The 55356-nt window shown below is 70.7% G+C and carries 52 protein-coding genes, 1 rRNA gene and 3 pseudogenes (1 of these 56 only partly in view); 37 read left to right on the forward strand and 19 right to left on the reverse strand.

All coding sequences use genetic code 11. From position 1 onward, the window contains the following. The 10 genes from rrf to ACIPSA_RS39210 all read left to right on the forward strand — a co-directional run. Positions 1 to 97, forward strand: a 5S ribosomal RNA gene (gene rrf, locus ACIPSA_RS39165); the annotation flags it as partial. Between the two features lie 72 nt (positions 98 to 169). Continuing rightward, a complete protein-coding gene (locus ACIPSA_RS39170) occupies positions 170 to 814 on the forward strand; it encodes an HAD family hydrolase (RefSeq protein WP_402643844.1) in 645 nt (214 codons plus the stop codon). 69 nt (positions 815 to 883) lie between these two features. Then, positions 884 to 1624, forward strand: coding sequence for a VC0807 family protein (locus ACIPSA_RS39175; protein WP_402643847.1), 741 nt, complete (start codon positions 884 to 886; stop codon positions 1622 to 1624). Positions 1625 to 1717: 93 nt separating this feature from the next. Continuing rightward, positions 1718 to 2935, forward strand: a complete 1218-nt coding sequence (locus ACIPSA_RS39180; protein WP_402643850.1) for an MFS transporter — start codon at positions 1718 to 1720, stop codon at positions 2933 to 2935. Further along, positions 2886 to 4058 (forward strand): acetoin utilization protein AcuC, encoded by a 1173-nt coding sequence (locus tag ACIPSA_RS39185; RefSeq protein ID WP_402643852.1) that lies wholly within the window; start codon positions 2886 to 2888, stop codon positions 4056 to 4058. The genes ACIPSA_RS39180 and ACIPSA_RS39185 overlap by 50 nt, the downstream gene beginning before the upstream one ends. A 304-nt stretch (positions 4059 to 4362) precedes the next feature. Continuing rightward, positions 4363 to 5178 carry a phosphatase gene (locus ACIPSA_RS39190; protein ID WP_402643855.1) on the forward strand — a complete coding sequence of 272 codons (816 nt, stop codon included), beginning with the start codon at positions 4363 to 4365 and terminating at the stop codon, positions 5176 to 5178. 129 nt (positions 5179 to 5307) lie between these two features. Then, positions 5308 to 5520, forward strand: a complete 213-nt coding sequence (locus ACIPSA_RS39195) for a helix-turn-helix domain-containing protein (RefSeq protein WP_004984898.1) — start codon at positions 5308 to 5310, stop codon at positions 5518 to 5520. Between the two features lie 111 nt (positions 5521 to 5631). Beyond that, positions 5632 to 5730: a 30S ribosomal protein bS22 gene (locus ACIPSA_RS39200; RefSeq protein WP_003948845.1), complete on the forward strand. Its 99-nt coding sequence runs from the start codon at positions 5632 to 5634 to the stop codon at positions 5728 to 5730. 268 nt (positions 5731 to 5998) lie between these two features. Further along, a complete protein-coding gene (locus tag ACIPSA_RS39205) occupies positions 5999 to 7072 on the forward strand; it encodes an NAD-dependent epimerase/dehydratase family protein (protein WP_402643857.1) in 1074 nt (357 codons plus the stop codon). A gap of 14 nt (positions 7073 to 7086) precedes the next feature. Further along, positions 7087 to 8148 (forward strand): lysophospholipid acyltransferase family protein, encoded by a 1062-nt coding sequence (locus ACIPSA_RS39210; RefSeq protein ID WP_402643858.1) that lies wholly within the window; start codon positions 7087 to 7089, stop codon positions 8146 to 8148. 95 nt (positions 8149 to 8243) lie between these two features. Here the strand turns inward: ACIPSA_RS39210 and ACIPSA_RS39215 are convergent, their stop codons facing one another. The 3 genes from ACIPSA_RS39215 to ACIPSA_RS39225 all read right to left on the reverse strand — a co-directional run bounded on the left by ACIPSA_RS39215 (position 8244) and on the right by ACIPSA_RS39225 (position 11976). Then, positions 8244 to 9482, reverse strand: coding sequence for a DUF5667 domain-containing protein (locus ACIPSA_RS39215; RefSeq protein WP_402643860.1), 1239 nt, complete (start codon positions 9480 to 9482; stop codon positions 8244 to 8246). Positions 9483 to 9816: 334 nt separating this feature from the next. Beyond that, a complete protein-coding gene (locus ACIPSA_RS39220) occupies positions 9817 to 10599 on the reverse strand; it encodes an ECF subfamily RNA polymerase sigma factor, BldN family (protein ID WP_402643861.1) in 783 nt (260 codons plus the stop codon). Between the two features lie 447 nt (positions 10600 to 11046). Then, positions 11047 to 11976, reverse strand: coding sequence for an HAD family hydrolase (locus tag ACIPSA_RS39225; protein ID WP_402643863.1), 930 nt, complete (start codon positions 11974 to 11976; stop codon positions 11047 to 11049). A 94-nt stretch (positions 11977 to 12070) separates the two neighbouring features. On the opposite strand from ACIPSA_RS39225, the gene ACIPSA_RS39230 reads away from it, so the two are divergent. The 9 genes from ACIPSA_RS39230 to hemB all read left to right on the forward strand — a co-directional run bounded on the left by ACIPSA_RS39230 (position 12071) and on the right by hemB (position 21658). Beyond that, positions 12071 to 12355, forward strand: a complete 285-nt coding sequence (locus tag ACIPSA_RS39230; protein WP_402643865.1) for a glutaredoxin family protein — start codon at positions 12071 to 12073, stop codon at positions 12353 to 12355. Between the two features lie 310 nt (positions 12356 to 12665). Next, complete coding sequence (locus tag ACIPSA_RS39235) at positions 12666 to 13427, forward strand: redox-sensing transcriptional repressor Rex (protein ID WP_402643868.1); 762 nt, start codon at positions 12666 to 12668, stop codon at positions 13425 to 13427. Next, positions 13424 to 15217 (forward strand): glutamyl-tRNA reductase, encoded by a 1794-nt coding sequence (locus ACIPSA_RS39240; protein WP_402643871.1) that lies wholly within the window; start codon positions 13424 to 13426, stop codon positions 15215 to 15217. The genes ACIPSA_RS39235 and ACIPSA_RS39240 overlap by 4 nt, the downstream gene beginning before the upstream one ends. Next, complete coding sequence (gene hemC / locus ACIPSA_RS39245) at positions 15214 to 16185, forward strand: hydroxymethylbilane synthase (protein ID WP_402643874.1); 972 nt, start codon at positions 15214 to 15216, stop codon at positions 16183 to 16185. The genes ACIPSA_RS39240 and hemC overlap by 4 nt, the downstream gene beginning before the upstream one ends. Further along, the gene (locus ACIPSA_RS39250; RefSeq protein ID WP_402643876.1) at positions 16182 to 17888 is read left to right on the forward strand and encodes a uroporphyrinogen-III synthase; all 1707 of its coding nucleotides are present in this window, start codon (positions 16182 to 16184) and stop codon (positions 17886 to 17888) included. The genes hemC and ACIPSA_RS39250 overlap by 4 nt, the downstream gene beginning before the upstream one ends. 271 nt (positions 17889 to 18159) lie before the next feature. Continuing rightward, a complete protein-coding gene (locus ACIPSA_RS39255; RefSeq protein WP_402643879.1) occupies positions 18160 to 18429 on the forward strand; it encodes a helix-turn-helix transcriptional regulator in 270 nt (89 codons plus the stop codon). Between the two features lie 114 nt (positions 18430 to 18543). Next, positions 18544 to 19392: a C39 family peptidase gene (locus ACIPSA_RS39260; RefSeq protein WP_402643882.1), complete on the forward strand. Its 849-nt coding sequence runs from the start codon at positions 18544 to 18546 to the stop codon at positions 19390 to 19392. Then, entirely contained in the window at positions 19392 to 20588 is a 1197-nt protein-coding gene (locus ACIPSA_RS39265; protein ID WP_402643885.1) for a hypothetical protein, read from the forward strand. The genes ACIPSA_RS39260 and ACIPSA_RS39265 overlap by 1 nt, the downstream gene beginning before the upstream one ends. A gap of 77 nt (positions 20589 to 20665) precedes the next feature. After that, the gene (hemB, locus tag ACIPSA_RS39270; protein ID WP_402643887.1) at positions 20666 to 21658 is read left to right on the forward strand and encodes a porphobilinogen synthase; all 993 of its coding nucleotides are present in this window, start codon (positions 20666 to 20668) and stop codon (positions 21656 to 21658) included. 37 nt (positions 21659 to 21695) lie between these two features. On the opposite strand, the gene ACIPSA_RS39275 is transcribed toward hemB, so the two are convergent. Next, entirely contained in the window at positions 21696 to 22463 is a 768-nt protein-coding gene (locus ACIPSA_RS39275) for a DUF4232 domain-containing protein (RefSeq protein WP_402643888.1), read from the reverse strand. A gap of 183 nt (positions 22464 to 22646) precedes the next feature. Between ACIPSA_RS39275 and ACIPSA_RS39280 the strand changes: the two genes are divergently transcribed. Next, entirely contained in the window at positions 22647 to 23996 is a 1350-nt protein-coding gene (locus tag ACIPSA_RS39280; RefSeq protein ID WP_402643891.1) for a helix-turn-helix domain-containing protein, read from the forward strand. Here ACIPSA_RS39280 and ACIPSA_RS39285 read toward each other — a convergent pair. Continuing rightward, positions 23939 to 24196 carry a hypothetical protein gene (locus ACIPSA_RS39285; protein WP_402643893.1) on the reverse strand — a complete coding sequence of 86 codons (258 nt, stop codon included), beginning with the start codon at positions 24194 to 24196 and terminating at the stop codon, positions 23939 to 23941. The two genes, ACIPSA_RS39280 and ACIPSA_RS39285, sit on opposite strands and share 58 nt — an antisense overlap. A gap of 268 nt (positions 24197 to 24464) precedes the next feature. On the opposite strand from ACIPSA_RS39285, the gene ACIPSA_RS39290 reads away from it, so the two are divergent. After that, positions 24465 to 25676 (forward strand): PLP-dependent aminotransferase family protein, encoded by a 1212-nt coding sequence (locus ACIPSA_RS39290; protein ID WP_402643894.1) that lies wholly within the window; start codon positions 24465 to 24467, stop codon positions 25674 to 25676. A gap of 13 nt (positions 25677 to 25689) precedes the next feature. Here the strand turns inward: ACIPSA_RS39290 and ACIPSA_RS39295 are convergent, their stop codons facing one another. Together ACIPSA_RS39295 and ACIPSA_RS39300 are read right to left on the reverse strand one after the other, a co-directional pair. Further along, complete coding sequence (locus ACIPSA_RS39295; protein WP_402643897.1) at positions 25690 to 26415, reverse strand: DUF4253 domain-containing protein; 726 nt, start codon at positions 26413 to 26415, stop codon at positions 25690 to 25692. Positions 26416 to 26482: 67 nt separating this feature from the next. Next, positions 26483 to 26794: pseudogene (locus ACIPSA_RS39300) on the reverse strand (helix-turn-helix domain-containing protein); the annotation flags it as partial. 113 nt (positions 26795 to 26907) lie between these two features. On the opposite strand from ACIPSA_RS39300, the pseudogene ACIPSA_RS39305 reads away from it, so the two are divergent. Further along, positions 26908 to 27311: pseudogene (locus tag ACIPSA_RS39305) on the forward strand (ATP-binding protein). Here ACIPSA_RS39305 and ACIPSA_RS39310 read toward each other — a convergent pair. Together ACIPSA_RS39310 and ACIPSA_RS39315 are read right to left on the reverse strand one after the other, a co-directional pair. Further along, on the reverse strand, positions 27308 to 28144 hold the full coding sequence (locus ACIPSA_RS39310; RefSeq protein ID WP_402643899.1) for a DUF2690 domain-containing protein: 837 nt from the start codon (positions 28142 to 28144) through the stop codon (positions 27308 to 27310). The pseudogene ACIPSA_RS39305 and the gene ACIPSA_RS39310 overlap by 4 nt on opposite strands. Next, complete coding sequence (locus ACIPSA_RS39315; protein WP_402643901.1) at positions 28141 to 28932, reverse strand: peptidoglycan-binding protein; 792 nt, start codon at positions 28930 to 28932, stop codon at positions 28141 to 28143. The genes ACIPSA_RS39310 and ACIPSA_RS39315 overlap by 4 nt, the downstream gene beginning before the upstream one ends. Positions 28933 to 29208: 276 nt before the next feature. Here ACIPSA_RS39315 and ACIPSA_RS39320 point away from each other — a divergent pair, with 276 nt between their 5' ends. Next, positions 29209 to 29664, forward strand: a complete 456-nt coding sequence (locus ACIPSA_RS39320) for a peptidoglycan-binding protein (protein WP_402643903.1) — start codon at positions 29209 to 29211, stop codon at positions 29662 to 29664. A 61-nt stretch (positions 29665 to 29725) separates the two neighbouring features. Here the strand turns inward: ACIPSA_RS39320 and argS are convergent, their stop codons facing one another. Further along, positions 29726 to 31498 (reverse strand): arginine--tRNA ligase, encoded by a 1773-nt coding sequence (gene argS, locus ACIPSA_RS39325; protein ID WP_402643905.1) that lies wholly within the window; start codon positions 31496 to 31498, stop codon positions 29726 to 29728. A gap of 135 nt (positions 31499 to 31633) precedes the next feature. Between argS and lysS the strand changes: the two genes are divergently transcribed. Next, positions 31634 to 33373 (forward strand): lysine--tRNA ligase, encoded by a 1740-nt coding sequence (gene lysS / locus ACIPSA_RS39330; protein ID WP_402643907.1) that lies wholly within the window; start codon positions 31634 to 31636, stop codon positions 33371 to 33373. Positions 33374 to 33451: 78 nt separating this feature from the next. Here lysS and ACIPSA_RS39335 read toward each other — a convergent pair whose 3' ends face one another. The 3 genes from ACIPSA_RS39335 to ACIPSA_RS39345 all read right to left on the reverse strand — a co-directional run bounded on the left by ACIPSA_RS39335 (position 33452) and on the right by ACIPSA_RS39345 (position 36817). Continuing rightward, positions 33452 to 34723, reverse strand: a complete 1272-nt coding sequence (locus ACIPSA_RS39335) for a DUF2637 domain-containing protein (RefSeq protein ID WP_402643910.1) — start codon at positions 34721 to 34723, stop codon at positions 33452 to 33454. Positions 34724 to 34906: 183 nt separating this feature from the next. Next, positions 34907 to 35842, reverse strand: coding sequence for a DUF3558 domain-containing protein (locus ACIPSA_RS39340; RefSeq protein ID WP_402643912.1), 936 nt, complete (start codon positions 35840 to 35842; stop codon positions 34907 to 34909). A gap of 132 nt (positions 35843 to 35974) precedes the next feature. Then, positions 35975 to 36817 (reverse strand): DUF3558 domain-containing protein, encoded by an 843-nt coding sequence (locus ACIPSA_RS39345; protein ID WP_402643915.1) that lies wholly within the window; start codon positions 36815 to 36817, stop codon positions 35975 to 35977. A gap of 203 nt (positions 36818 to 37020) precedes the next feature. On the opposite strand from ACIPSA_RS39345, the gene ACIPSA_RS39350 reads away from it, so the two are divergent. Next, positions 37021 to 38214, forward strand: a complete 1194-nt coding sequence (locus ACIPSA_RS39350; RefSeq protein ID WP_402643917.1) for an RtcB family protein — start codon at positions 37021 to 37023, stop codon at positions 38212 to 38214. Between the two features lie 7 nt (positions 38215 to 38221). On the opposite strand, the gene ACIPSA_RS39355 is transcribed toward ACIPSA_RS39350, so the two are convergent. Genes ACIPSA_RS39355 through ACIPSA_RS39370 form a run of 4 tightly spaced genes read right to left on the reverse strand, consistent with a single transcriptional unit; the run spans position 38222 to position 40861 of the window. Next, complete coding sequence (locus ACIPSA_RS39355; protein ID WP_402643919.1) at positions 38222 to 39487, reverse strand: GNAT family N-acetyltransferase; 1266 nt, start codon at positions 39485 to 39487, stop codon at positions 38222 to 38224. A 24-nt stretch (positions 39488 to 39511) separates the two neighbouring features. Continuing rightward, entirely contained in the window at positions 39512 to 39694 is a 183-nt protein-coding gene (locus ACIPSA_RS39360) for a hypothetical protein (RefSeq protein WP_402643920.1), read from the reverse strand. Then, a complete protein-coding gene (locus tag ACIPSA_RS39365; protein WP_402643923.1) occupies positions 39694 to 40470 on the reverse strand; it encodes an SDR family NAD(P)-dependent oxidoreductase in 777 nt (258 codons plus the stop codon). Before ACIPSA_RS39365 ends, ACIPSA_RS39360 begins: the two co-directional genes overlap by 1 nt. Before the next feature lie 52 nt (positions 40471 to 40522). Further along, the gene (locus ACIPSA_RS39370) at positions 40523 to 40861 is read right to left on the reverse strand and encodes a YnfA family protein (protein ID WP_402643925.1); all 339 of its coding nucleotides are present in this window, start codon (positions 40859 to 40861) and stop codon (positions 40523 to 40525) included. Between the two features lie 122 nt (positions 40862 to 40983). Between ACIPSA_RS39370 and ACIPSA_RS39375 the strand changes: the two genes are divergently transcribed. Together ACIPSA_RS39375 and ACIPSA_RS39380 are read left to right on the forward strand one after the other, a co-directional pair. Then, the gene (locus ACIPSA_RS39375) at positions 40984 to 41424 is read left to right on the forward strand and encodes a hypothetical protein (protein ID WP_402643928.1); all 441 of its coding nucleotides are present in this window, start codon (positions 40984 to 40986) and stop codon (positions 41422 to 41424) included. Between the two features lie 61 nt (positions 41425 to 41485). Beyond that, complete coding sequence (locus ACIPSA_RS39380; protein WP_402643930.1) at positions 41486 to 41992, forward strand: MarR family winged helix-turn-helix transcriptional regulator; 507 nt, start codon at positions 41486 to 41488, stop codon at positions 41990 to 41992. 105 nt (positions 41993 to 42097) lie between these two features. Here the strand turns inward: ACIPSA_RS39380 and ACIPSA_RS39385 are convergent, their stop codons facing one another. Further along, complete coding sequence (locus ACIPSA_RS39385; protein ID WP_402643932.1) at positions 42098 to 42481, reverse strand: winged helix-turn-helix transcriptional regulator; 384 nt, start codon at positions 42479 to 42481, stop codon at positions 42098 to 42100. On the opposite strand from ACIPSA_RS39385, the pseudogene ACIPSA_RS39390 reads away from it, so the two are divergent. Further along, positions 42444 to 42539, forward strand: a pseudogene (locus ACIPSA_RS39390) (zinc-binding dehydrogenase); the annotation flags it as partial. The gene ACIPSA_RS39385 and the pseudogene ACIPSA_RS39390 overlap by 38 nt on opposite strands. On the opposite strand, the gene ACIPSA_RS39395 reads toward ACIPSA_RS39390, so the two are convergent. Further along, positions 42536 to 43366, reverse strand: coding sequence for a DUF6597 domain-containing transcriptional factor (locus ACIPSA_RS39395; protein WP_402643934.1), 831 nt, complete (start codon positions 43364 to 43366; stop codon positions 42536 to 42538). The pseudogene ACIPSA_RS39390 and the gene ACIPSA_RS39395 sit on opposite strands and share 4 nt — an antisense overlap. Positions 43367 to 43471: 105 nt before the next feature. Here ACIPSA_RS39395 and ACIPSA_RS39400 point away from each other — a divergent pair, with 105 nt between their 5' ends. From ACIPSA_RS39400 to ACIPSA_RS39440, 9 genes are all read left to right on the forward strand, one after another. Next, complete coding sequence (locus tag ACIPSA_RS39400; protein WP_402643936.1) at positions 43472 to 44599, forward strand: LLM class flavin-dependent oxidoreductase; 1128 nt, start codon at positions 43472 to 43474, stop codon at positions 44597 to 44599. Continuing rightward, a complete protein-coding gene (locus ACIPSA_RS39405; RefSeq protein WP_402643939.1) occupies positions 44596 to 45192 on the forward strand; it encodes an FMN reductase in 597 nt (198 codons plus the stop codon). Before ACIPSA_RS39400 ends, ACIPSA_RS39405 begins: the two co-directional genes overlap by 4 nt. A gap of 128 nt (positions 45193 to 45320) precedes the next feature. Beyond that, positions 45321 to 46061, forward strand: a complete 741-nt coding sequence (locus tag ACIPSA_RS39410; protein ID WP_402643942.1) for a response regulator transcription factor — start codon at positions 45321 to 45323, stop codon at positions 46059 to 46061. Further along, positions 46062 to 47555, forward strand: coding sequence for an ATP-binding protein (locus ACIPSA_RS39415; protein ID WP_402643945.1), 1494 nt, complete (start codon positions 46062 to 46064; stop codon positions 47553 to 47555). It begins immediately after the preceding gene. Between the two features lie 232 nt (positions 47556 to 47787). Next, positions 47788 to 48762, forward strand: a complete 975-nt coding sequence (gene pstC / locus ACIPSA_RS39420; RefSeq protein ID WP_402643948.1) for a phosphate ABC transporter permease subunit PstC — start codon at positions 47788 to 47790, stop codon at positions 48760 to 48762. A gap of 1 nt (position 48763) precedes the next feature. Next, positions 48764 to 50698, forward strand: a complete 1935-nt coding sequence (pstA, locus tag ACIPSA_RS39425; RefSeq protein WP_402643950.1) for a phosphate ABC transporter permease PstA — start codon at positions 48764 to 48766, stop codon at positions 50696 to 50698. Next, positions 50698 to 52425, forward strand: a complete 1728-nt coding sequence (locus ACIPSA_RS39430) for a phosphate ABC transporter substrate-binding protein PstS (protein WP_402643953.1) — start codon at positions 50698 to 50700, stop codon at positions 52423 to 52425. Before pstA ends, ACIPSA_RS39430 begins: the two co-directional genes overlap by 1 nt. Beyond that, the gene (locus ACIPSA_RS39435; RefSeq protein WP_402643954.1) at positions 52422 to 55055 is read left to right on the forward strand and encodes a hypothetical protein; all 2634 of its coding nucleotides are present in this window, start codon (positions 52422 to 52424) and stop codon (positions 55053 to 55055) included. Before ACIPSA_RS39430 ends, ACIPSA_RS39435 begins: the two co-directional genes overlap by 4 nt. Before the next feature lie 133 nt (positions 55056 to 55188). Further along, positions 55189 to 55356: the 5' portion of an Ig-like domain repeat protein gene (locus tag ACIPSA_RS39440; protein ID WP_402643957.1), read on the forward strand. The gene runs 1824 nt beyond the window's last position; the window shows 168 of its 1992 coding nt (coding positions 1-168); the start codon lies at positions 55189 to 55191; the stop codon falls past the right edge of the window.

Consider the following 55356-nt stretch of genomic DNA (forward strand, 5'->3'; position numbering starts at 1 on the left):
GGAAACGCCCGGTTACATTCCGAACCCGGAAGCTAAGCCTCACAGCGCCGATGGTACTGCAGGGGGGACCCTGTGGGAGAGTAGGACGCCGCCGAACAATTATTGAGAAAACCCCCGCACCTTTCGGTGCGGGGGTTTTCTGCGTTCACGACCGTCTAGGCTCGAATGCATGCGCTATGACCTCGTCATCTTCGACAACGACGGCGTCCTCGTCGACAGCGAGCCGATCTCCAACCGGCTCCTGGCCGCCTATCTGACCGAGCTCGGGCATCCGACCTCGTACGAGGACTCCATCCGTGACTACATGGGATCCGCGATGCACCGGATCCACGAGCTCGTCCAGGAGCGCACCGGTCAGCGGTTGCCGGAGGACTTCGACGATGTCTTCCATGCGCGCGTGTTCGCCGCGTTCGAGCGGGAGTTGAAGCCGGTGGCCGGTGCCGCCGACGTGCTGGGGAAGCTGGCGGCGGACGGGGTGCCGTACTGCGTGGCGTCCTCCGGGAGTCATGAGCGGATCCGGGTGGGGCACCGGACGACCGGGCTCGACCGCTGGTTCGATGAGTCGAGGATCTTCAGTTCGCAGGATGTGGGGCGAGGAAAGCCGGCACCTGATCTCTTTCTGTACGCGGCCGAGCGGATGGGGTTCGCACCGGAGCGGTGTGTGGTCGTGGAGGACAGCCCGCTGGGCGTGCAGGCGGCCGTGGCGGCCGGGATGGACGTGTACGGGTTCACCGCGATGACACCGGCGGCGAAGCTCGCGCGTGCCGGTCAACTCTTCTCTGACATGAGCGACTTGGCTTCCCTGCTGACCTGACAGATGTCATGCCGAGGCCTGGACGATCGTTTCTACTGCGGTACGGGCCCCCTCCGCGAAGCTGAGGGCATGACGACGAAGACGAGCAAGAAGAACCCCTTCGCCCCGCTGATCGTGGACGTGGCGGTGCCTCTCGGTTCGTACTACCTGTTCAAGGACGGCTTCGGGACGAGCACCTTCGCGGCGCTCGCCTGGAGCAGTGTGGTGCCGGCGGTGCGGACCGTGTGGGGCGTGGTCAAGGAGCGGAAGACCAACGGCCTGGCCGGCCTCATCCTGTTCGTCAACGTCGTCTCGCTGCTGCTCAGCTTCGTCTCCGGGGATCCGAGGCTGATGCTCGCCAAGGACAGCGGGATCAGCAGCACGATCGCCATCGGGATCCTGGTGTCCGTCGCGCTCGGGAAGCCGATGATGACCGCCGGCATGAAGCCCTTCCTGGTGAAGGGCGACGCGGCCAAGGAGGCCGCCTGGGAGCGGCTGGTGTCCGGGAGGGCGGCCGCGTCCGCGGCCTTCCTGCGCAAGGAGCGGGTGTTCTCCATCGTCTGGGGTCTGGTGCTGCTCGCCGAGTGCGTCGCGCGGGTCGTGGGTGCGTACACCGTCCCCGTGGACACCATGGTGTGGCTCGGCACGGTCATCATGGTCGGCGCGATGGCGATCGCCTTCGTCGTCAGTGGCGGGCTGGCCGTCGAGCCGATGGAGAGGATGCTGACCGCCGAGGTCGAGGCCGCCAGGTCCGAGACGCCCGAGGCTGCCAAGGCCGAGACACCCGCGGCCGCCAAGACCGAGATGCCCGAGGCTGCTGTCGCCGCCTGAGCCTTCGCCTGAGCCTCCGCTCGGTGAAGCTGAAGGAAATTCATCTTTGGCTGGATCTACCCACGGGTACCCCGGGGCCCTACGCTCGCCGCCATGACAGATGTGCTGCGGCGCGGTAGGGCCTCGCTGGCGTTCAGCTTCTTCGCTCAAGGTGCCACCTTCGCGCTGCTCGTGACGCGTATCCCGGCCATCCAGAACCGGTACGGCGTCTCCGACGCGCTGCTGCCCGTCTTCCTGGCCGCCGTGCCGATCCTCGCCGGTGTCGGCAGCGTGACGACCGAGCAGCTGGTGAAGCGAATACCGCCCAGCCGGCTGCTGCGCTGGTCCCAGCCGGTGGTGCTGCTGGCGTTGCTCGGGGCCGGGGCGGGCGGGCAGATGGCCGAACTGGGGCTGGCCCTGGCCGCCTTCGGGCTGGCCGTCGGTGCGCTGGACGCGTCGATGAACATGCTCGGGGTGAGCCTGCAGCGGACGTACGGGCGCAGCATCATGCTCAGCTTCCACGCGGTGTACAGCCTGGGCGGGATCGTGGGCGCCTCGCTGGCCTGGGTGGGGGCGCACTGGCATCTGGCGCTGTGGGTGTCGTACCTGCCGGTGGTGGCGGTGCTGTTGCCCGCGGCCCTTGTGGCGAGCCGGTGGTATGTCGACGGGGAGCCGGCACCGGTGGGCGAAGACCAGGGGAAGGCGGCGGGCGGGGGTGTTGTCTTCAAGCTGCTCCTGCCGCTGTGCCTGGTGATGACGTTCGCCTATATCGGGGACTCGACCGTCTCCAACTGGAGCGCGAAGTACCTGAAGGACGTGCTGGGGAGCTCGGAGCAGCTGGCGACGGTTCCGTACAACGTGTACATGGTGACCACGCTGGTGGGGCGGTCCATCGGAGACTTGGGGGTACGGCGGTTCGGGGCGGTGGCGGTCGTACGGCTGGGGGCGCTGGTGGCGGCGGTCGGGTTCGCCGTGGTGTCCGCGGCGCCGGACGCCTGGGTCGGGATGCTCGGCTTCACCCTGCTGGGGCTGGGGTTGTGCGTGCTCGTGCCGCAGACCTTCGCGGCGGCGGGGCGGCTGTTCCCGGGGGCGTCGGACGCGGCCATCGCACGGCTCAACATCTTCAACTACGTCGGGTTCCTGGTCGGTTCGCCGTTGGTGGGGGCGTTGGGAGACTCGTGGAGCTATCGCGGGGCCATGCTTGTGCCGATGGTGTTGGTGCTGGTGACGTTGGTGTACGCCCGGTCGTTCGCCGCTCAACCGGACCGATACCGTGGCGGGCATGAGCGGCCGCGCACAGCTGATGTGGGACGAGGCAGTAACGGGCTATGACTTCGGCCCGGACCATCCGATGGATCCGGTCCGGCTGGAGCTGACCCGGAAACTGGTGGGGGCCTTCGGGCTCGACCGGGACGTGGAGGTCGTCGCGGCGAAGCCGGCGGGGGAGTCGACGCTTCGGCTCGTCCACCGGCAGGACTACATCGAGGCGGTGAAGGCCGCGTCGGCGGATCCGGGGTCCGCGCGCGGGGCGTACGGGCTGGGGACGATGGACGATCCCGCGTTCGCCGGGATGCACGAGGTGTCCGCGCTGATCGCCGGGCAGTCGGTGGGGGCCGCGGAGGCCGTGTGGCGCGGGGACGCGTTGCACGCGGTGAACTTCGCGGGTGGGCTGCACCATGCGATGCCCGGCGGCGCGTCGGGGTTCTGCATCTACAACGACGCTTCGCTGGCGATCGCGCGGCTGCTGGAGCTGGGGGCCGAGCGGGTCGCCTATGTGGATGTCGACGTGCACCACGGGGACGGTGTGCAGGCTGCGTTCTGGGAGGATCCGCGGGTTCTGACGATCTCGCTGCACGAGCATCCTCGTACGTTGTTTCCGCAGACCGGGTGGCCGGAGGAGACCGGGGCGGAGGCGGCGGAGGGCTCTGCCGTGAACGTGGCGCTGCCCGCGGGGACCGGGGACGCGGGGTGGGTGCGGGCGTTTCACGCGGTGGTGCCCGAGCTGCTGGCCGGCTTCCGGCCGCAGGTGCTGGTGACTCAGCACGGGGCCGATACGCACTTCGAGGATCCGTTGGCTCATCTCGCCGTTTCGCTGGATGCGCAGCGGGCTGTGCAGATGGCGTGTCATGACCTGGCGCACGAGTACGCGGACGGGAAGTGGGTCGCGCTGGGTGGGGGCGGATACGCGGTGGTGGAGGTGGTGCCGCGGTCGTGGACGCACCTGGTGGGTATCGCGGCGGGGCGGGAGATCGCGCCCGAGACGGTGATTCCGGAGGGGTGGCGGCAGGAGGTCTTCGCTCGTACGCGGCAGTTGGCGCCCGGGCGGATGACTGATGGGCGGTGGCCTGTGTCCTGGGCGGAGTGGGAGTCGGGGTACGACCCCGCTGATCGCTTGGATCAGGCTGTGCTGGCCACGCGGCGGGCGGTGTTTCCTTTGCGGGGGTTGTTGGCGTAGGGGGTGGGGGTTGTGGGTGGTTGTGGGTGGTTGAGGCGTGCGGGTGGGGGCGGGTGGGGTTTCTCGCCCCCGCCGCCCCTACCCTTCCCATCCCCAGGGGCTCCGCCCCTTCGACCCCGCACCCGGGGGCTGCGCCCCCAGACCCCCGCTTCGGCCTGGACGGCCTCGTCCTCAAGCGCCGGACGGGCTGGGTGATCTGGGCCTTGGCCGTAGGTGATGGTCTGCAGCGAACCGTTACGCCAACCGTGCGGTCTTCCCTTCGTTCCCGCCCAGCCCCGGTCCCCCGTCCGTCACCATCGCATCCGTGTTGAGCACCCGATCCTTTCGCGCGCATCTTCTTGACGCTCGTCTTGCCGGGGCCGTGGCGACGACCCGGGAGGCGAGTCTGCGGAGTTATCGGCTCTTCGCCGCTCGTGATCCGCGGGTGCTGATCGGTATCGATCCCGAACAGTCTTGGGATGTGCGAGATTTGATCGGGCTGATGGCGGACAGGTGTGGAGTTTCGGCCGATCCCGCATACACATCAGGGCATGATGTGATCGACCCAGAGCTGACCCTGACGGCGCTGGAGGCCTTCGCGGAGCGGCTCGCCGAGGTTGCCCAGCGCAGGGCGCCCGTGTTGTTCGGCACCGGGCACCCGCATCGGCTGCTCGGGTTCTACGCCGAGTTGGCAGACGCGTTGTCGGCGGCGGGGTGTGAGGTCCTCACCCCTGCGCAGGGTCGCTGTGTCGACATAACGACCCGGTTCGGTCTACGTACGCACAACCTTGATTACGTACGAGGCGTCGCGCTGGTACGGGTGCTCGACGCGGAACGCCCCGGTTGTGAGCCCGGCGCACACACGCATTCACCGCTCCCGGTTCGTACCGCGCTGGCCGCGGCGGCGGAGGCCGGCGGGCCGTTGCCCGAGCTGGTGGTCGGCGACCACGGATGGGTCTGCGGAGCAGGTCAGCTGGGGTTTGAGGCCATTGGGCTCGCGGATACGGATGACCCCGCGCTCTTTGTGGGGGAGGCCGAGGGGGTCGTGTCCGTCGTCGTTCCGGTTGATGACGCTGTGCGGTCTGATTACTACCGCCCGCTTACCCGCTACGTACTCAATCGAGCGTGTCTGTCACAGTAGGCCGCCGATGGGTGCACCTCTTCCCCACTCGCATCACCCGCCCCTACATTGGGGAGTGAGCACGCAACGACGAAGAGTCACCGGAAGGGGAAGCCGGTGGCCGTCGAGTGCGGAAGGTTCAGGTGTGTCATGGCTGCAGCTGGCGAGAGGCCTCTGAACGAGGTTCAGTTCCTTACCGTGGCGGAGGTCGCCTCGGTGATGCGAGTGTCGAAGATGACCGTGTACCGGCTGGTGCACAGCGGTCATCTGCCCGCGATTCGGGTGGGGCGGTCCTTCCGCGTCCCCGAGCAAGCGGTACACGAGTACCTCCGCGAGAGCTATGTGGGGGTGGAGACAGCCTGACGAACCCCTCGATTACGACCTCAGCGCTCGGGCGGGTAGGCTGGCCCCTCGTAGGTCGTATGGGCCCATGGCGCCCAAACACCGAGTGATGAGAAGTGAGCGAGGGTAGTCGTGGGCTCTGTTATCAAGAAGCGGCGCAAGCGGATGGCCAAGAAGAAGCACCGCAAGCTGCTCAAGCGCACGCGCGTTCAGCGTCGCAACAAGAAGTAAGCGACGCCGCGAAAGCGTGTTCGCGTGGCCCCCCACCGCTGCCGGTGGGGGGCCATCGTCGTATGCGGCGCCGTATCGGAGGCCGCATCGGAGGCCGTATCGCCGTGTCGGAGTCCGTATCGGTGTCATATGCGGACGGGCGAAACTCGTCACTTCGTGCATCAGGGGGTCATCACAGCGCAACACCAACCCGCTAAGTTGGCCGCACACGGGGAACGCGGCAGGCTACGAGCGGCAAAACGCCGAGGGCGGAAGGAAGGCGCTGATCTTGGGGAAGGTCGTGCTCGTGACCGGAGTGGCCCGTCAACTGGGGGGCCGGTTCGTACGACGGATCCAGCGTGACCCACAGGTGGACCGGGTCGTCGCCGTGGACGCGGTGCCGCCCGAGCACCATCTGGGCGGGGCGGACTTCATCCAGGCCGACATCCGGCAGCCCACCATCGCGCGCGTGCTCGCCGAGACGGCCGCCGACACGGTCGTCCACATGGACGTGACCGGCACCGCGCTGGGCAGCGGCAGCCGTACGACGGTCAAGGAGACCAACGTCATCGGCACCATGCAGCTGCTCGGGGCGTGCCAGAAGTCCCCGACCGTGAAGCGGCTGGTGGTGAAGTCCAGTACGAACGTCTACGGGTCCGCGCCGCGGGATCCGGCCGTCTTCACCGAGACCACCCCGGCCAAGTCGCTGCCCAGCGGTGGCTTCGCGAAGGACACGGTGGAGGTCGAGGGTTACGTGCGCGGGTTCGCCCGGCGGCGGCCCGATGTCGCCGTGTGCGTGCTGCGGTTCGCGAACATCCTGGGGCCGACCGCGGACACGCCGCTCGTCTCCTACTTCTCGCTGCCGGTCCTGCCGACCGTGCTCGGCTACGACCCCCGGCTGCAGTTCGTGCACGAGGACGACGTGATCGAGGTGCTGCGGATCGCCTCGCACGAGCCGGAGCGGGGCACGCTGAACAGCGGCACCTTCAACATTGCCGGAGACGGCGCCCTGCTGCTCTCGCAGTGCTCCAGGCGCCTGGGCCGCCCTACGGTGCCGCTGCTGCTGCCTGCGGTCACCTGGGCCGGTTCCCTGGTCCGTACGCTGGGCATGACGGACTTCTCGCCCGAGCAGATCCGGTTGCTGACACATGGCCGGGTCGTGGCGACGGACCAGATGCGCGAGACGCTGGGATTCAAGCCGAAGTACACGACTGCTGAAACGTTCGCGGACTTCGCTCGCAGCCAGGGTCCCGGACTGCTGCCGCCGGAGGACATCGCGGGTGCGGTCGACCGGATCGCCGCGCTGTCCCTGCCGGGCAGCGGCCACTCCCCGACGCAAGCCCCGACGCAGAGCGCCAACTGAGGAGCGCATCAACGATGGCGGATGCCAAGGTCATTCCGTTCGACGACGACCGGACGCGCGGGAGCGCCGTACAGCGGCCGTCGCGGCGTCGGAGCGCGGGGAGTCGGCGCAAGGGCGGCGAGCCCGCGCTGGTCCGTGAGGTCCAGCCCCTGCCCAGCACGGCGCCCGCGCAGGATGATGTTCCCGTGACCCGTGAGGAACAGCTGCCGCAGCAGCAGCCGCAGCGGCCGCACGACGGCGGCCTGGAGAAGCGCGTCGCGAGCGGCCTCGCGTTCCTGCGCCGCCGCCTCACCGGGGACTACGACGTCGACGACTTCGGCTACGACGAGGAGCTCACCGACCAGGTCCTGATGTCCCTGCTGCGCCCGGTGTACGAGAAGTACTTCCGGGTCGAGGTGAAGGGCATCGAGAACATCCCGGCCGAGGGGGGCGCCCTGATCGTCGCCAACCACTCCGGGACGCTGCCGCTGGACGGCCTGATGATGCAGGTCGCCGTGCACGACCATCACCCGGCGGGCCGTCACCTGCGGCTGCTCGCGGCCGACCTGGTCTTCGTGCTGCCGGTGGTCAACGAGCTGGCGCGCAAGCTGGGGCACACCCTGGCGTGCTCGGAGGACGCCGAACGGCTCCTCGGGCAGGGTGAGCTGGTCGGGGTGATGCCGGAGGGCTTCAAGGGCATCGGGAAGCCCTTCGGCGAGCGCTACAAGCTCCAGCGGTTCGGCCGGGGCGGCTTCGTCTCCACGGCGCTGCGCAAGGGCACGCCGATCATCCCCTGCTCGATCGTCGGGGCGGAGGAGATCTACCCCATGATCGGCAACGCGAAGACGCTCGCGCGCGTGCTGGGCTTCCCGTACTTCCCGCTGACGCCGACCTTCCCGTGGCTGGGGCCGCTCGGGGCGATCCCTCTCCCCACGAAGTGGACGATCCAGTTCGGCGAGCCGATCCCGACGGACGGCTATCCGCCGGAGGCGGCGGAGGACCCGATGCTCATGTTCAACCTGACGGACCAGGTCAGGGAACAGATCCAGCACACGCTGTACAAACTGTTGGTGCAGCGGCGGTCGGTGTTCTTCTGAGGGCGTTCTGAGAGTTGTGCTTCTGAGAGTTGTGGTTGTACGGCAACGGGGGTGCCCCTCCTGAAAGGGGCACCCCCGTTGCCGCAGCCGACGGTCTAGCTCGCGTCGTCGCTGTCGATGCCCAGGCCGGGCAGGAGGCCCGGGAGGAGCGGTGGGAGTGTGACGTCCGGCGCTGTGGTCGGGGTCTTGCTGGTGGACGGGGAGGCGCTGCCGCTGCTCTTCGGCGGGTCGAGCAGGCCGCCCGTGCTGCCTCCGATCAGGCCGTCGCTCTCGCTGCCGGAGGCCGAGCCGCTGGGGCTGCCGGTGCTGGAGTGTCCGCCGGCGGAGGATTCGCTGCCGGCGGAGGGCGCGGTCGACCGGTGGGTGCCGGAGGAGCCGGTGGACGCCGAGCCGGAGCCCTGCTGCTTGCCGCTGCCTCCCTGGGCGGGGGGCTGCGGGAGCAGGGACTGCAGCGGGGCGACCTCTTCGTCTATGGCGTCGAACACCGACGACACCTGGTCGCTGACGTCCCCGAGCTGGACGGGCAGCTTGTCGCGGAGCGCGCCCCACGCCTCACGGTGCGACCGCGAGAAGGCGGAGAGGGCCTGGATGGGGCCCAGGGACTCCGGATCGCGCTCGTACGCCGCGTGCAGCAGGCGGTGGCCCTCGGTGACGTCTTGCTGCACGCCGGACAGGGTGCGGCGGATCTCGCCGATGGACTCGTGGTCCAGGGGGCCGCTGCGCCCGCGCTCCATCAGCCGCCGGGTCTCACTCAGCCTGGTCGAGGCCTGGTCGAGGTAGGTCTGGCCGCGCTCGTCGTCGCCGTCGGTCAGGTAGTTGAGCTTGAAGTCCTCGATGCCGCGCTTGAGTCCGTAGAGCGAGTCGCCGGGCAGGGCGTCGGAACTCGCCGCGGCCACTCCGCCGAAGGCCCCGGCGGCCACGCCGACGCTGAGCCCGCCGGCCGCGAGGCCCTTGGTCAGCCGTGAGCGCGGTCGCAACTTCCCCAGCGGGCTTGCCCGGTGGGCGCCCTTGGCCCGGTGGGAACGCGGCTCGGGCACCGAAGGATCCGCCGCCCCGCCCAGCGTGCCCTCCCGGAGCATGGCCTCCATCGCGGCCACGAGCTGGGCTCGCTGGACGACCTTGACCTCCGGGTCGAGCTCTGGCTTGGGCAGCGCGCCGAGACCGGCGGCGAGGGCCAACAGCTGGCCCTGCTCGATCCGTTCCACAGCGGTCGGGACCGGTGGCGACGCTGCCGAGCTCTCGGACTGCTCGGCCGCCGTGTCCCGGTCGGACTGCTCCTCCAGGGCCTGGGCGAAGGCGTTCGCCCGCCGGTGTGCCGATACGTTCGCGATCACTGGCGGCACCTCCTCTCGTCATGACGGTCGACTCCCCAGGGGGTCCTGAGGGTTGCACGCCCCGACCACTTCCACACGATCGAGTGATCAGGGTCGGCCAGGACGTGACCACAGGGAGCCTGTATCCCGCACAACGACTGGCGCGGCACTTGGGTTACGGACGGAGGATGAGCGGATCGGAAAGTCAACAGGCTTTCACGGAACGTTAGTTGAGCGTCACTCACAGTGCCCGAACGGTGGCGGCACGATGGCGGCACAGTGGCAGTACGGTCGCAGTACGGCGGTCGCGCGCCGGCCGCGCGCTGGCCGAACGGCAGGCGCGCGAAGGCTGCCGTCAGCGCGCGTCGTCCGGCAGGAGCCGGGCGAGGGTGCGCACGGCGCGGTACTGGAGGGTCTTGATGGCGCCCTCGTTCTTGCCCATCACGCGGGCGGTCTCGGCGACGGACAGACCCTGGAGGAAGCGGAGCGTCACGCACTCCTGCTGCTGGGGATTGAGCCGTCGTACGGCGTCCAGCAGAGCGGCGTTGGAGAGGGACTCCAGGACGGAGTCCTCCGGGGAGCGCTCGACCTCGTTGGCGTCGAGCATCTCGCCGGTCGTCACCTCCAGCCGGAAGCGGCTCGACTTGAAGTGGTCCGCGACGAGGTTGCGGGCGATGGTGACCAGCCAGGCGCCGAAGTCGCGGCCCTGCCAGGTGAAGGTGCCGATGCGCCGCAGGGCGCGCAGGAACGTCTCACTGGTGAGGTCCTCGGCGGTCGCCTTGCCGCCGACGCGGTAGTAGATGTAGCGGTACACGGTGTCGCTGTACTGGTCGTACAGGCGGCCGAAGGCCTCGGACTCGCCGGCCTGGGCGCGCTCGACGAGGTCCATCATCCGGGCGCTGTCGCTGTCCGCGGCCGGGCGGCGTGCCGTGGCCGCGTTGCCGGCGGAGCGGCCGCGTCTGCCGACCGCGGCGCCGCCGTCGGCCAGTGCGTAGCACGGGCCCGCGGGCGCGACGGTGGCGAAGGCGGGGACGGTGGACGCGGTGGGGACCAGGCCGCGCATGAGTTGTTGGACCGTCGCGACCGTTGCGCGCAGCGTAGCCAGGCCCGAGGCGTCAACCCCGACGTGTGGGTACACGGGACTCCCAGAGGCAGAGCTTCCATCACGTGCAGTGCGGAACCTTTCACCCGTCGTAGCGACGGATGGGCACCGGATTGCGTCCCAGGAGAATAACGCTTCGTGCAGGCACTGCTACACCCAGTTGCTCAAATCATCGATTACGTCGCTTCCGTAACCGTTTGATGCCCTCTCAAGTGTCGTGGAGTGACCGTTTGTTGATCGGGAAAGTGCGAGTTCCTGCGGAGCTGGGGCGTGTTGGGTGCCAGGGCGGTGATGGTCGGGTGTCCGGGGTTGGGGCCGGGCGGGGGTGGGGTGCGCAGCCCGGCGCTACGGGGTGCCGCTGCACCCACCCGTGCCGCCTGGGGGTCCCCCCAGGCCCTTAAGGCACTGGGGGAGGCACGACTGCCCGCAGCTACAGGGCTACGGCACGACTGCCCGCAGCTACGGGGCTACGCGGCTACAGCACTACCGGCGGCGGCGGTGCAGGGCGATTGCCGCCGCCGTGCCGCCCGCCACCGCGCCGACCCCCGCCGCCGCCGGGATGCCGACCTTGGCCGCCTTGCGGCCCGTGCGGTAGTCGCGCAGGCGCCAGTCCTTCTCACGGGCGTGCTTGCGGAGCTTGGAGTCGGGGTTGATCGCGTAGGGGTGACCGACGAGGGAGAGCATCGGGATGTCGTTGTGGGAGTCGCTGTAGGCGGCGCAGCGGGCGAGGTCCAGTCCCTCCGCCGCGGCCAGCGCGCGGACCGCCTCCGCCTTGGCCGGGCCGTGCAGCGGCTCGCCGACCAGCTTGCCCGTGTAGATGCCGTCGACGGACTCGGCGACCGTGCCCAGGGCGCCGGTGAGGCCCAGGCGGCGGGCGATGACCCCGGCGATCTCGACGGGTGCGGCCGTGACCAGCCACACCCGCTGGCCGGCGTCCAGATGGGCCTGGGCCAGCGCCCGGGTGCCCGGCCAGATGCGCTCGGCCATGTACTCGTCGTAGATCTCCTCGCCGATCGACTGGAGCTCGGCGACGCGGTGGCCCTTCACGATCGACAGCGCGGAGTCGCGCGCGTCCTGCATGTGCTCGGGGTCCTCGACCCCGGCCAGCCTGAACCAGGCCTGTTGCCAGGCGAACCTGGCGAGGTCGCGGGTCTCGAAGAACTTCCGCTTGTACAGGCCGCGGCCGAAGTGGAACAGCGCGGCGCCCTGCATCACGGTGTTGTCCAGGTCGAAGAACGCGGCGGCCTGGTCGTCGCCGAGCACCGGGAACTCCGGTTCCTCCTCGGGAACGCCGGAAACACCGGAGACGTCCTGTGAGGACTTGCGCGCTGCCTCAGCCGAGGCCTCGCCTGCCAACACGCTCCGCGCCGTGGCGGAGCGCCTACGGGGAGTGAGCCATCCGAGAGCGGCCATGGCGTGAGCATAGCCAGTTTGTTCGGTGGTTCCGGAGTCCGGAGGTTTGGACGCTGTGAACTCTCCGCGACCGCGCCGTTAAAGAAGCGGGAGAATGGCCGGCATGAGCCCCATCTTCCGCAAGAAGACACCGGCCCCCGAGGACCGGCTCGTCACCCTGATCCGCAAGCCCGGCTGCCATCTGTGTGATGACGCACAACTCGTGGTGGAGAAGGTGTGCGGTGATCTCGGTGTGCCCTGGGAGCAGAAGGACATCACCCAGGACGCGCAACTGCACGACCAGTACTGGGAACAGATTCCGGTCGTACTCGTCGACGGTGAACAGCACACCTTCTGGCGTGTGAACGAAGGGCGGCTCCGCAAGGCACTGACTGCCTAGCCCGATCCGCAAGACACTGACCGGCCAGTCCAAAGTGGCCGGGAAATTCGCTTAGGATCGACCGCGACTTGGGCTGGGGGGCGGGGTTCGTCGAGGAGAGTGTGCGGTTTTGCCCCCATCAGGAGAGGGAGTCCGGTGCCTGTGTGCCGGTTCCGCGCGACTGCGCCGGGGGCGCGTGACCCCGGTCACGTTCGCCGGGCAAATCGGACACCATCTTTGTGCACGCGTTCACAAAGACATAGCCTGCTGTCGACGGGGCGGTCTGGGTACGTGTGACCGCCTACAGCCCCGCTCTACCCGCAGGAGCACCGTGGCAACTGGCCGAACTCACCGACCGGCGACCCGTAGCCGAGGGATTCCCGAGGCCACCGTCGCCAGGCTTCCGCTGTACCTCCGAGCCCTGACGGCACTCTCGGAGCGCTCGGTACCCACGGTCTCCTCCGAGGAGCTGGCCGCGGCGGCGGGGGTCAACTCCGCGAAGCTGCGCAAGGACTTCTCCTACCTGGGTTCCTACGGAACGCGCGGTGTCGGCTACGACGTCGAGTACCTCGTCTACCAGATCTCCCGCGAGCTCGGTCTGACCCAGGACTGGCCGGTCGTGATCGTCGGTATCGGTAACCTCGGTGCGGCCCTCGCCAACTACGGCGGGTTCGCCTCCCGTGGCTTCCGCGTCGCCGCGCTCATCGACGCCGACCCGGCGATGAAGGGCAAGCCCGTCGCCGGCATGCCCGTCCAGCACACCGACGACCTTGAGCGGATCATCAAGGACAACGGCGTGTCGATCGGCGTGATCGCCACCCCGGCCGGTGCCGCCCAGCAGGTCTGCGACCGCCTGGTCGCCGCCGGGGTCACCTCCATCCTGAACTTCGCGCCGACCGTGCTGACCGTCCCGGACGGCGTCGACGTGCGCAAGGTCGACCTCTCCATCGAGCTGCAGATCCTCGCCTTCCACGAGCAGCGCAAGGCCGGCGAGGAGGCCGCCCCCGGCAGCGGGGCGCCGGTCGCCGCAGAGCGCAAGGACTCCAGCGACCAGGGGCCCGACGGGGACGTACCCGCCGTGATGCCGGCATGAGTCTCCTCGTCGTCGGGCTGAGCCACCGCAGTGCCCCGGTCAGCGTCCTGGAGCGGGCCGCGCTGAACGGGGAAGCCCAGAACAAGCTGCTCCACGACACGGTCGCCGCCGAACCGGCCACCGAGGCCGCGGTGCTCGCCACCTGCAACCGCATCGAGCTCTACGCCGACGTGGACAAGTTCCACGCCGGTGTCGCCGAGCTGTCCACGCTGCTCGCCCGGCACAGCGGCGTCGGCCTGGAGGAGCTCACCCCGTACCTCTACGTGCACTACGAGGACCGGGCCGTCCACCACTTCTTCTCGGTGGCCTGCGGACTGGACTCGATGGTCGTCGGCGAGGGCCAGATCCTCGGCCAGATCAAGGACTCCCTGGCCAAGGCGCAGGATCTGCACTCCGCCGGCCGCCTGATGAACGACCTGTTCCAGCAGTCCCTGCGGGTCGGCAAGCGCGCCCACTCGGAGACCGGCATCGACCGCGCCGGGCAGTCCCTGGTCACCTTCGGCCTGGAGCAGCTGGCCGCGGGCACCGATGTGCAGACCTGGGCCAAGGGCAAGAAGGCCCTGGTCATCGGCGCCGGCTCGATGTCCTCGCTGGCCGCCGCGACGCTCGCCCGCGCCGGGGTCGCCGAGGTCGTCGTCGCCAACCGCACCTTCGACCGCGCCGAGCGCCTCGCGCAGATCCTCGCCGAGAGCCCCGACACGGACGTGACGGCCCGCGCGGTACCGATGGACTCGGTGCCGTCCGAGCTGACACGTGCCGACATCGCCGTGTCCTGCACGGGGTCGACGGGCCTGGTGCTGACGGCGGAGGCGGTCGCGGCGGCCGTCGAGGGCCGTACCGGCGAGCCCGTCGGCGGGACCGGTGAGGGCTCTCGTACGGCGGCGAAGACGGACGTACGTACGGACGTACCGACGGACGGACGAAAGGCGCCGCTGCCGCCCACCAGCCTGGGCACCGAGGACGGCTGTCCGCTGGACCTCTCCGCCGTACAGGCCACCGCGGGCTTCTCCGTGCTCGGCGAGGCCGCCGTGGCCGGAATGGCCGCCGCCGAACTGGAGCAGCACGCGGCCTGGGTGGACAACGGAGCCCCGGAAGCCCCCGGCCGCGACCGGCGCACGCCCGCCGCGACGGGTGCCGGAGCGGCGCTCGACCCGGCGGACGAGGCCGAGGCGATCGCCGCCCTGGCCGCCGCCGCGGTGGCCGTCGGCCGCATCCCCGAGCGTCGCAGGCCCGAACCGGTCGCCGAGATCCCGCGCCCGGCGCCCGCGCTCTTCCTCCTCGACCTCGCCATGCCCCGCGACATAGACGCGGCCGTGCACCGGCTGGCCGGGGTGCGGCTGGTGGACATCGAGTCGCTGGCCGAGGCGGCGGCGGACGCGCCGATGGCGGCCGACGTGGACCAGGTCCGGCGTATCGTCTCCGACGAGGTCGCGGCCTTCGGGGCGGCCCAGCGGGCCGCGCACATCACGCCCACCGTGGTCGCCCTGCGCACCATGGCCGCCGACGTCGTCGCGAACGAGATCACCCGGCTCGACGGACGGCTGCCCGACCTGGACGAACGCCAGCGCGGCGAGATCCGGCAGGCCGTGCACCGCGTCGTCGACAAGCTGCTGCACGCGCCGACCGTACGGGTCAAGCAGCTCGCGGCCGAGCCCGGCGGCGCCGGGTACGCGGACGCGCTGCGCACCCTGTTCGACCTCGACCCGGAGACGGTGGCCTCCGTCTCCCGCGCCGAGGACAGCACCGACAAACAGGCCGAGAACCAGGCCGAGAACCGAGGGCCAGCATGAGTACCAAGGCACTGAGGCTGGGGACCAGGCGGAGCAAACTCGCCATGGCCCAGTCGGGGCAGGTGGCGGACGCCGTGAGCCAGGTGACCGGACGGCCCGTCGAGCTCGTCGAGATCACCACCTATGGCGACACCTCCCGTGAGCACCTCGCCCAGATCGGCGGCACGGGTGTGTTCGTCACGGCGCTGCGTGACGCGCTGCTGCGCGGCGAGGTCGACTTCGCGGTTCACTCGCTGAAGGACCTCCCGACCGCGCAGCCCGCGGAACTGGTGCTGGCCGCCATTCCCGAGCGCGAGGACCCGCGTGACGTGATCGTCGCCCGGGACGCACTGAAGTTCACCGACCTCCCGCGGGGTGCCCGCATCGGCACGGGTTCGCCGCGCCGCATGGCGCAGCTGAACGCGTACGCGCGCAGCCACGGGCTGGACATCGAGACGGTCCCGATCCGGGGCAACATCGACACCCGCATCGGTTTCGTGCGGGACGGCGAGCTGGACGCGGTCGTGCTGGCCGCGGCCGGCCTCAACCGCATAGGCCGGATCGACGAGGTGACCGACTTCCTGTCGGTCGACACGGTTCTGCCCGCCCCCGGCCAGGGGGCACTGGCGATCGAATGCAGGGCGGGGAACACCGCCGAAGACACTGCTCTGATCGCCGCGCTCGGCGAGCTCGACGACCCGTTCACGCGGGCCGCCGTGACCGCCGAGCGATCACTGCTCGCCGCCCTGGAGGCCGGCTGCAGCGCCCCCGTGGGCGCGCTGGCCGACTTGTTGGCCGACGGGCAGATTGTCAAAGAAATGCGCCTGCGCGGCGTCGTCGGCACGACCGACGGTTCCCGCACGGTGCAGCTGTCCACCACCGGTCCCGTGCCCGGCACGTACGAGCAGGCAATGGCACTCGGTCGCGAACTCGCCACCGAGATGCTTGCCCAGGGCGCGGCCGGTCTGATGGGGGAGCGAGCACATTGAGCCCCACCACCCTTCCCGCCGGTCCGGAACACGGGCACGTCACCTTCCTCGGTGCCGGACCCGGGGATCCGGGACTGCTGACTCTGCGCGCCGTGGAGGCGCTGGCGAACGCGGACGTCCTGGTCGCCGAGCACGAGGTGCTCGACGTGGTCCGCACGCACGCCAGGCAAGGCGTCGCGGTCGTGCGTACGGACACGGATCCTTCGTCGGACACGCATCCGGGCGCGGGCACGCCGCAACTGACGGTTGTTGACGGTGCGTCAACAACCGCAGCCGGCCCGTCCGTGCGGGATGCGGCTCATCTTGTCATGGAGGCCGCGCGGGGCGGCAGGCGGGTCGTGCGTGCGGTGTCCGGGGACCCCGGGCTCGACGCGTACGCCGCCGAGGAGATGCTGGCGTGCGTCGCCGCCGGGGTGCCCTTCGAGGTGGTTCCCGGTGTCGCGGCCGCGGTCGGTGTACCCGCGTACGCCGGTGTGCCGCTGCGGGACGCGCAGGGCGCGGACGTCCGGTTCGTGGACGCCCGTACGGCGTCGGACCGGTGCTGGACGGAGGTGGGCGCGTCGGACGGCACGGTCGTCGTCTCGACGACGCTGGACTCCGTGGCCGCGGCCGCGGGCGAGCTGGTGGCCGCCGGCCGCAAGCCGGACACTCCGATGACGGTCACCGTCGCCGGTACGACGACCCGGCAGCGCACCTGGACCGCCACCCTCGGCACCATCGCGCAGACCCTGAAGCAGGCGAAGGTCCTGCCGTCCGCGGACGGCGGCCGACCGGTGATAGCCGTGGTCGGTGAGCGTTCCGCCGCCGCCCAGCGCGACCAGTTGTCGTGGTTCGAGTCCAAGCCGCTGTTCGGCTGGAGAGTCCTCGTGCCACGTACGAAGGAGCAGGCGGCGTCGCTCTCCGACCAGCTGCGGTCGTACGGGGCCGTGCCGCACGAGGTGCCGACGATCGCCGTCGAGCCGCCGCGCACGCCCCAGCAGATGGAGCGGGCGGTCAAGGGTCTGGTGACCGGCCGCTACGAGTGGATCGCCTTCACCTCGGTCAACGCCGTCAAGGCGGTCCGGGAGAAGTTCGAGGAGTACGGCCTCGACGCGCGCGCCTTCGCGGGCATCAAGGTCGCGGCGGTGGGTGAGCAGACGGCGAGGGCGCTGGTCGCCTTCGGTGTGAAGCCGGACCTGGTGCCGTCGGGTGAGCAGTCGGCCGCGGGCCTCCTGGAGGACTGGCCGCCGTACGACCCGGTCTTCGACCCGATCGACCGAGTCTTCCTGCCCCGGGCCGACATCGCCACGGAGACGCTCGTCGCCGGCCTCATCGAGCTGGGCTGGGAGGTCGACGACGTCACGGCGTACCGCACCGTGCGGGCCTCGCCGCCGCCGGCCGAGACCCGGGAGGCGATCAAGGGCGGCGGCTTCGACGCGGTCCTGTTCACCTCCTCGTCCACGGTCCGGAACCTGGTGGGCATCGCCGGCAAGCCGCACAACATCACGGTGATCGCGTGCATCGGCCCGGCGACCGCGAAGACGGCCGAGGAGCACGGCCTGCGGGTCGACGTGATGGCGCCGGAGCCGTCGGTGCACAAGCTGGCGGAGGCGCTGGCGGACTTCGGGCTGAAGCGGCGGGCCGCCGCCCTGGAGGCCGGGGATCCGGTCACCCGGCCGAGCGAGCGCAGGCCGGGGGCGCGGAGGCGGCGGTCGACGACCTGATCCCGTGCTGATTGTGCGGGGGTGTTGAGGTCGGGCGGCCGTGAGGCCGTCAGGCCGTGAGGTGTGGGATGGCGGAGCGTGCCCCGGGGGCATGCTCCGCCGTCGTGCGTCGGTGGCCGGGGCGGGTGGCGGCCGCGGTGCGCGGCGGCCGGGCTGCGTGGCGGCCGGGCTGCGTGGTGCAGACCATAAAGATCCATTGCGGTCACAGCTTCTCCACATATCTTTTCGCTATGTCCATGCCAATGGTGGACCGTGCGGTGAGGGGGAGTGCATGCCTGGTCAGGGTCTGCCGTTCGAGGGGGTGGTCGCGGGGCACCGCCGAAGGGCGCGGCTCCTGTGGCGCCTCAGCTCGCGCCAACGTCAGGTCGCCGAACTGGTGGCGGGCGGACTCTCCGATCCGGAGATCGCCCGGATGCTCTCCATCAGTCCGCGTACGGCGCGGGCCCATGTGGCCGACGTCCTGCGGCACCTGGAGGCGACCAGCCGGGTGGAGATCGCCTGCGCCATCGTACTGGCCCAAGTGAGCGGGTTTTTGGGCTGAGTTACTCGTGAGTAACTGGCTGTCCGGCCAATTGTGGCGCTGGGGTGCGAGCGCGTTCACTCTCCCTTGACCTAGATCAACAACTGTTGATCGCAAACCAAGGGGAACCGCACCATGATGTCCGAAGCCCACCAGCGCACCTCGCCTGCGGGCAAGCGCCGCCGCCTTCTCACCATCTCCTGCGCCCTGGCCGCCACCCTGCTGAGCGCCGGCATCGCGACCGGCCCGGCGTTCGCCGCCGACGACTCCGACAGCGCGGACGACACCGACGCGTCGTCCACGGAAATGGCCACCACGAACTCGATCTCCGGCGCACTCCTGGACGACGGCAGTGTGACCGACTCCACCACCCTTCCCGTGGCCAAGGCGATCGCGCTGGTGAGGGAAGAGGCCGAGCTGTCGGACGACGACGGTGACTCCGACGCCGCCGTGGCCGCCTCCACCACCTTCAAGACCCTCAGCATCACCACCCAGATGCAGCAGAAGGCCTACTGGTGCGGCCCCGCCGCCGGACGCGCGACCCTCACGGCATTCGGCGTGACCAAGTCGCAGTCGACGCTGGCCTCCGACATGAAGACCAACAGCAACGGTACGTACGCCAGCAAGATCCCGGCCGTGCTGCGCAACTACGAGAGCCGGAACCCGTACCTGGACACGACGGGCACGAGCAGCGCGAAGAACCTCTTCGCCCGTCTCAAGACCGATGTGAACACCTACAAGGCACCCATGATCCCGCTGGTGGAGGGCTACGCCCTGCCTCTGTGGAAGCGCAACGGCTTCCATGGCATGCACTTCATCACCCTGTACGGGTACGGCAGCGACGGTGTCACGATCAAGTACTTCGACCCGGTCGACGAGAACTCCCTGTACGGCCGTCACACGGTCAACAGGAAGGACGTGTACACCGCCATGAACGCCAGCTACACCGGCGACGGCAAGGCCGACAACGAGCTGGTGTGGTAGTGACCCTGCGCTCGCGGCTGGTGCCGCTGCTGTGCGCAGCGGCGGCACTGCTGTCGTCGGGATGCGACAGCAGCGCGGCGGCGGCCGGAGGCTCGGCCGCGCCCACGGCGTCGCGGGCCTCCCTGCGGCTGAAGGAGGTTTCCCCGCCGCCGCGAGCGCTGGCGAAACTCCAGCCCGACAGAACCCTCGGCATGCCCAGCGGCTGGAACATCGACGGCTACGGCGTGGTCGGCTCCGGGAAGGACCTGGCCTTCATGGCCACGCGTACCGCCAAGGCGTCGTCCGGCGGCGGGGTGACCGAGACCTGGGTCGTGGACTCCGACAGCGGCCGGGTGCGGCGCTTCCCGCAGATCAACTCCCACTGGTCTCCGAGCACCGACGCCCTGGGGGCCGGCTGGCTGCTGCGGGTGGAGAGCCGGCAGCTCGACGGCACGGCCTGCGGCGAGGAGGCATCCGGGACCGCGGACTGCTTCAGCTGGCGGCTGTACGCCCAGTCCCTGTCCTCGTCGAAGCCGCGCCTGCTCGCGCAGTCGGCCCACCCGGGGCACCAGAGCAGGGTTCCCCACCCGCTGGCCGACGGGGGATCCTTCGTGTGGGAACAGGGAACGACCGGCCGAAAGTACGGCGTCTTCCGCTGGGCTCCGGGCGCCGCCAAGGCGGTGCGGCTGCTGACCCGCTCAGCCCTGGGCCAGCTCGACGTGGACGGCGGCACGCTGTACCTCACCGAGGGCAGATCCACGGCCGACGGCGCGGAGAGCATCCGTACCACCTACCGCGTCGGCACCGGGCAGCCGGCGGTCGCCCGGCGGGTGGCCGGGTTCACCGGCAGCGGAAGTTTCGCCATCCACGGCGGGCGCGTCGCGTACTTTCCGCACTCCGACGACAAGAGCGGAAGGATCCGGGTCCTGACGCTGGGCGGCAGGACCGCACCGGTCGACGTGGGCGCCCCGCTGCAGGGCTTCTACACCGTCGACTGGATCAGCGGAAACCGCCTCGTCACCTGGGCCATCAGCGGATACGCCCTGGCCGATCTGCGGCACCCCCGCACGTCCACCGTCTTCGGCCCCGACGCGGTCGGACTGGGAGTGCCGAGGACCTTCGGGAACACGCTGTACCTCGTCTACGACCCCTATCAGTACGCGCAGTCCAGGGGAACGAAGCCGACGGTCCTCGCCTGGCGGCACTTCTCGTCCTGAGGCGTCGTGCGCCCGCCGGACCCGGCCCGACTGCGCGTCGGCAAAGGCACGGGTCCGGCGGGCGTAGCGTAGAGCGCATGACGAAGTACGGATCCTTCCCCGGTACGCGTCCCCGGCGGCTGCGTACCACTCCCGTGATGCGCCGCATGGTCGCCGAGACCCGGCTCCACCCGGCCGACTTCATCCTCCCCGCGTTCGTCCGCGAGGGCGTGAGCGAGCCCGTGCCGATCGCCGCCATGCCCGGAGTCGTGCAGCACACGCGGGACAGCCTGAAGAAGGCGGCCGCGGAGGCGGTCGAGGCGGGGATCTCCGGGATCATGCTCTTCGGCGTGCCCGAGGAGTCGAAGAAGGACGCCCTCGGGACTCCGGGGACCGATCCGGACGGGATCCTCCAGGTTGCGATCCGTGACGTGCGGGCCGAGGTCGGGGACGAGCTGCTGGTCATGTCCGACCTGTGCCTCGACGAGACGACCGATCACGGGCACTGCGGTGTGCTCGACGAGCACGGCCGCGTCGACAACGACGCCACCCTCGAGCGCTACGCCGAGATGGCCCAGGTGCAGGCCGACGCGGGCGCCCATGTCGTCGGGCCCAGCGGGATGATGGACGGCCAGATCGGGGTCGTCCGGGACGCCCTCGACCAGATCGGCCGCGAGGACGTCGCGATCCTCGCCTACACCGCCAAGTACTCCTCCGCCTTCTACGGCCCCTTCCGGGAGGCCGTCGCCTCCTCGCTCAAGGGCGACCGCAAGACGTACCAGCAGGACCCCGCCAACTGGCGCGAGTCGATGCGGGAGCTGGCCCTCGACCTGGAGGAGGGGGCCGACATGGTGATGGTGAAGCCCGCCGGGCCCTACCTCGACATCCTGGCCCGCGTCGCCGACGCCGTGGACGTGCCGGTCGCCGCCTACCAGATCTCCGGCGAGTACTCGATGGTCGAGGCCGCCGCCGAGAAGGGCTGGGTCGACCGCGACCGGGCCATCTTCGAGACGCTGACCGGCATCAAGCGGGCCGGCGCGCGGAACATCCTCACCTACTGGGCCACCGAAGTGGCCCAGAAGCTGGCGTAGTTCACCAGGAGGCTCGTGAGCCGGCTCGCCGGTCGGTTCACCAGCCGGCGATGTCGTCCTGGCTCTGCTGCCAGTACGTCACCTTCAGCGAGCTGTCGTAGTACACGCCCTTCGTGGGCAGCGACGGTATGGCGGACGCGCCGCCGCTGCTGTTGGGCGTCTTGCCCTGGAAGGCGACGGTCAGCTTGTGGCCCGTCGTGCCGCCGTCGCCGCTTCCGTCGGCGGACGAGAGCAGGACGGCCGCGTAGCCGGACTCCCCGGGCGCGAGGGTCGTCACGGCCTGCGGGTGGGTCGCCTCGTCGGCCTGCGGCGCCCACTGCATCTCGTCGAAGCGCAGGATCGGGTAGTACGTCAGGTCGCAGTACTTCGAACCGGTGTTCTTGACCGTGATCAGCATGTGGTTGAGCGGCCGGGACACCAGCTGCGCGGTGACCCGGGTGTTGGAGCCGTTGCACAGGACGCGGTTCTTCGGGGCCGACGCGTCCGAGGCACCGCCCGACGACGAGGAGCCCGAGCCGCCGGAGCCGGATCCCTTCGAGCCCGAGCCCGAGCCCGAGCCCGAGCCCGAGGACGACGAGGAGCCCTTGGCGGATCCGGAAGAACCCGAAGAGGAGCCCGAACCCGTCGTGCCGTCGGCGGGCGTCGCCGTGCCCTTGTCGTCAGTGGTGGTGGCCGCCGTGGAGGAGGACCGCGCCGCGCCCTCGTCCTTGGTCCCGGTCCCGTCCTGGCCGTTGCACGCCGTGAGCGCGAGGGCGGCGAGGGCGACTCCGGTGACGGCGAGCAGCGGGGTACGGCGGGTACGCATGGCATGTCCTCTTTCGAGTGGTGGGTGGTGTCGTGCTTGGATGACCGCAGCCTGCGGGGCGATCCGTCCCGCCTGCCACACCCGGCGGGCATTCGGGGACGCTGGAATGCTCACAGCGGCTTTGACCTGGGGAAACAGACCCTCCCTGGAACGCGGGGATGGGACACGGGGGAGGGAAGAAGAATGCCGGAGGGCACTGCGGGAGCCTCCGCGGCGGCCGGTTTCGCCGAGCTGCTGCGGGAGTTGAAGGACCGCTCGGGGCTCAGCTACGGCGTGCTCGCCAAACGGCTCCACATGAGTACGTCGACGCTGCACCGCTACTGCAACGGGGATGCCGTACCGACGGACTACGCACCCGTGGAACGCCTGGCCCGCCTCTGCAAGGCCGCGCCGGAGGAACTGGTCGAACTGCACCGGCGGTGGGTGCTGGCGGACGCGATGCGGGGGCGGAAGGCAGACGTTCCCTCGGCCGAGCCCGTACCAGGGGAGTCGGCGGGGCCGGGGGAGCCGGCGGGGCCGGAGGAACCCCCGGAGCCGGAGGAGCACCAAGAGCCGGAGGAGCCCCAGGACCAGGCGACCCCGGTCCCGACGGACACGCGTCGTCGCACCCGCACCGCCCTCGTCGCCGCTGTCGCCGTCGCCGCCGTCCTCGGTGCCGTCACGCTGGCGGTGAACCTCCGGTCGGACGGTTCGGACGACACGCACGGCGGTCCCGTCGCGGCGGCTGCCTCGGAGCAGGGCCGGAACACGGGCGGCACGCACTCCGCGACGGCACCGGACGACAGCGCCTCGCCGTCCACGTCGGCCTCCGCCTCCGCCTCCGCCTCATCCTCGCCTTCGTCCTCCGGCTCCGCCTCCCCGGCGGACGAGCGGGACGAGCCGGGGACCCGAGGCAAGGCCCAGGCCGGTGAGAGCACCACCGCACCGCCCCTGACCGTCGCCACCCAGCCGTACACCTGGGACAGCCCCTGCACCGCGCGCTATCTGATCGACCGTCCCCCGACGAAGGTGGCCCCGCCGCCGACCGAGAACGACGCGACGGCCTGGGTGGCAGCGCACGGCGCCGTCTCCTCGGGGGAGCAGTACGTCACGCTCACTGTGCAGGGCACCGGCAAGGAGACCGTGGTCGTCGAGAGTCTGACCGTCCGCAGCGACAAGCGCTCGCCCCTCGCCTGGAACGACTACGCCATGGCCTATCCGGGCGTCGGCTGCGGCGGTGGCGTCCCGACCCGCTCCTTCACCGTCGCCCTCGACGCGGCTCGCCCCGCCGTCGTGCCGGAGGCCGGGCACCGGAACTTCCCGTTCAAGGTGAGCGAGTCCGACCCGGAGGTCTACTACATCCGAGCCGACGCCTCAGCGTACGACGTGAGTTGGTACCTGGAGCTGACCTGGTCCAGCGGCTCCCGCCACGGCACGCTCCGGATCGACGACCACGGCCGGCCGTTCCGCACGAGCGGCAACAACGGGCGGCCCGCCTACGAGTTCCCGCTGGGCGGCTCGGGCTGGGTCAAGGAGGGCACCACCAAGTTCTGAGCGCCCTGGGAGCCTTGGGAGTTCTGGGAGTTCTGGGAGTTCTGGGAGCTCTGGGAGTTCGTGCGGTCGTGCCGGGAGACCGAGGACGGTCCCTCGTCGCGTACGCCCTGTCCGTCCCTGCACGCCGTGAGGGTGAACGCCGCGACCAGCGCGAGCGCGACGGCGGCGAGCGGGCGGGCCGGTGCGGGGCGTGCGGGCATGGGGGGTCTCCTGGTCGGGAGTGGTCGGTGCGGCTTCAAGCCTGTCCGGCGGCTCCCGTCCGCTGCCACCTCTGGCGGGCGATTCGGGACGCCCGGACCGGGACCAGGCCTCTGAACTGCGAAAACGACATCCTCCGGGACGGCGTTCCGGGACGCCGACGCCCCAACCGGGCGTCCGGATCGCGGAATTACCAGTGTAGACGGCACCCATTTTCCTAGGCTGCGGGCAGGACACCACCTGGTACCCGCGGCCGAAGGAGCCATTGTCATGACCCTCGCTGAGCCCGCTCCACTCACCACCCCGCACGCCCCCGTCCCGTCCCTCGCCACGCGAGCGAGTACGGTCGGCGGCTCCCCCGTGCGCGACATCCTCGCGGTCACCGCACGCCCCGAAGTGATCAACTTCGCGGGCGGCCTGCCGGCACCGGAACTGTTCGACCGCGAGGGCATCGCGGCCGCGTTCCGCGAGGTGCTGGAGCAGACGCCGGAACGGGCTCTCCAGTACTCCACGACCGAGGGCGAGCCCGCGCTGCGGGCCGGGTTGGCGGCGCGCATCACGGCACGGGGTCTGCCCACGGCCGCCGACGACCTGCTGATCACGACCGGCTCGCAGCAGGCGCTGTCCCTCCTGGCCACGGCACTGATCGACCCCGGGGACACCGTCCTCGTCGAAGACCCCTGCTATCTGGCGGCACTTCAGGTCTTCGGGCTCGCGGGCGCACGCGTCCTGCCCGTGCCGACCGACCACCGGGACGGAGTGGACCCGGAGGCCCTGGAGGAACTGGTGGCGCGTGAACGCCCCAAGCTGCTCTACCTGGTGCCCACCTTCCAGAACCCCACCGGCCGCACCATGCCCACCGTCCGCCGTGCCGCCGTGGCCTCGGTCGCCGCCCGGCACGGCCTCTGGATCGTCGAGGACGACCCGTACGGCGAGCTGCGCTACGAGGGCGACCGGGTGCCGTGGATCGCCACCCACCCCGGCGCCGAGGACCGGGTCGTGCTCCTCGGCTCCTTCTCCAAGGTCATGGCTCCCGGCATACGCCTCGGCTGGCTACGGGCGCCCGAACACCTGCGGCGCGCCTGCACGGTGGCCAAGCAGGCGGCCGACCTGCACACGCCGACCGTCAACCAGCTGGCGGCGGCACGGTACCTGGACGTGCTGGACGGCCATGTGGCGAAGGTGCGGGCCGTGTACGGCGAGCGGCGCGACGCGATGCTCGCCGGGCTGGCCGACGCCCTGCCGGAGGGCTCGGTCTGGAACCGCCCCGAGGGCGGCATGTTCCTGTGGGCCCGGCTGCCGGACTCGTACGACACCACGGCCCTGCTCCCCGAGGTGGTGAAGCAGGACGTGGCGTACGTCCCGGGCGCGCCCTTCTACGCAGGCGCCCCCGACCGCTCGACCCTCCGCCTGTGCTTCGTGACCCAGACACCGGAGGAGATCGGTGAGGGGCTGCGGAGGCTGCGGAGGGGCATCGGCTAGCGGGAGGCGGGAGTCAGTCCCACCAGAAGGACCAGGTGGGCGCGCCGACCAGACGCTTGGCGTACTCCTGGAGGTCGTCTCCGGTCTCGTCCGGGCAGAACGCGAAGTGCTCGACGGCGACGGCCTCCGCCTCGGCCGGCGTGGCGGGCGGCGCGGCGACCGAGACGACCAGTCCGGCATAGGAGAGCGCGACGACACGTATGCCGAAGCGGTCCTCCCAGGAGCGGAGTACGGCACAGAGCCGGGCCACGTCGTTCTCGTAGTTGAGGGGACCGGACCAGCCGAAGGCCGCGGGGATGTCGGCGGAACGGCGGGCCGGTACGAGGGCCAGCCGGTAGTCGGTGATCCTGGGGGCCTTGTCGAGCAAGGAGGCGACGGCCTCGGCGGCCCGCTTCTCGGGGTCCGCATCGGGCGTCCCGGCGGGTGCGAGTCCGGGCCACTCGTCCCAGGCCTCGGCCAGCACCTCCTCCGGGTCGTGGTCCCCGGGGTACGACGTCTCCTCGGGGAGCAGCTCCCAGTTCTCCGGGCCACCCAGGTCACCGCCGGCATCCATGAGCAGCGGGAGGAGCCCGGCCGCACGTGGGGTGTGCTGGAGCGCGGTCCAGCCGCTGGGCGACGCGGGGCCGTCCGCGCACCACAGCAGCTCGTCGATCACACGCCCGGGAGGAAGCCGAAGCCCCAGCGAGCGGCCGCTCGGGTCGGTCGCCAAGGTGGGCAGCGGGTTGGGAAGAGTCGCCATGCCTGTGACTGTAGGCGCAGGCACTGACAGTGGTTACTTGAGGGACGTGGTGAAGGCGGTCCAACTGGGCGATGGCGTCCCGCTCGTGCTGGACGTAAAGCTCCGCCCACATGGGGAACTGGTCGATCTCCGGCGGGTTCTCCACGCCGGCTCTCAACAGGCCTCTCGTCTCCAGCAGTTCGTCGAGCAGCTCGGCGAGATCCGGCTTTAAGGGCCGCCGCCCCTGCTCGATCGAAGCGATCGTCTCCTCGTCCACCATGCGCCGTTCGCCCAGGGACCGTTGGGTGAAACCCGCCGCGCGGCGAGCCGTCCCGACCTGGACGCCCAGCATCTTCATGGCCGAGAGGTTCCTCTTTCGCGGAAGCTTCTTGGAGTTCATGCTGATCCAACTCCCCGCGCCCGTAGGTACGTGACCCCGTACGAAGCCGTACAAATAATCTGTACGGACTCACTCAGTGATCCACGGTAGTCACTCTGCGCGACATTCGTCCTGTGAATCTCGAAACCGAAATCCCCCACCAGCACGCCCAGTTCTACCGCCGCGACCGCCGATCCGTGCCCGCTGCCAGGCGGTTCGCGTGGTGGTCCTTGAAGTATTGGGGGCTCGACGAATGGGAGCGCGCCGACGACGTGTCGCTGTGCGTGAGCGAGCTGGCGACCAACGCGCTCGTGCACGGGGCGCCGCCGGGGCGCGGCTTCCTGCTGCGGCTCCGGTACGACGGCGAGGTCCTCCGGGTCGAGGTGCACGACAGCGGGACCGGCACCCCGAGGCTCGCGGACGACGCGGACGAGGGCGGGCGCGGGCTGCTGCTCGTGGCGGCGCTCGCCGACAAGTGGGGGTGGGGGAGCGGGAGCCCGGCAAGGCGGTGTGGTGTGAATTCGTGCGCTTCGCCTAATTCACCCGGCCCTCGAAGCACTCCCTCCTGCCGCCCGCCGCGGGCCGGAAGCAGGCCCGGACGACCGTTCCGGGCCGGGTCGCGGTCATGAGGGTGTGGACGTAGGCGTCCTCGTCGACGTGGTCCTTGACCTCGGCTCCGCGGGTACGACCCTTGCGCGGGCCGTCCGCGGTCACCTCGATCCGGTCGCCGACCCGCGTACCCCACATCCGTGCCCAAGTGGTCCCGCACGCCCTGCTGTACCGCAGTTCCATCCAGGCCCCGGTGGCGGTGCGGTGCGAGGCGAAGGTGTCCGGCGCGGCGGCGCAGGTCATGCGCGCCGGGTCCTTGCCCTCGCAGGCGGTTCCCCGGCAGTGCGGACCGGCGGCGGACGGGGGCATGGACGGGCGTGGTTCGCCGTTTCGTTCCGGGAGGAGGAACAGAGTGGTCGTGACGGCCCCGACCAGCACGGCACACAACGACGCCAGGACCGCCACGACCGCCGCTCCCCGGTGGCCGACAGGCGTGACCTCCTCGGGAGCGGGCGCGGAGGGAGCCGGGGGCGGTGTCGGCGGCGGCGGCGGGGCCGCTTCCTTCGCGCGCCCGCCCCACTCCGACTCCGCGATCTCCCACAGCGCCACGCACCGTCCGTCCGGCTCGCCCGCGAGACGGCACAGCTCCTGCACCGCCACACGCGGCGGCAGGGTCTTGCCGTTGAGATAGCGCTCCCAGGACGACTTGCTGAACGTGGTCTTCGCCGCGAGGCTCGCCAGGCTCAGGCCCGTACGTGTCCTCAACTCCCGGAGTGCGGAGGCCAGCCGGGCGCGCTCCGGTGAGGGTGCCGGCGGCGTCATCCACGCAGGGCTTTCCAGGTGTGCGGCCCGATGACGCCGTCCACGACCAGGCCGTGCCGCTTCTGTATGTCCTTGACCGCGCGCTGCGTCATCGGACCGAAGAGCCCGTCGACGCCTCCCGGCGAGATGCCCGTCCTGCGCAGCAGGCACTGTGCCTCGGCCACCTCCGGCCCGGCGTTGCCGTTCGCGAGCGTGGCGCTCTGGGTGCGGCTGTTGCCCGCGTACCAGCGCCCGTCGACGCGCTCGTACCGGCAGTCGTACGTGGGAGGCGGCGGCTCTGCCGACGCGGTGGCGGACGGGTGGCGGGGTCCCGCCGGGGCTTCACCGTGCCCACTGCCGAGCCGTACGAGCAGGAGGAGTGCCGAGGAGACGGCCAGCACCAACGCCACCGTCCCCGCCACGAGCGCGACGCGCAGCGAACGCCCGGACAGCCGTGTCTCCCCGGCTTCCGCCGCCAGGATCTCCGGCTCGGCAGCGGCAGGCTCCTGCGGCTCCTGCGGTGCGGATGCCTCCGACCGTCTGTTTCCCCATGCGTCCGCGGCCACTTCGTGCAACGCGAGCAGCCGGACCGGATCATCACCGCCGATCCGGGCCAGCGCCTCCACGGCCTCCCGGGGCGGCAGTGATCCGCCGCCCAGATACCGTTCCCACGACTTCGGGCTGTACCCCGTCCTCGCCGCCAGCTGCCGCATGCTCAGACCGCTGTGGTCCTTCAGCCGGCGCAAGCGCACCACCAACTGCCGCACGCGCGGATCCAGCTCCGCGGGCAGCGCTTTCCAACGCGACATGTCCCCCCACTCGCGTTCATGGACCGTGGTCAGCGGTCCGATGCCCCGTCACATTCTGCAACAGCGGTCCGCGTATGCCACACCCGTCCCGTCCCGGCCGTCCCGCCGTACCGTCCCGACGGGTGATGTCCCCGCAGTTCAGAAGGGGTGTCGTCTCACGTTGCCGTCACTTGCGCGGCAACCGTGGCGGCGCCCGGCGGCCACCCCGCAATCTCGATGTCGCCACCTGATCGCCGACCGCGTCAGGTGCCGATCCACGAACCGAAAGAGGAACACATGCGTCCGAACGTCATGGCCAGGACCCTCGTCAGCCTCACCGCCGTCGCCGGCATCGCCGCCGGGACCGTGGCTGCCGCGGGCACCAGCTTTGCGGCGTCCGCACCGGCCTCGAAGGCGGCGGTGAGCTCCCAGGCCGTCGCCCCGCGCGCCGTGAACAACCTCGGTCTGTCCACCGAGGAAGCCAAGAAGGTCCAGATCTGGCTCCAGTACTGGGGCTACAACGACTCGGTCGACGGCCAGCTCGGCACCAACAGCTGGAAGGCGTTCCAGCACTGCCTCCGGGACGCCTGGGGCTACACCGGCGACATCGACGGGATCGTCGGACCCAACACGATCAAGGCGCTCCAGCGTCTCCTGCAGAAGAGCTGGGGCTACACCGGCGACATCGACGGCATCGCCGGATCGGGGACCCGGGCCGCGTTCGAACGATTCGCCAACGGCATTCTTCTGTGAGCGCCTGAAACGACCGCGGCCCGTCCTCCCTCCAGGGGAGAACGGGCCGCGGCCTGTCGTCTCAGAGCCGCTCGGGCGTTCGGATGCCCAGCAGTGCCATGCCCTGGTGGAGCGTGCGTGCGGTGAGGTCCACCAGGAAGAGCCGGTTCTCGACGACCTCCGGGGCGTTCTCGTCGCTCAGCACCTGGCACTGGTCGTAGAACTTCGTCAGGTGCGTCGCCAGCTCGTACAGGTACGCCGCCAGCTTGTGCGGCTCGTGCGCCGAGGCCACCTCCAGGACCGTCTCGGCGAACTGGTCCAGGTGCAGGCCCAGCGCGCGCTCCGCCGGGGCCAGCTCCAGCTCCGGGTGGGCGGCGAGGCGGGCCTCGCCGGCCTTGCGGAGGATCGACTGGATACGGGCGTACGCGTACTGGAGGTAGACGGCCGTGTCGCCGTTCAGCGACACCATCTGGTCCAGGTCGAACTTGTAGTCCCGCACGGCGGAGGTCGACAGGTCGGCGTACTTCACCGCGCCGATGCCGACGTACCGGCCGTTCTCGACGATCTCCTGCTCGGACAGGCCCACCTTCTCGGCCTTCTCCCGCACCACGGCCGTCGCCCGGTCGACCGCCTCGTCGAGGAGGTCCTGCAGCTTGACCGTCTCGCCCTCACGCGTCTTGAACGGCTTGCCGTCCTTGCCGAGCACCGTGCCGAAGGCGAGCTGCTGCGCCGTCACGTCCTCGTTCAGCCAGCCCGCCCGGCGGGCCGTCTCGAAGACCATCCGGAAGTGCAGGGCCTGACGGGCGTCGACGACGTAAAGGAGCGTGTTCGCCTTCAGGTTGAAGACGCGGTCGCGGATCGCCGAGAGGTCGGTCGCCGCGTAGCCGTAGCCGCCGTCCGACTTCTGCACGATCAGCGGGACCGGGTTGCCGTCCGGGCCCTTGATGTCCTCGAAGAAGACGCACAGGGCGCCCTCGGAGCGGACCGCGACACCGGACTCCTCCAGGAGGCGGCAGGTCTCGGCCAGCATGTCGTTGTAGCCGGACTCGCCGACGATGTCGGGGTCGCGGACCTCCATGTCCAGCTTCTCGAAGACGGAGAAGAAGTAGATCTTCGACTCGTCCACGAACTTCTGCCACATGGCGAGGGTCTTCGGCTCGCCGGCCTGGAGGTCGACCACCCGGCGGCGGGCCCGCGTCTTGAACTCCTCGTCGGAGTCGAAGAGCTTCCGCGCGGCCTTGTAGAGGCGGTCGAGGTTCGACATCGCCTCCTCACCGGTCACCTGGGCGGCCTTGTGGTCCAGCTCGTGCGGGTGCTCGTCCAGGTACTGGATGAGCATGCCGAACTGGGTGCCCCAGTCGCCGATGTGGTGCCGGCGGACGACGTTCTCCCCGGTGAACTCCAGGAGGTGGACCACCGCGTCGCCGATCACGGCGGAGCGCAGGTGGCCGACGTGCATCTCCTTCGCCACGTTCGGCTGGGCGTAGTCGATCACCGTCGTGCCCGGGTGCGCGGCGTACGGCACGCCGAGGCGGCCCGTGTCGTCCGCGTACCGCGCGGACAGGTTCTCGGTGATCGCCTTGTCCGCGATCGTGATGTTCAGGAAGCCGGGGCCGGAGACCTCGATCTCCTTGATCACATCACCCGCGACGACCTGGGAGACGACCTGCGTGGCCAGCTCCCTCGGGTTCGCCTTCGCCTTCTTGGCCAGGGCCAGGATCCCGTTGGCCTGGAAATCGGCCCGGTCGCTTCGTCGCAGCAGCGGGTCCGCGGAGCCTGCGTCCGGCAGGGCTGCCGAGAGTGCGGTCGCGAGGTGCTGCTGGACGGAGTCGCTGAGGGACGTGACCGAGGCCATAGGAATGGGTGCCGTTCTCCTCGTGGGGATGGATATACCCAGCCAGTATCCCATGGGAGGTAAAGCGGTTTTCCCGGTCGAGGGTCGGTCTGGGAGTATGGAAAGGACCATCAAGAGCTCCTGGATCAAGAGGACGTGCCGAACGTGGCTCAGAGCACCGAGACCACCGACTGGGTCTCCCGTTTCGCGGATGAGGTCATCGAGGAGTCGGAGCGTCGGGCCCCGGGCAAACCGGTCGTCGTCGCTTCGGGTCTGTCGCCCTCGGGTCCCATCCACCTGGGGAACCTGCGCGAGGTCATGACCCCGCACCTCGTCGCCGACGAGGTCCGGCGGCGCGGTCACCAGGTGCGGCACCTCATCTCCTGGGACGACTACGACCGCTACCGCAAGGTGCCCGCGGGCATCGCCGGTGTCGACGAGTCCTGGGCCGAGCACATCGGCAAGCCGCTGACCTCGGTGCCCGCTCCGGAGGGGTCCTCGTACCCGAACTGGGCCGAGCACTTCAAGGCGGCCATGGTCGAGTCCCTCGCCGAGCTGGGAGTGGAGTTCGACGGGATCAGCCAGACCGCCCAGTACACCTCGGGTGTCTACCGCGAGCAGATCCTGCACGCGATGAAGCACCGGGGTGACATCGACGCGATCCTCGACCAGTACCGGACCAAGCCGAAGGCCAAGAAGCAGGGGCAGAAGCCCGTCGACGAGGCCGAGCTGGAGGCCGAGGAGGGCTCCGGCGCGGCGAACGAGGACGACGGCAGCTCCGGCTCCGCCGGGTACTTCCCGTACAAGCCCTACTGCGGCAACTGCGGCAAGGACCTGACCACGGTCACCTCGTACGACGACGAGACCACCGAGCTCGCCTACACCTGCAACGAGTGCGGCTTCGCGGAGACCGTCCGGCTCAGCGAGTTCAACCGCGGCAAGCTGGTCTGGAAGGTCGACTGGCCGATGCGGTGGGCGTACGAGGGCGTCGTGTTCGAGCCCTCCGGCGTCGACCACTCCTCTCCCGGCTCCAGCTTCCAGGTCGGCGGCCAGATCGTCGGGATCTTCGACGGCAAGCAGCCGATCGGTCCGATGTACGCGTTCGTCGGCATCTCCGGCATGGCGAAGATGTCGTCCTCCCGCGGCGGGGTCCCGACCCCGGGCGACGCGCTGAAGATCATGGAGCCGCAGATCCTGCGCTGGCTCTACGCCCGCCGCCGGCCCAACCAGTCCTTCAAGATCGCCTTCGACCAGGAGATCCAGCGGCTGTACGACGAGTGGGACAAGCTGGACGCCAAGGTCGCCGACGGCTCCGCCCTCCCGGCCGACATCGCCGCGCACTCGCGCGCGGTGCGGACGGCGGGCGGCGAGCTGCCGAAGACCACGCGGCCGATGCCGTACCGGACGCTGGCCTCCGTCGCCGACATCACCGCCGGCCACCAGGACCAGGCTCTGCGCATCCTGTCCGAACTGGACCCGGCCAACCCGCTCGGCTCCCTGGACGAGGCCCGGCCCCGGTACGACAAGGCCGAGGCCTGGATCAACACGCACGTGCCCGCCGACCAGCGGACCATCGTGCGCGAGGAGCCGGACGTCGAGCTGCTGAAGTCCCTCGACGAGGCCTCCCAGCAGTCGGTACGGCTGCTGCTCGACGGGCTCGCGGAGAACTGGTCCCTGGACGGGCTGACCCACCTCGTCTACGGCGTGCCCAAGGTCCAGGCCGGGTTCTCCGCCGACGCCACGCCCAAGGAGCTGCCGCCGGAGATCAAGACCGCCCAGCGGACGTTCTTCGCACTGCTGTACCACCTGCTCGTCGGCCGTGACACCGGGCCGCGTCTGCCCACGCTGTTGCTGGCGGTCGGGCAGGAGCGGGTCCGGACGCTGCTCGCGGAGTAGCCAGTAGTACGACGGCATGACGAAGGGGCCCTCCCACGAGGGCCCCTTCGTCATGCCGTCCGCTACGGATGTGATCCGCTATGCGATGTGGTCCGCTTCCAGTTCCGCGTTGAAGCGGTTCGTGAAGCGGTTGACCATGCGCTCGGCCTCACGCGCGGGAAGCGCGCTGCCGTACGTCGCCTCTACGTCCTCGCGGAACTGGCCGGGCGTGGGGAAGCTGCCGTCTATCGACTGACGGAAGACCTGGTAGTAGGCCTCCTCGTCGGGCTCCGGGGTGCCGCCGCCCTCACCGAGTTCGCGGGTGCGGTTCGGGCCCACCGGGATGGGGAAGCTGCCGGTCTCCTCCGGAGAGGGTTCCTCGTACTGCTCCGGCTCCTGCTCCTGGTAGTACTGCTCGGCCTGCTGCTGCTCCGCGTACCACTGGGCGTACTGGTCCGGGTCGTAGGCGGGGTCGTAGCCGCCCTGGTACTGGATCTGCTGGGGGTCCATCGCCTGGAACCACGGGCTCTGGTCGTCCGGGACCGGGGGGTCCCCCGGACGACCGCCGTTCTGGCTGACGAACTCGGGGCGCTGCTCGCCGTAAGGTGCCGCCTTCTGTGGGACGGGCGCTGCCCCGGCGGCGCGACTGCCCGCGGCCGCGGCGGCCGTGAGCTCGGGCTGTGCCGGTGCCGGAGGCAGCACCGGCGGTTCTATGCCGGCCGCCGCCAGGCCCGCAGGGGCCGTCTCCGCGAGCGGGACGCCGTACCTCGCCAGCCTCAGGGGCATCAGGGACTCCACCGGAGCCTTCCTGCGCCAGGCGCGGCCGAAGCGGGCCTGGAGCCGGGCCTGGTAGACGAGACGTTCCTGCTCCAGCTTGATGACCTGCTCGTAGGAGCGGAGCTCCCACAGCTTCATACGGCGCCACAGGAGGAAGGTGGGGACCGGGGAGAGCAGCCAGCGGGTGAGGCGGACACCCTCCATGTGCTTGTCGGCGGTGATGTCGGCGATGCGGCCGATCGCGTGCCGGGCCGCCTCGACGGCGACCACGAACAGGATCGGGATCACCGCGTGCATGCCCACACCCAGCGGGTCCGGCCAGGCGGCGGCGCCGTTGAAGGCGATCGTGGCCGCCGTCAGGAGCCAGGCCGTCTGGCGCAGGAGCGGGAAGGGGATGCGGATCCAGGTCAGCAGCAGGTCCAGGGCGAGCAGGACGCAGATGCCCGCGTCGATGCCGATCGGGAAGACATAGGAGAAGTTCCCGAAGCCCTTCTTGATCGCCAGCTCGCGGACCGCGGCGTAGGAACCGGAGAAGCCGATACCGGCGATGATCAAAGCGCCGGACACGACCACGCCGATGAGAATTCGGTGCATCCGAGTCAGCTGCAGTGGCGCGGCCACCCGTTACTCCCCTCCCCTTGCGTGTTGTTGCGCGCAACAGGGTGGCACATCAGTGCGGAGAACGTGGTGCCGGTAGGCCGGGAGCCCGGCCCCCAGGAGGGCCGGGCTCCGCTAAATGACTTGGCTGAGCTGCGAGTTGTCCGCCAGGTGTGACAGTCAGCTCTTCTTGGACGCTGACTTCGACGGGGAGGCGGACGACGAGGGGCTCGCCGACTTCGACGCCGACTTGGACGGCGAGGGCTTCGCCGTGCCCGAATCCTTGCCCGACCCCGTGCCGGAGCCGGATCCCGAGCCGGTCGACCCCGTGCCGCCCTGGCTGTTCGCCGACGTCACGGCGGCCGCGACCTCCTTGGCCGCCTTCTCCGCGGCCTTCGTCAGGTCGGCGGCGTCCGGGGTCTTCTCGCCGGCCAGGCCCGCGCCGTTGTAGTCGAGGGTGATGACGACGTTCTCGACGCGCGCCACGACCGTCTGCTGCTTGAAGCTGCCTTCCTTCTTCTTCAGGTCGTAACGCACCGCGGTCGCCTCGTTGCCCGTTCCGGCGACCGGCTCCGACTTGGTGTTCTTGGCGCCGGACACGGCCAGGGCGCCCTGCACCTGCTTGCTGTAGTAGGCCTTCGCCTGCTCCTCGCCCGTGCCACGGTTGACGTCGGAGTCGAAGCGGAGGAGGGAGACGTTGAGCCAGCGGAACTGGGAGCCCTTCACGCCGTTGCTGTCCAGGCTGCTCCAGGAGCAGCTGGCCCGGGTCGCGACGTCGTCCGAAGAGCCCTCCTTGCCGGATTTGGCACCCTTGGGTACCAGTTCGCCGAGAGTCTTCTTCGACAGCACCGCGCACGACTCCGGCAGTTTGCGGTACGCGGCCGCCTGCACGGTCGGCGAGGGGTTCACGGAGGTGTCGCCGGAGCTGCTGCTCGTCGCCTGGCCGGCACTGCCGGCGTCCTTGCTGTCGGAGCCGGAGTCCGAGGAGCAGCCGGCGGCGACGAACACCATGGGGACGGCGGCCGCGCAGACAAGGGCCCGGCGGAGGCGCCCCGCTCGCCGGTCACGCTGGTCGCGCTGGTCGTCTCGGTCGTCTCGCTGGGCTACTCGCTGCATGGTTCCTTCACTCAGACGCTCGGGGTTCCTGCGGTCGGATCGGGTCCGAGGGGCCACGGTACGCGGTGAGTGAGCTGTGCGGTTCCGGTTCACGGGCTTTGCCCGCGGCCCGTGCAGGGGCTGCGGGGACCGCTAACCGTTGAGCGAGTCGGCCAGTTGTGCGGCCAGTTTCCGGGCCCTGTCCTGCATTTCCTTGCTGTCCGGCACCGTGCCGATGGCCGTCGGCTGCTCGTCGTACTCGATGGTCACGATGACGTTGGACGTGCGGAACACCACAGTCACCGTTCGCTGTTCGGCCGTCGAACCGGAGTTGCTCAGCTGGTCGTCGAGGTATGCCTCGTCGCCGAGATCGTCGAGGGTGCGGGGCTGGAGGTCGGCTGGGGCGGAGGCGGAGGCGGAGGCGGACGAGGACGGGGACGCGGACGAGGTCGGCTCGCTCGCGCCCGAGGTCGTCGCCTTGGCCGCCGCGGACGCCGAGGCAGTCGTCGAGGACGTCGCCGTCGCCGTGGGTGAGGACGTGCTCGGCTCGGGGAGGTCGGCCGCTGTCTGCCTGTCGGCGAAGAGCTGCTCGGCCTCGGTGTCGTCGCTGACCGCGTTGTCGTACGACACGACCCGCTCGAAGTCGATGAGCAGATGGTCGGTCGCGTCGGCGGCCTCCACCTTCCACCGGCAACCGACCTTGCGGTCGGTGTCGTACGTCAGCGTCGCCTCGCCCTGGTACGCCCGGTCCTGCTGGTCCGTGTCGGGGATCTGCTGGATGCCGGGCAGCAGGGAGTCGAGGGTGTCGTGGCTCACCGCGCCGCAGGGTTCCGGGAGCGTGCGGTACTTGCCGGGCTGGGCGGCGACGGTGGCCGTGCCGGCGTTGCCGGGGTTCGCGTTGTCCGTCGGACTGTCGTCCCCGGAGCCTCCGGTGCAGCCGGCCAGCAGGGCCGCGAGGAGGGCGGCGGTGCCGGTTACATACGCCTTCCGCTGCACGGTCAGGCTCCTCTCGACGGTAGGTCCTCCAGTGTCCCCGCTGGTTAATCGCTTGCCGCAGCGGGGCGCCCCCTGGAGACAATGTGTATCGCACGCACTGCTGTGGACGCCGGTCCCTTGTCCCTTTTCGTAGACCTTGGCGCTGCTTTTGCGTTTTGCTGTCATTAAGGCTTTTGTCGGTCGTCCGGGGGAATGAGGAAGATATGTCGTACGTGGAAATGGCGGGCGCGAAGGTTCCCATCCGTATGTGGGCCGACCCCGCCACGGTCGAGGACGTCGCGATGCAGCAGCTCCGCAACGTCGCGACCCTGCCCTGGATCAAGGGGCTGGCCGTGATGCCGGACGTGCACTTCGGGAAGGGTGCGACCGTCGGGTCGGTCATCGCGATGCGGGGGGCTGTGTGTCCCGCGGCGGTGGGTGTGGACATCGGCTGCGGAATGTCGGCGGTGAAGACGTCACTGACCGCGAACGATCTCCCTGGCGACCTGTCCCGGCTGCGGTCGAAGATCGAGCAGGCGATTCCGGTGGGGCGGGGGATGCATGACGCTCCCGTCGACCCGGGTCAGCTGCACGGGCTCGCCACCGGCGGGTGGGACGGGTTCTGGGGGCGGTTCGACGGGGTCGCCGAGGCGGTGAAGTTCCGCGAGGAGCGGGCGACGAAGCAGATGGGTACGCTCGGATCGGGAAACCACTTTGTTGAAGTATGCCTCGATGCGGACGGTTATGTCTGGTTGATGCTGCATTCCGGTTCCCGGAACATCGGCAAGGAACTCGCCGAGCACCACATAGGCGTGGCCCAGAAGCTCCCGCACAACCAGGGCCTGATCGACCGCGACCTCGCGGTCTTCGTCGCGGACACTCCGCAGATGGCGGCGTACGAGCACGACCTCTACTGGGCCCAGGAGTACGCGAAGTACAACCGGTCGATCATGATGGCGCTCCTGAAGGACGTGATCCGCAAGGAGTTCAAGAAGGCCAAGGTGGCCTTCGAGCCCGAGGTGAGCTGCCACCACAACTATGTGAGCCGTGAACGCTACGAGGGCATGGACCTGCTCGTCACCCGCAAGGGAGCGATCCGCGCGGGCTCCGGCGAGTACGGGATCATCCCGGGCTCCATGGGCACGGGTTCGTACATCGTGCGGGGCCTCGGGAACGAGAAGTCCTTCAACTCGGCCTCGCACGGCGCCGGCCGGCGCATGAGCCGCAACGCGGCCAAGCGCCGCTTCTCGACGAAGGACCTGGAGGAGCAGACGCGGGGCGTGGAGTGCCGCAAGGACTCGGGTGTCGTCGACGAGATCCCGGGTGCCTACAAGCCGATCGAGCAGGTCATCGACCAGCAGCGGGACCTCGTCGAGGTCGTGGCGAAGCTCAAGCAGGTGGTGTGCGTGAAGGGCTGATCCGGCCCTACAGCCGCTTCTCCAGCAACGTCACCGCGTACGGGCTGCCCAACCCGCCGTCCTTGGCTGTCTGTTCGCCGACCATCGTGTAGCCCGCCGACTCGTAGTAGGTGCGGAGGCGGGGGTTGGAGGAGAGGCAGTCGAGGCGGGCGTAGGGGCGGCCCGTTGCCGCTATCCGGGATTCGGCCTGTGCCAGCATGCGGCGGCCGGTGGCGGGCGGGGCCGTGTGCGGGGTGGTCATCAGGCGGTGGATGTAGCCGGCGTCGGGTGGGCGGGGGCCCCAGGCCGCGGGGTCGTCCCACCAGAGTTCCCAGGCGCCCGCCGGGTGCCCGTCGGCGTACGCCAGCCAGACCTCGCCCTCGTCCATGCGGGTGCGGAAGTGGGTCTCGTCCTTCTCGCCCGGCTTCCACTGGTCGATTCCGCGGGCGAGCTGCCACAGGGCCGCCGTGTCGCGGAGGCGGACCAGCAGGGCGGCGTCGGACGGGGTCGCCCTGCGGTACGTCAGCGGGGGCCAGGCCGTCGGGGCCGGTTCCAGGAGGCTCGCGCGAAGGGATTCCGAGAGGGCCTTCGCATCCAGGCCCAGCGCGTCGGTGACATAGGAGTCGACCGAGCCGTAGCGTGCCTTCATGGCCGCCAGGAACAGGCGCATCGCCGGGGCCGGGGCCCTGCCGAAGGCCGGCCAGGCCGGGGAGCGGCCCTCGTTGCGCTGCCGCCAGTCGGACAGGAGCGCCGGGGCCGCGAGTTCCGTGAGGGTGAAGTCCTCGACGATCGTGGTCTCGGGGATGCCGAGCAACGTCAGGACCATGGCCGCCAGTTGGCCCGTGCGGTCCTTGCCCGACGCGCAGTGGAAGACCAGGGGGGTGGCGGCGGCCGCCGACTCCGCGATCACTTCCAGGGCCCTGGCGATTTCCTTCGTACCGTCCTGCGCCACCTCCATGTAGCGCTCGGAGAGGTAGGGGCCCGGGGCGACGTCGAGGGACTGCGACGGCTGGTCGTAGGGGCGGTGTTCGATGCTGAGGTTGTGGTACGCCAGGGAGGGGTGCTCGGGGACGCGGCCCCTGGCGTCGGCCTCCCACGGGTGGCGCAGGTCCAGCACCGTGGCTATGCCCAGGGACAGGAAGCGGTCCCAGTCCTCCGTGTCCTCGGCCAGCTTGCCCAGGGAGTCGGCCCGGTAGAGCAGTCCGGGGCGGACGCGGTGGCGGCCGTCCGGGGTCGAATAGCCGCCCAGGTCACGGAAGTTGTGCAGGCGCTTGAAAGGTATGTGTCTGTCCACGGGGTCGAGTCTGTCCGCCGTGGCTCAGTGGCCGTGCCGTACCGCGTAGATCATGACGAAGGCCACAATGTGGATGCCGAAGAGGAAGTACGCGAGGAAGTACCAGACCTGGCGTTCGTTCTTCGTCTCCTGGGCCAGGCGGCGTTTCTCCGCGGACTCGTCCATGCCCTGGCCCGTCCCGCGGTCCGTCCCCTGGGGCTCGCTCATCACAGCTCCCTGTGGACCTTCGTGTTGGATGCCTGCGCGCGCGGGCGCAGGACCAGGAGGTCGACGTTGACATGGCTGGGGCGGGTCACCGCCCAGGTGATGGTGTCCGCCACGTCGTCGGCGGTGAGCGGCTCGGCGACGCCCGCGTAGACCTTGGCGGCCTTCTCCGCGTCGCCGTCGAAGCGGGTCAGCGCGAACTCGTCGGTCTTGACCATGCCGGGCGCGACCTCGATGACGCGCACCGGCTGCCCGACGATCTCCAGGCGCAGGGTCTCGGCGAGGACGTGGGAGCCGTGCTTGGCGGCGACATAGCCCGCACCGCCCTCGTACGTGCCGTGGCCGGCGGTGGAGGACACGACCACGACCGTGCCGTCCCCGCTCGCCACCAGCTTCGGGAGCAGGGCCTGGGTGAGGTTCAGCGTGCCGAGGACGTTGGTCTCGTACATCGTGCGCCAGTCCGCCGGGTCGGCGGTGGCGACGGGGTCGGCGCCGAGCGCGCCGCCCGCGTTGTTGACCAGGACGCCGATGGTCTTGAAGGCCGAGGCGAACTCGTCCACCGCCGCGCGGTCGGTGACGTCCAGCTGGTAGGCGGTCGCCGAGTGGCCCGCCTCGGTCAGTTCCTCGGCCAGGGCCTCGATGCGGTCCTTGCGCCGGGCCGTGAGGACGACGCGGTAGCCGGCTGCGGCGAGCTGCCGGGCCGTGGCGGCGCCGATGCCGCTGCTCGCACCCGTGACGACGGCGATGCGGGACGCGGCGGACGGGGCTGCGGTGGCCATGGGCTGCTCCTGGGGTCGGTCTGCGGACGGCTCCGTCCAGCCTAGGCGAGGCTCAGCCGCCGTTTCTCGGCGCCCACATGATCACGGCCATTCCGGCCAGGCAGATCAGCGCGCCGGTGATGTCCCAGCGGTCGGGGCGGTAGCCGTCGGCGACCACGCCCCACAGGATCGAACCGGCGACGAAGATCCCGCCGTACGCGGCGAGGATGCGGCCGAAGTGCGCGTCGGGCTGGAAGGTGGCGACGAAGCCGTACGCGCCGAGGGCGAGGACCCCGCCGGCCATCCACAGCCATCCCCGGTGCTCGCGGACACCCTGCCAGATCAGCCAGGCGCCGCCGATCTCGAAGATCGCGGCGACGACGAAGAGGGCGGCGGAGCGGAGGATCAGCATGCCGGGAGCTTCGCACGGCCGTGTCACCTGATGGACGGCGCCTGTCCGCCGCTGCGCGTGGGATACATCCGTACATGCTGACGAGAACAAGAGTGCTTGCTGCGTGGAGTGCGATGCCGGTCATGACCGCGCTCGCCGTCGCCGTCGCCGTCGCCGGGCCCGCGCGGGCGGGCGGTACGCCGGAGGCCGACCTGGAGTATCACGGTTCGGCGCTCATGGTCGGGGACCGGATGGGTGTCACGTTCACCCCGGGCAATCACGGGCCGTCCGCCGTCGCGGACGCGAGTGTGCAACTGCGCTGGTCGGTGCCGCTCGCGGACCGGCAGTCGCTGCCCGACGAGTGTGTCCGTGCGGGCGAGCGGGTGGTGGTGTGCCGGACGGGGGCGCTGCCCGCGAACGGGTCGGGGAAGCGGATCGAGCTGGGGGTGCTGCTGAAGAGCAGCGCGCCGGAGGTGACGGTGGAGATCGACACGGCGTGGAGCGAGGGCACGGTGGACGGCAACCGGAGCAATGACAAGGCTCGGGTGATGGTGCTGGAGACCGGGGACTCGTACGTGTTCTGAGCGGAGCAGGGGCCTGCGCGTCGTACGATCTCTGCACGACGCAGACGAAAGGGAGCGGGGCATGTCCGGGAGCGCTGACGGGACCGGTGCGGCGCGGTCGCGGCTGCTGGAGGAGCTGTCCACGGTCTCCCGCCGGTACATGGCGTCGTACGCCCTGTTCAACCAGGCCGTCGCCGACAGCCTCGGTCTGCACCCGACCGATCTGCAGTGCCTGAACCTGCTCACGCTGGAGCCGGGGCCGGTGACGACGGGCCGGGTGGCGGAGCTGACGGGGCTGACGACCGGGTCGGCGACCCGGTTGGTGGACCGGTTGGAGAAGGCGGGGTACGTCGTCCGGGAGCGGGACGCGGTCGACCGGCGGCGGGTGCTGGTGGCGACCGTGCCGGAGAAGATCGCCGAGTTCGGGCGGATGTGGGAGCGGCTGGGCGGTGACTGGTCGACGCTCTTCGACGACCTCGCCGACGCCGAGCTCGCCGTGATCGTGCGGCACATGAGGCGGACGGTGGAGTTCAGCGCCGAGCAGGTCGCCCGGCTCAGGGAAACGCGGGCCGGGCAGGACCGGCCGTAGGGGGCGTCCCGGGACCTGTGGGGTGTCGTTTGGGCCATGCCGGCGTCGCGGGGTGTGGCACGCACCCCCCGGAGGGGGACCCCATCGCGTCGACTCCCTCCCCCTCTACGGAGTGTCCTGGCCGTCGGTGTCGTAGCGCTCGCGTGCCGCGTGGACCTCGTCGAAGTTGGTCTCCGCCCAGTCCTTCACCGCGGTCAGCAGGGTGGCGAGGCTGCTGCCCAGCGGGGTGAGCTCGTAGTCGACGCGGACGGGGACGGACGGGGTGACCGAGCGGGTGAGGATGCCGTCGCGTTCCAGGGTGCGCAGGGTCTGGGTGAGCATCTTGGGGCTCACCCCGGCGATCTTGCGGCCGAGGTCGCTGTAGCGCATGGGGCCCGTCGACAGGGCCGCGACCACGAGGCTGACCCACTTGTCGCTGATGCGGTCGAGGAGCTGGTTGGTGGGGCAGCTGCGGGTGGCCGAGACGTACGCCCTGGACGAGGCGGCCAAGGCCCACGCCCGGCTCGCGGAGGGCGGGGTGCGGGGGCGGCTGGTGCTCGTTCCCTAGCCGGGAGCTCCGGGCCGGGGCGGGGTGGGGCCGGAGGCGGCCGGGTTGGTGGCGTAGGCCGTCGGTGGCACTCCCACCGTCGCCGTGAAGTCCCGGACCAGGTGGGCCTGGTCCGCGTAGCCGAGGTCGGCGGCCAGGGCGGCCCAGTCCACGGCGCGGTCGGTCTCGGCGCGTTCCAGGGCCTCGTGGATGCGGTAGCGGAGGATGACCCACTTCGGGCCCACGCCGACGTATGCGGCGAAGAGGCGTTGCAGGAGTCGTACGGACATGCCCTCGGACCGGGCGAAGTCCGTGACGCGGCGGATCGTGCGGTCGGTGCGGATGCGGTCGGCCAGCGTCATGGCCAGGTCGGCCTGGGGGTCGGGGCGGGGGCCGAGGGTGAGCAGGTACGCGTCGAGGGCGGCGACGCGGGTGTCCTCGTCGTCCGGGGTGAGGACGGGTGCCGGGTCGGCGTCCGGGAGGCGGATCCGCTTGCCCGTCCACTCCGAGACCGGCCGGTCGGGGGCGAAGGGGCGGTAGCCGCCCGGACGGAACTGGATCCCGCAGACCCGGCCCTTCCCCTCCAGTTTCTGTGTGAACAGCTCCAGGCCGATCCCGGCGGCCTCGGCGAACGGCTCCTGCCCCTCGTACCGCTGGAAGACGATGTTCACGGACGGGTGCGGGACGACGTGGGAGGCGTACGGCCGGGGCAGGTCCCAGTCGATCAGCCAGTAGTGCTCCAGGTAGGGGCGGAGCGGCTCGGCCGGCTCGCGGCGGCGGAAGTCCACGTGGGCGAAGAGCTCCGCGGCGTCGACGATGCCTCGGGTGTCACGGCGTGGGGCGGCCATGCGGGGATCGTAGGGCGGGCCACTGACAGCGGGTGGAATACGGCGGTGGGGGCCACGGTTAGGAGGGTATAGTTGAACCGTCAACAACTTGGAGGATGAGCGACCATGCAGTTCGGGATCTTCAGCGTCGGCGACGTCACCCCGGACCCCACCACGGGCCGTACGCCTACCGAGCGCGAGCGCATCAAGGCAATGGTCGCCATCGCGCAGAAGGCCGAAGAGGTCGGTCTGGACGTCTTCGCGACCGGTGAGCACCACAACCCGCCGTTCGTGCCGTCGTCGCCGACCACGATGCTCGGCTACATAGCCGCCCGGACGGAGAACCTGATCCTCTCCACGTCCACGACCCTCATCACCACCAACGACCCGGTGAAGATCGCGGAGGACTACGCGATGCTCCAGCACCTGGCCGACGGGCGTGTCGACCTGATGATGGGCCGCGGCAACACCGGACCGGTGTACCCCTGGTTCGGCCAGGACATCCGTGAGGGCATCAACCTCGCCATCGAGAACTACGCCCTGCTGCGCCGGCTGTGGCGCGAGGACGTCGTCGACTGGGAGGGCAAGTTCCGTACGCCGCTGCAGGGCTTCACGTCCACGCCGCGGCCGATGGACGACGTGCCGCCGTTCGTCTGGCACGGCTCCATCCGCTCTCCGGAGATCGCCGAGCAGGCCGCGTACTACGGTGACGGCTTCTTCCACAACAACATCTTCTGGCCGGCCGACCACACCAAGCGGATGGTCGAGTTCTACCGGAAGCGGTTTGCGCACTACGGGCACGGCACGCCGGAGCAGGCGATCGTCGGACTCGGCGGCCAGGTGTTCATGCGGAAGAACTCGCAGGACGCCGTGCGCGAGTTCCGGCCGTACTTCGACAACGCGCCGGTCTACGGGCACGGGCCCTCGCTGGAGGACTTCACCGACCAGACCCCGCTGACGGTGGGCTCGCCGCAGCAGGTGATCGAGAAGACGCTGGGCTTCCGCGAGTACGCCGGCGACTACCAGCGCCAGCTGTTCCTGATGGACCACGCGGGGCTGCCGCTGAAGACCGTCCTCGAACAGCTCGACATGCTGGGCGAAGAGGTCGTGCCGGTGCTCCGCGAGGAGTTCGCCAAGGGCCGTCCGGCGGATGTGCCGGAGGCGCCCACCCACGCTTCCCTCCTTGAGAAGAAGAACACCGGGAACACCGCGAACAACGAGAACACCGACAACAACGAGGTGACCGTCGCATGAAGCTCGTCGTCGTCTCGGCGGGGCTGAGCGTCCCGTCCTCCACGCGGCTGCTCGCCGACCGGCTGGCCGCCGCCGTGGACCGCAACACCCCGGTGGACATCCAGGTGATCGAGCTGCGCGACCTCGCCGTGGAGATCGCGCACAACTTCACCAACGGGTTCCCGGGGCGCGGGCTGACCGCCGCCCTGGACGCCGTCACGGCGGCGGACGGGCTGGTCGTCGTCACGCCGGTGTTCTCCGCGTCGTACAGCGGGCTGTTCAAGTCGTTCTTCGACGTGCTGGACAAGGACGCACTGGCCGGCAAGCCGGTGCTGATCGGCGCCACCGGCGGCTCCGCCCGCCACTCCCTGGTGCTGGAGCACGCGCTGCGCCCGCTCTTCGCCTACCTGCGGGCCGTGGTCGTCCCGACCGCGGTGTACGCCGCCTCGGAGGACTGGGGAGCGGAGGGGCTGCCGGAGCGGATCGAGCGGGCGGCGGGAGAACTGGCGGGGCTGATGTCCGGGCTCTCGGCCACGCGGCCGGCGCCGGTGGAGGTCATGCCGGTCGAGGTCGTGCCGTTCGCGGAGCAGCTGGCGAGGCTCGGCGCGGCCTGAGCCCACGGTGAGAGGACGGTAGGGGCCTGCGCCGGGTTGCGTCCGCGACGGTGAGAGCCAGGTAAAAAGGGTGATCGTAGGCCCGCTCGTCCCCGCCGAACCGCCGGTGGCCTTGGCAGACTGGGAACGTGCCCCAGACTGTGCTGCTCGCCGAAGACGACCGTGCCATCCGTCATGCCCTGGAGCGTGCCCTGAGCCTGGAGGGCTACGAGGTGACGGCGGTCGCCGACGGCGTGGAAGCCCTGGCGCAGGCCCACCGCACCCCGCCGGACGTGCTCCTCCTCGACGTGATGATGCCGGGCATCGACGGGCTGCAGGTGTGCCGGGTGCTGCGCGCCGAGGGCGACCGCACGCCCATCCTGATGCTCACCGCGCTGGTGGAGACGGCCGATCGCATCGCGGGCCTGGACGCCGGTGCCGACGACTACGTCGTCAAGCCGTTCGACGTCGAGGAGGTCTTCGCCCGGCTCCGCGCCCTCCTGCGCCGCACCAGCCCGGTGGGCGCCGTAGGCGCCGGCGGCAATGGCAGCGGTGGCGGCGACGCGGCCAGGGACGTGCACATCTCCGACCGGCAGGTCGAGGCCGCCGGGCTGCGCATGGACCTCCAGGCGCGCCGGGCCTGGCGCGGTACGCGGGAGCTGGAGCTCACCCGCACCGAGTTCGAGCTGCTGGAGCTGCTGGTCCGCAACGCGGGGATCGTGCTCGACCACTCCACCATCTACGACCGGATCTGGGGCTACGACTTCGGGCCCGGTTCCAAGAACCTCGCCGTCTACGTCGGCTACCTCCGCCGCAAGCTCGACGAGCCGGACGCCCCGCAGCTGATCCACACCGTGCGGGGCGTGGGTTACGTGCTACGGGAGGACTGAGTGCGCCGCCTGCGGCGGCTGCTGGCCCAGCGCCGGCCCAAGCTCGTGTCGCTGCGTACCACCTTCGCGGTGTCCTTCGCGGCGGTCACCGCCGCCGTCACGATCCTCGTCGGCATCCTGTCCTACGGTGCCGCGGCCCGTCTGGTGCGCGTGGACCAGCAGTCGGTGTTCACGCAGGTCGTGCAGGACGTGAAGGACGAGGTGCGGCAGCACGAGATGGTGCCGGAGGACTTCAGCTCCTCCCGGCCGGGGCACGACCTCGTACGGCCCGCCAGGACCGACGTCCAGGTGCTCGGGGCGAAGGGGCAGATCGTCGACCACGGAAGCCCGGTGCTGCCCGTCACCGCCCGTGACAGGGCCATGGCCACCGCCGCGGCGGCCGGGAGGACGGTCGAGTACAAGGACGTCTCGGTCGGTTCGGACCTCTTCCGCGTCGCCACCGTCTCGCTCGGCGACGGGCGGGGCGCGGTGCAGGTCGCGCAGGAGTTCAGCGACACCGAGGACCTGTTGCGGGCGCTGCAGCAGCGGACGCTCGCGCTCATGTCCGCCGTCGTGGTCGCCGCGGGCCTCTTCGGCTGGTGGCTGGCCCGCCGTATCACCAGGCGCCTGGTCGTGCTCACCTCGGCCGCCGAGGACGTCGCCCGCACCCGCCGGCTGGGCATCGAGGTGCCCGTCGCCGGCTTCGACGAGGTCGGGCGTCTGGGCCGGGCCTTCGACCGGATGCTGGGGCGCCTGGCCCAGTCGGAGGAGGACCAGCGCCGCCTGGTCCAGGACGCGGGCCACGAGCTGCGCACCCCGCTCACCTCCCTGCGCACGAACATCTCCCTGCTGCGTCGTATCGACGAGCTCCCGCCCGCCACCCGTGACGATCTCGTCGCCGACCTCACCCAGGAGGCCCGCGAGCTGACCGACCTGGTCAACGAGCTCGTCGACCTGGCCGCCGGGCAGTCCGACAGCGAGCCGCCGCAGCGGGTGGACCTCGCCGACCTCGCCGAGGACGTCGTGGGGCTCGCCCGGCGCCGTACCGGGCGCGACATCGTGCTGCGGACGAGCGGCGACACCAGCACGGACGGGCGGCCCGGCATGCTCCAGCGCGCCATCTCCAACCTCGTCGAGAACGCCGCCAAGTTCGACCGCGGCGGCGAGGCGCCCATCGAGGTCGACGTCACCGGGCCCGATCTTCCCCGAGTTCCCGACTCCGCTCGGACGAGGGGGACCCATGTCGGCCCGGTCCGCGTCGAGGTCCTGGACCGCGGGCCCGGTATCGCCGACGGCGACCTCGTGCGCATCTTCGACCGCTTCTACCGCGCCGCCGACGCCCGCTCCCTGCCCGGTTCCGGCCTCGGCCTGTCCATCGTCCGTGAGGTGGCCATGGCGCACGGCGGGGCGCCGTTCGCCCTCCGGCGGGACGGGGGCGGGTCGGTCATCGGGTTCACGGTCGGCGGGGGCATCGCGGACGGCGGGACCCGGGGCGGGTCACGGGGCGGGGCCTGAAAGGCGGCACCGTAGTCCCAACTGGCACAGCCACACACACCTCCCCCACTGAAATGGCATGAACCGTTCACGCTTCGGTCATGTTCGTCGCGCTGAAGCGAAAGAAACCAGCCATTGACTCTCCCCGCACGGCACCCGATCGGGGCCGTGCGGGGAGAGTCGTTTCCGTATTGGGGGGACCCAAGTGGCGTCCGCGCAAGAGGGCTTCGGCGGGCCGGAGCCCGCGAGACCCGTGCCCAGACGGCCGTACACGGCCAGAGGGCTCAGTGACCGGATCTTCCGGTTCCAGTTGACGGCCACGGGTGTCGTGGTCCTCGGGATCATGGCGGCCGTCGGGCTGTTCCTGCTCCTGAGGGCCGGTCAGGCGCTGCGCACCAGAGGCGTCTGGGCGTTCCTGACGACCGCCGAATGGCAGCCGGACGTCCACAACTTCGGTATCGCGGCCGTGCTCACCGGCACCCTGCTGATCGCCGGCGTCGCGGTGACGATCTCCGTGCCGCTGGCCGTGGGCACCGCGCTGTTCATCTCCGACGTGGCCCCGCGCCCGCTGCGCCGCACCCTCGTGACCATGGTCGACCTGATGGCGGCCGTGCCTTCGGTGGTGTACGGCCTGTGGGGGCTGTTCTTCCTCCAGCAGCACGTGATCGGGCTGTCCCGCTGGCTGTCCGACTGGCTCGGGTGGATCCCGCTCTTCAAGGTGGACGGCACCCAGCCGGGCGAGCCGCTGGCCTCCGACAGCGTCTACACGGCCTCCACGTTCGTCGCCGGCATCGTCGTCGCGCTGATGGTCGCGCCGATCCAGTGCTCGGTGATGCGCGAGGTGTTCGCGCAGGCTCCGGCCGGTGAGCGGGAAGGCGCGTACGCGCTCGGCGCCACCCGCTGGGGGATGATCCGCGCGGTCGTCCTGCCGTACGGCAAGGGCGGCATCATCGGCGGCACGATGCTGGGGCTCGGGCGGGCGCTCGGCGAGACCATCGCCGTGTACCTGATCATCTCGCCGGTCTTCACCATCCAGCCGCACATCCTGCAGACGGGCTCGAACTCCGTCTCCTCCCTCATCGCCCTGCACTACGGCGATGCCTCGACCTTCGGAATGTCGGCGCTGATGGCGGCGGGCCTGGCGCTGTTCCTGCTCACCCTGGCGGTCAACTTCACCGCTTCCTCCATCGTGGCCCGCTCCCGGTCCGGCGCGCAGAGCGAGGCATGAGATGACCGTCGTAGAAGAGACCGCGCCCCTTCCGGTGCCGGTGCCGGTGCCGGTGCCGGCCGTGACGGACACGGCGCCCGTGCCCGTCGAACAGCTCCCCGACGTGCCGCGCCGCGTGGGCGGGCTCACCCGCTCCGGTGTGCTGTCCCTGTTCGGGGCCGCGGCCTCGGGGCTGTGTGTCGCCGTGCTGCTCTTCGGCGAACTCGCGCCGTTCTCCGGTGCGCTGGGCTTCACCGTCACCGCGTACCTCGCCTTCCTCGCCGTCTACGCGGTGCTGACCAGCCTGGAGGAGAACGGGCAGGCCGTCCTGGACCGGGTGATGACCGTCGTGCTGTGGACGGCGGCCTCGCTGCTGTTCCTCGCACTCGCCCTGGTCGTCGGCTTCACCGCCTGGCGCGGGCGGGAGGCGCTGCCGCACGGCAACTTCTTCACCCAGGACATGCAGGCGGCGGGCCCGCTCGACCCGCTCAGCAACGGCGGTATCGCCCACGCGATGCTCGGCAGCCTCATCATGATCGCCATCGCGCTGCTGATCACGGTGCCGCTGGGGCTGGCCTGCGCGGTCTACCTCAACCAGATCCCCGGGCGCTTCTCGCGGTTCGTACGGACCATCGTCGAGGCGATGACCGCGCTGCCGTCGATCGTCGCCGGTCTGATGGTGTACGCCACCTGGATCCTGGGCCTCGGCATGCAGAAGTCGGGGCTCGCGGCGGGCTTCGCGATCAGCGTGATGATGCTGCCGATCGTGATCCGGGCGTCGGACGTCGTGCTGCGCCTGGTGCCGGGCACGCTCACGGAGGCCGCGGAGGCGCTCGGCGCTCCGCGCTGGCGGACGGTCTGGCACGTCGTACTGCCGACGGCCCGTTCCGGCCTTGCGACCGCCGTCATCCTCGGCACCGCGCGCGGCATCGGCGAGACCTCGCCCGTGCTGCTCACCGCGGGCTTCACGGCGGCGCTCAACGGCGACCCGACGAGCGGGCCGATGATCTCGCTGCCGCTGGCCGTCTTCAACTTCGTCAAGTCGCCCGAGCCCGCGATGATCGCGCGCGGCTTCGGCGCGGCGGCCGTGCTGATGGCGCTGGTGCTGGTGCTCTTCGCGATCGCCCGCGTGATCGGCGGCCGCGGCCCCGGCCACCAGACCAAGCGCCAGGCCCGCGGGGCGGCCCGCGCCTCCCGCCGCGACACCGCCCGCTTCGCGGAACTGCACACGCCGGGACTGTCCCTGTTCGAGGGCCTGGCTCAGACGGAGCCCGACCACTTGCAGCCGACCAGCTCCGAAGACGCCGTGCCGACCGGGTCCGGGGATGCCGTGCCGACCGGGTCCGACGCCGCTGTGTCGGCCGGATCCGGAGCGATGATTCCGACCGGTTCCGAGAGCACCGCGTCGGCCGGGTCCGGAGCCACGGCCCCGACCGGTTCCGAGAGCACCGTGCCGGACGCGTCCGTATCGACGTCCCCGGCCGGGTCCGGGGGTGCCGCGCCGACCGGGTCCGGAGCCACGGCCCCGACCGGTACCGAGAGCACCGTGCCGGACGCGTCCGTATCGACGTCCCCGGCCGGGTCCGGGGGTGCCGCGCCGGCCGGGTCCGGGGGTGCCGCGCCGGCCGGGTCCGGGACCGTCCCCCGGACCGGGGCCCCGAAGGCCCGGCTCACCAAGGCCGACACCGCCACCGGCCAGGAGTCCGGTGCAACCACCGGCCAGGAGTCCGTAGACGTGCCGCGCCCCGAGTCCGTAGACGTGCCGCGCCCCGAGTCCGAGGGGGCGTCGGATCCCGAGTCCCAGGGCGCCTCGTACCCCGAACCCGCGGACGCACCCCGGCAGGCTCCCGGGGCCACCGCCCTCCCCACCGAGTCCGCGACCGCAGACGCACCCGTACCCGCCCCCGAACCCGCCCCCGGAGACACCCCGGGCGAGACCCCCGGAGACAACGTCTGATGCTCAGTCACCTCATCAACCGTCTCCGGCGCCTGCGGGCGCTGGGGACCCTGGGCGCGACGCTCGGGGTGCTCGGCGGGCTGCTGGCGGGCCCCATGGCCGCCCCCGCAGCCGCCGACAGCTACACGCCGATCGCCGGTGCCGGCTCCACCTGGGCCGAGAACGCCGTCGACGAGTGGCGCCGGGCCGTGAACCAGTACGGCATGCGGATCTCGTACGCCGGTACCGGATCGTCCGACGGCCGCCGCCAGTTCCTCAGCGGTACCGTCGACTTCGCGGTGTCGGACATCCCGTTCCAGACCCACCCGACCGACGGGTCCGCGGCGGAGCGGCCGGCCCCGGGGTCGTACGCCTACATGCCGATCGTGGCCGGCGGCACCGTCTTCATGTACCACCTGACGGTCAACGGCAAGCGGGTCACCAACCTCCGGCTGTCGGGTGACGTCGTCACCAAGATCTTCACCGGGGTCATCAAGACCTGGGACGACCCGGCCATCAAGGCCGACAACCCCGGGCTCCAGCTCCCGCACCGCACCGTCGTGCCCGTCGTCCGTTCCGACGGCTCCGGCTCCACCGCCCAGTTCACGATGTGGATGGCCAACCAGCACAAGGCGCTGTGGCAGGCCTACTGCCGCCGCGTCGGACGCTCCGGTGCCTGTGGGCAGACCTCGTACTACCCGACCGTCTCCGGCATGATCGCCCAGTCCGGCGACCTCGGTGTGGCGGGTTACGTCGCCCAGAACTACGGCGAGGGCGCGATCGGTTACGTCAACTACTCGTACGCCCTCAACGCGCACTATCCGGTCGCCAAGGTCCTGAACCACTCGGGCTACTACACCGAGCCGACCCCGCAGAACGTCGCGGTCTCGCTGCTCAAGGCGAGGATCAACACCGACAAGAGCTCGCCGGACTACCTCACGCAGCAGCTGGAGGGCGTCTACAACGACAGCGACAAGCGCAACTACCCGCTGTCCAGCTACTCGTACATGATCCTGCCGCTGAAGGTGCAGGGCACCTTCACCCAGGCCAAGGGCAAGACGCTCGGCGCGTTCTCCTACTACTTCATGTGCCAGGGCCAGCAGCAGGCACCCCAGCTCGGCTACTCGCCGCTGCCGATCAACCTGGTGAAGGCGGGCTTCGACCAGATCCGCCGGATCCCGGGCGTGCACACGCAGAACATCAACATCAAGGGCTGCAACAACCCGACCTTCACCGCCGACGGCCACAACAAGCTGGCCGACACCGCGCCCTACCCGGCGGCCTGCGACAAGAAGGGCGCCCCGCCGTGCACGACGGGCAGCGGCGGCGCCCAGACGGGCAGCGGGTCCGGTGGTTCGGGCGGTACGTCGGGCGGCTCCGCCGGCGGTTCGACGGGCGGCAGCGGTACGGCGGGTGGCGGCACCGGCGGCAGCGGTACGGCGGGTGGCGGCACCGGGGGCACCGGGGGCAGCGGCCGGCCGTCCGTCGACCCGGACACCGGGCAGACCATCGCCCCGGGCGGCGCCTCGGGCGGCGGCTCCGGCACCGGCGGTACGGCCGCCGACGGAACGGTCGCCCTCGCCCAGCCGGTCGCGGTGGCCGCCGACCACGGCTGGACCAGCACGCAGACGCTGATGCTGCTGGCCGCCTTCCTGGTCCTCGGACTGCTCCTGCTGCCCTCGGTCGTGTCGCGGCTGGTCGCCGCCACCCGGGACAACGGCGTTGCGGGGGAGGGACGTTCCCGATGAGCCGCGTTCGCAACGTCCTGGTGCGTCTCCTCGCCGGTGCCACAGTCGGCGCCCTGGCCGGACTCGCCGTCGCCCAGGCGGCACCGTCCGCCACCGCCGCGCCCGCCACCAACTCCGCCGTCACCGTCCCCGGCCGCGGCGAGTTCAAGGACATGAGGTTCACGGTCGACCAGACCACCCACCTCACCAGCCAGGCGATCACCGTCTCCTGGACCGGCGGCACCCCGACCACCTTCGCCGGCACCCAGTTCAACACCGACTTCGTGCAGATCATGCAGTGCTGGGGCGACGACGACGGCACCGTCCCGTCCAACCCCGGCCCGCCGCGCACCCAGTGCCAGTTCGGCGCCTCCCCGACCACCGACCGGGGCAGCTGGCCCGGCAACGGGCAGGACGACACGCGCCAGATCTTCTACAACGCCGATCCGACCAACTACGGCCAGGACAACCGCTACGGGGCGGCCAACCCCAACGCCCCGGGCGAGGTGCCCTTCAAGTCGGTGGACGGCACGACGATCACCACCGGCACCCAGAACAACGCCTTCTTCAACCGCAACACCACCAACGAGGTCGACTTCGCCCGCACCGGTGCCGACGGCACCGGCCGGGAGTTCTTCGAGGCGCAGACCGCGAACGAGGCCCCGCACCTGGGCTGCGGCGCGCCGACCCAGAGCGGCTCCGGAAAGCCGCGCTCCTGCTGGCTGGTGATCGTCCCGCAGGGCCACCTCGACCTCGACGGCAAGCCCTACCAGGACCACAGCCAGGTCAACGCGGGCTCCCCGGTGTCCTCCACCAACTGGCAGAACCGCATCGCGATCCCGCTGGGCTTCAACTCGGTCGGCACCAACTGTGCCCTCGGCGCCAAGGAGCGCCCCACCCTCGGCAGCGAGCTCGCCGCCGACGCCATGACCAGCTGGCAGGGCGCCCTGTGCCCGTCCGGCAAGGTCTACGGCTACACCGAACTGGGTGAGCCCGACGCGCGCGCCCGGATCACCGCCGAAGGCTCCTCCGGCCTCGCCTTCACCACCCGCGCCCTGGGCGCCGACGACGGCACCACCGCGCCGTCCGGCACGACGACGTACGCGCCCGTCGCGCTCTCGGGAGCCGTCATCGGGTTCACGATCGAACGCCGGCCCAAGGCCGGGGCACCGGAGGACACCAGGAAACTCGCGGGCACCAAGGTCGAGTCGATCAAGCTGTCGCCGCGCCTGGTCGCCAAGCTGCTCACCGAGTCGTACCGCAACTCCACCTGGGGCTCGGTGCTCGGCGACAAGGTGGCCAAGGGCTACGGCTGGGCGAAGAACAACCCGGCGGGCCTGGCGAGCGACCCCGAGTTCATCTCCCTCAACCCGGAGTTCGCGTACCTCTCGGTCGCCGAGACTCCGGCCACCGACACGGATCTGCTCACCTCGCTGGGTCACTCGGACACGGCCCGCGCGCTGTGGCAGTGGATCCAGACCGACAAGGAGGCCCGGCAGTTCCTCTCCGGGGTCTCCGACGACTGGGGCATGCGGGTCAACCCGTACTACAGCACCAACGCGGACCTGAACCCTAACGGTGTCGCCTTCGCCCCGTCGCACACCGACGAGTACCCCAAGAGCGACCCCTGGTGCACGGTCCCGCCGGGCTCCGACGCGCCCAAGGACAAGCCGCAGTGCATGACCGACTTCCACCCGTACGTCGACGACATGCACGGCGGCGCCCTGCGCACCCGGCGCGCCGACACCCTGTGGAAGTCGACCTGGGACCCGCTGGCCAGCCCGCCCGCGTACAAGAGCCCCGGCCCGCAGACCGTCGGCTCCCGGTTCGTCATCACCGTCACCGACGCGGCCTCGGCCGAGCGCTACGGTCTGCAGACCGCCGAGCTGCGCAACAGCTCCGGCCGGTTCGTCGCCCCCACCACCACGTCCCTGAGCGAGGCCGCGAAGAGCGCCTCCGGCAAGGACGTCGCCGAGATCAGCCCCGCGAACGTCACGGCGAAGGGCGGCTACCCGCTCGCCCAGCTGGTGTACGCGGCCGTTCGGCCCGGCGCGGTGAAGGCGGACGACCGCAAGGACTACGCGGCGTTGCTGACGTACGCGGCCGGCGCCGGGCAGGTCAGCGGCGCCGACCCGGGCCGTCTGCCGGCCGGTTACGCCCCGCTGTCCAGCAGCCTGCGCAAGCGCACGGTCCACGCCGCCGACGCGCTCCTGCACTACACGGGACCGGCCTCCTCCGGCGGGGACGGCGGCGGTACCGGCGGGGACACCGGCGGCAACGGGACCGGCGGCAGCGGGACCGGCGGCACCGGCAACGGTTCGGGCGGCACCCTCTCCGGCGGCCCGTCGGGCGACGGCGGCGCGGGAGCGGGCGGCGGCTCCAGCGCCAGGCCCAGCGCCCATGCCTCGTACGACGGCGGGAAGGCCGTGCAGACCACGGCAGCCGGAAACACCCCGGCCGACCCGGCCAACCCGCTGCGGTACGCCGTCCCGGTGGGTGCCGCGCTCGGCGCCGTCGCCGGTGTGGGCGCGCCCTTCGCGGGCGGCGGCAGGCTGCGGCTCCCCCTGCGGGTGCCGCTGCCCGGCGGGCGGACGGTGACCGTCCTGCCGGAGTTCACCCTGCCGGAGCGGCTGCGCAAGCGGCTGCCCTGAGACCGGGGCGCCCACGCGGCGCCCCTGAAGAGGGCCGCCCGCCCCGAAAGGCAGTCGGGGCGGACGGTCCGTACCACCCTGCCAGATCCCTCCAGTTCCCTCTCTCCTCCAAGCTCTCGTCAGGAGAACTTCGATGCGCAACATGCGCTCTTCGGCGGCGCTCGTCGCCGCGGCCGTGGTGGCCGGCGGCCTGGCTCTCGCCACTCCCGCGTCCGCCGACCCGACCGGCGGAACCTTCCGCCAGCTGGTCGGCGTGGGCTCGGACACCACCCAGGACGTGCTGAACGCCCTTGCGGGTGAC

The organism is Streptomyces sp. NPDC086549 (assembly GCF_044746205.1).
Taxonomy (GTDB): Bacteria; Actinomycetota; Actinomycetes; order Streptomycetales; family Streptomycetaceae; genus Streptomyces.

What these genes read in the sequence shown, in the direction of transcription:
- ACIPSA_RS39370 (WP_402643925.1), bottom strand. Translation starts at nt 40,861, where the DNA reads ATGCTGATCCTCCGCTCCGCCGCCCTCTTCGTCGTCGCCGCGATCTTC.
- ACIPSA_RS39275 (WP_402643888.1), bottom strand. Translation starts at nt 22,463, where the DNA reads ATGCGTACCCGCCGTACCCCGCTGCTCGCCGTCACCGGAGTCGCCCTC.
- ACIPSA_RS39260 (WP_402643882.1), top strand. Translation starts at nt 18,544, where the DNA reads ATGATGTCCGAAGCCCACCAGCGCACCTCGCCTGCGGGCAAGCGCCGC.
- hemB (WP_402643887.1), top strand. Translation starts at nt 20,666, where the DNA reads ATGACGAAGTACGGATCCTTCCCCGGTACGCGTCCCCGGCGGCTGCGT.
- argS (WP_402643905.1), bottom strand. Translation starts at nt 31,498, where the DNA reads ATGGCCTCGGTCACGTCCCTCAGCGACTCCGTCCAGCAGCACCTCGCG.
- ACIPSA_RS39435 (WP_402643954.1), top strand. Translation starts at nt 52,422, where the DNA reads ATGAGCCGCGTTCGCAACGTCCTGGTGCGTCTCCTCGCCGGTGCCACA.
- ACIPSA_RS39380 (WP_402643930.1), top strand. Translation starts at nt 41,486, where the DNA reads ATGTCCGGGAGCGCTGACGGGACCGGTGCGGCGCGGTCGCGGCTGCTG.
- ACIPSA_RS39180 (WP_402643850.1), top strand. Translation starts at nt 1,718, where the DNA reads ATGACAGATGTGCTGCGGCGCGGTAGGGCCTCGCTGGCGTTCAGCTTC.
- ACIPSA_RS39335 (WP_402643910.1), bottom strand. Translation starts at nt 34,723, where the DNA reads ATGCACCGAATTCTCATCGGCGTGGTCGTGTCCGGCGCTTTGATCATC.
- ACIPSA_RS39375 (WP_402643928.1), top strand. Translation starts at nt 40,984, where the DNA reads ATGACCGCGCTCGCCGTCGCCGTCGCCGTCGCCGGGCCCGCGCGGGCG.
- ACIPSA_RS39255 (WP_402643879.1), top strand. Translation starts at nt 18,160, where the DNA reads ATGCCTGGTCAGGGTCTGCCGTTCGAGGGGGTGGTCGCGGGGCACCGC.
- ACIPSA_RS39185 (WP_402643852.1), top strand. Translation starts at nt 2,886, where the DNA reads ATGAGCGGCCGCGCACAGCTGATGTGGGACGAGGCAGTAACGGGCTAT.
- ACIPSA_RS39340 (WP_402643912.1), bottom strand. Translation starts at nt 35,842, where the DNA reads ATGCAGCGAGTAGCCCAGCGAGACGACCGAGACGACCAGCGCGACCAG.
- ACIPSA_RS39400 (WP_402643936.1), top strand. Translation starts at nt 43,472, where the DNA reads ATGCAGTTCGGGATCTTCAGCGTCGGCGACGTCACCCCGGACCCCACC.
- pstA (WP_402643950.1), top strand. Translation starts at nt 48,764, where the DNA reads ATGACCGTCGTAGAAGAGACCGCGCCCCTTCCGGTGCCGGTGCCGGTG.
- ACIPSA_RS39320 (WP_402643903.1), top strand. Translation starts at nt 29,209, where the DNA reads ATGCGTCCGAACGTCATGGCCAGGACCCTCGTCAGCCTCACCGCCGTC.
- ACIPSA_RS39230 (WP_402643865.1), top strand. Translation starts at nt 12,071, where the DNA reads ATGGCCGGCATGAGCCCCATCTTCCGCAAGAAGACACCGGCCCCCGAG.
- ACIPSA_RS39350 (WP_402643917.1), top strand. Translation starts at nt 37,021, where the DNA reads ATGTCGTACGTGGAAATGGCGGGCGCGAAGGTTCCCATCCGTATGTGG.
- ACIPSA_RS39310 (WP_402643899.1), bottom strand. Translation starts at nt 28,144, where the DNA reads ATGACGCCGCCGGCACCCTCACCGGAGCGCGCCCGGCTGGCCTCCGCA.
- ACIPSA_RS39430 (WP_402643953.1), top strand. Translation starts at nt 50,698, where the DNA reads ATGCTCAGTCACCTCATCAACCGTCTCCGGCGCCTGCGGGCGCTGGGG.
- hemC (WP_402643874.1), top strand. Translation starts at nt 15,214, where the DNA reads ATGAGTACCAAGGCACTGAGGCTGGGGACCAGGCGGAGCAAACTCGCC.
- ACIPSA_RS39240 (WP_402643871.1), top strand. Translation starts at nt 13,424, where the DNA reads ATGAGTCTCCTCGTCGTCGGGCTGAGCCACCGCAGTGCCCCGGTCAGC.
- ACIPSA_RS39175 (WP_402643847.1), top strand. Translation starts at nt 884, where the DNA reads ATGACGACGAAGACGAGCAAGAAGAACCCCTTCGCCCCGCTGATCGTG.
- ACIPSA_RS39395 (WP_402643934.1), bottom strand. Translation starts at nt 43,366, where the DNA reads ATGGCCGCCCCACGCCGTGACACCCGAGGCATCGTCGACGCCGCGGAG.
- ACIPSA_RS39225 (WP_402643863.1), bottom strand. Translation starts at nt 11,976, where the DNA reads ATGGCCGCTCTCGGATGGCTCACTCCCCGTAGGCGCTCCGCCACGGCG.
- ACIPSA_RS39360 (WP_402643920.1), bottom strand. Translation starts at nt 39,694, where the DNA reads ATGAGCGAGCCCCAGGGGACGGACCGCGGGACGGGCCAGGGCATGGAC.
- ACIPSA_RS39210 (WP_402643858.1), top strand. Translation starts at nt 7,087, where the DNA reads ATGGCGGATGCCAAGGTCATTCCGTTCGACGACGACCGGACGCGCGGG.
- ACIPSA_RS39295 (WP_402643897.1), bottom strand. Translation starts at nt 26,415, where the DNA reads ATGGCGACTCTTCCCAACCCGCTGCCCACCTTGGCGACCGACCCGAGC.
- ACIPSA_RS39195 (WP_004984898.1), top strand. Translation starts at nt 5,308, where the DNA reads ATGGCTGCAGCTGGCGAGAGGCCTCTGAACGAGGTTCAGTTCCTTACC.
- ACIPSA_RS39285 (WP_402643893.1), bottom strand. Translation starts at nt 24,196, where the DNA reads ATGCCCGCACGCCCCGCACCGGCCCGCCCGCTCGCCGCCGTCGCGCTC.
- ACIPSA_RS39280 (WP_402643891.1), top strand. Translation starts at nt 22,647, where the DNA reads ATGCCGGAGGGCACTGCGGGAGCCTCCGCGGCGGCCGGTTTCGCCGAG.
- ACIPSA_RS39170 (WP_402643844.1), top strand. Translation starts at nt 170, where the DNA reads ATGCGCTATGACCTCGTCATCTTCGACAACGACGGCGTCCTCGTCGAC.
- ACIPSA_RS39365 (WP_402643923.1), bottom strand. Translation starts at nt 40,470, where the DNA reads ATGGCCACCGCAGCCCCGTCCGCCGCGTCCCGCATCGCCGTCGTCACG.
- ACIPSA_RS39315 (WP_402643901.1), bottom strand. Translation starts at nt 28,932, where the DNA reads ATGTCGCGTTGGAAAGCGCTGCCCGCGGAGCTGGATCCGCGCGTGCGG.
- ACIPSA_RS39290 (WP_402643894.1), top strand. Translation starts at nt 24,465, where the DNA reads ATGACCCTCGCTGAGCCCGCTCCACTCACCACCCCGCACGCCCCCGTC.
- ACIPSA_RS39405 (WP_402643939.1), top strand. Translation starts at nt 44,596, where the DNA reads ATGAAGCTCGTCGTCGTCTCGGCGGGGCTGAGCGTCCCGTCCTCCACG.